The sequence below is a fragment of the Bacillus sp. 2205SS5-2 genome (assembly GCF_037024155.1).
Lineage (GTDB): Bacteria > Bacillota > Bacilli > Bacillales > Bacillaceae_K > Bacillus_CI.
This window is the reverse complement of sequence record NZ_JAYKTS010000008.1, coordinates 1-57,671: the sequence shown is the minus strand read 5'-3', so window position 1 is coordinate 57,671 and position 57,671 is coordinate 1. Positions and strand designations below refer to the sequence as shown.

29 protein-coding genes and 1 pseudogene are annotated in these 57,671 nt (G+C 37.0%); 23 read left to right on the top strand and 7 right to left on the bottom strand.

Annotation, left to right across the window (positions count from 1 at the left end):
* Positions 1 to 13: 13 nt before the first annotated feature.
* Entirely contained in the window at positions 14 to 8,602 is an 8,589-nt protein-coding gene (gene pulA / locus U8D43_RS07645; protein WP_335870594.1) for a type I pullulanase, read from the top strand.
* 686 nt (positions 8,603 to 9,288) lie between these two features.
* Here the strand turns inward: pulA and U8D43_RS07640 are convergent.
* A pseudogene (locus tag U8D43_RS07640) lies at positions 9,289 to 9,502 on the bottom strand (transposase); the annotation flags it as partial.
* A 667-nt stretch (positions 9,503 to 10,169) separates the two neighbouring features.
* On the opposite strand from U8D43_RS07640, the gene U8D43_RS20930 reads away from it, so the two are divergent.
* The 3 genes from U8D43_RS20930 (at position 10,170) to U8D43_RS07625 (ending at position 11,774) form a co-directional block, all read left to right on the top strand.
* Positions 10,170 to 10,355: a sigma factor-like helix-turn-helix DNA-binding protein gene (locus U8D43_RS20930; RefSeq protein ID WP_442893577.1), complete on the top strand. Its 186-nt coding sequence runs from the start codon at positions 10,170 to 10,172 to the stop codon at positions 10,353 to 10,355.
* On the top strand, positions 10,352 to 10,942 hold the full coding sequence (locus U8D43_RS07630) for a zf-HC2 domain-containing protein (protein ID WP_335870591.1): 591 nt from the start codon (positions 10,352 to 10,354) through the stop codon (positions 10,940 to 10,942). The genes U8D43_RS20930 and U8D43_RS07630 overlap by 4 nt, the downstream gene beginning before the upstream one ends.
* Positions 10,943 to 11,153: 211 nt before the next feature.
* Positions 11,154 to 11,774 carry a lysozyme inhibitor LprI family protein gene (locus tag U8D43_RS07625; protein ID WP_335870590.1) on the top strand — a complete coding sequence of 207 codons (621 nt, stop codon included), beginning with the start codon at positions 11,154 to 11,156 and terminating at the stop codon, positions 11,772 to 11,774.
* A 568-nt stretch (positions 11,775 to 12,342) separates the two neighbouring features.
* Here the strand turns inward: U8D43_RS07625 and U8D43_RS07620 are convergent.
* Positions 12,343 to 13,344, bottom strand: coding sequence for a C40 family peptidase (locus tag U8D43_RS07620; RefSeq protein WP_335870589.1), 1,002 nt, complete (start codon positions 13,342 to 13,344; stop codon positions 12,343 to 12,345).
* Positions 13,345 to 13,770: 426 nt separating this feature from the next.
* On the opposite strand from U8D43_RS07620, the gene U8D43_RS07615 reads away from it, so the two are divergent.
* Together U8D43_RS07615 and U8D43_RS07610 are read left to right on the top strand one after the other, a co-directional pair.
* A complete protein-coding gene (locus tag U8D43_RS07615) occupies positions 13,771 to 17,742 on the top strand; it encodes a cell wall-binding repeat-containing protein (protein WP_335870588.1) in 3,972 nt (1,323 codons plus the stop codon).
* 167 nt (positions 17,743 to 17,909) lie between these two features.
* Complete coding sequence (locus tag U8D43_RS07610; protein ID WP_335870587.1) at positions 17,910 to 20,369, top strand: cell wall-binding repeat-containing protein; 2,460 nt, start codon at positions 17,910 to 17,912, stop codon at positions 20,367 to 20,369.
* A 454-nt stretch (positions 20,370 to 20,823) separates the two neighbouring features.
* On the opposite strand, the gene U8D43_RS07605 is transcribed toward U8D43_RS07610, so the two are convergent.
* A complete protein-coding gene (locus tag U8D43_RS07605; protein ID WP_335870586.1) occupies positions 20,824 to 21,561 on the bottom strand; it encodes a PIG-L deacetylase family protein in 738 nt (245 codons plus the stop codon).
* A gap of 122 nt (positions 21,562 to 21,683) precedes the next feature.
* On the opposite strand from U8D43_RS07605, the gene U8D43_RS07600 reads away from it, so the two are divergent.
* Positions 21,684 to 22,814: an acyltransferase family protein gene (locus U8D43_RS07600; RefSeq protein WP_335870585.1), complete on the top strand. Its 1,131-nt coding sequence runs from the start codon at positions 21,684 to 21,686 to the stop codon at positions 22,812 to 22,814.
* Between the two features lie 347 nt (positions 22,815 to 23,161).
* Here U8D43_RS07600 and U8D43_RS07595 read toward each other — a convergent pair whose 3' ends face one another.
* Positions 23,162 to 23,728 (bottom strand): hypothetical protein, encoded by a 567-nt coding sequence (locus U8D43_RS07595; RefSeq protein ID WP_335870584.1) that lies wholly within the window; start codon positions 23,726 to 23,728, stop codon positions 23,162 to 23,164.
* A gap of 538 nt (positions 23,729 to 24,266) precedes the next feature.
* Here U8D43_RS07595 and U8D43_RS07590 point away from each other — a divergent pair.
* The 4 genes from U8D43_RS07590 (at position 24,267) to U8D43_RS07575 (ending at position 34,350) form a co-directional block, all read left to right on the top strand.
* Complete coding sequence (locus tag U8D43_RS07590; RefSeq protein ID WP_335870583.1) at positions 24,267 to 25,598, top strand: cell wall-binding repeat-containing protein; 1,332 nt, start codon at positions 24,267 to 24,269, stop codon at positions 25,596 to 25,598.
* Between the two features lie 347 nt (positions 25,599 to 25,945).
* Entirely contained in the window at positions 25,946 to 30,172 is a 4,227-nt protein-coding gene (locus tag U8D43_RS07585) for a cell wall-binding repeat-containing protein (protein ID WP_335870582.1), read from the top strand.
* A 314-nt stretch (positions 30,173 to 30,486) separates the two neighbouring features.
* A complete protein-coding gene (locus tag U8D43_RS07580; RefSeq protein ID WP_335870581.1) occupies positions 30,487 to 32,547 on the top strand; it encodes a S8 family serine peptidase in 2,061 nt (686 codons plus the stop codon).
* Between the two features lie 798 nt (positions 32,548 to 33,345).
* On the top strand, positions 33,346 to 34,350 hold the full coding sequence (locus U8D43_RS07575; protein WP_442893576.1) for an LCP family protein: 1,005 nt from the start codon (positions 33,346 to 33,348) through the stop codon (positions 34,348 to 34,350).
* Between the two features lie 220 nt (positions 34,351 to 34,570).
* On the opposite strand, the gene U8D43_RS07570 is transcribed toward U8D43_RS07575, so the two are convergent.
* Complete coding sequence (locus U8D43_RS07570; protein ID WP_335870579.1) at positions 34,571 to 36,004, bottom strand: oligosaccharide flippase family protein; 1,434 nt, start codon at positions 36,002 to 36,004, stop codon at positions 34,571 to 34,573.
* A gap of 353 nt (positions 36,005 to 36,357) precedes the next feature.
* Here U8D43_RS07570 and U8D43_RS07565 point away from each other — a divergent pair, with 353 nt between their 5' ends.
* The 8 genes from U8D43_RS07565 to U8D43_RS07530 all read left to right on the top strand — a co-directional run bounded on the left by U8D43_RS07565 (position 36,358) and on the right by U8D43_RS07530 (position 49,709).
* Positions 36,358 to 37,485: a glycosyltransferase gene (locus U8D43_RS07565; RefSeq protein WP_335870578.1), complete on the top strand. Its 1,128-nt coding sequence runs from the start codon at positions 36,358 to 36,360 to the stop codon at positions 37,483 to 37,485.
* Positions 37,466 to 38,875, top strand: coding sequence for an O-antigen ligase family protein (locus tag U8D43_RS07560; RefSeq protein ID WP_335870577.1), 1,410 nt, complete (start codon positions 37,466 to 37,468; stop codon positions 38,873 to 38,875). Before U8D43_RS07565 ends, U8D43_RS07560 begins: the two co-directional genes overlap by 20 nt.
* A 1,000-nt stretch (positions 38,876 to 39,875) precedes the next feature.
* On the top strand, positions 39,876 to 40,748 hold the full coding sequence (gene galU, locus U8D43_RS07555) for a UTP--glucose-1-phosphate uridylyltransferase GalU (RefSeq protein WP_335870576.1): 873 nt from the start codon (positions 39,876 to 39,878) through the stop codon (positions 40,746 to 40,748).
* A 394-nt stretch (positions 40,749 to 41,142) separates the two neighbouring features.
* The gene (locus U8D43_RS07550) at positions 41,143 to 42,279 is read left to right on the top strand and encodes a glycosyltransferase family 2 protein (protein WP_335870575.1); all 1,137 of its coding nucleotides are present in this window, start codon (positions 41,143 to 41,145) and stop codon (positions 42,277 to 42,279) included.
* A 126-nt stretch (positions 42,280 to 42,405) separates the two neighbouring features.
* Positions 42,406 to 44,208, top strand: coding sequence for an LTA synthase family protein (locus U8D43_RS07545; RefSeq protein ID WP_335870574.1), 1,803 nt, complete (start codon positions 42,406 to 42,408; stop codon positions 44,206 to 44,208).
* Positions 44,209 to 44,359: 151 nt separating this feature from the next.
* Complete coding sequence (locus tag U8D43_RS07540) at positions 44,360 to 46,432, top strand: N-acetylmuramoyl-L-alanine amidase (protein ID WP_335870573.1); 2,073 nt, start codon at positions 44,360 to 44,362, stop codon at positions 46,430 to 46,432.
* A 12-nt stretch (positions 46,433 to 46,444) separates the two neighbouring features.
* Positions 46,445 to 47,152, top strand: coding sequence for a hypothetical protein (locus U8D43_RS07535; protein ID WP_335870572.1), 708 nt, complete (start codon positions 46,445 to 46,447; stop codon positions 47,150 to 47,152).
* A gap of 250 nt (positions 47,153 to 47,402) precedes the next feature.
* Positions 47,403 to 49,709 (top strand): cell wall-binding repeat-containing protein, encoded by a 2,307-nt coding sequence (locus tag U8D43_RS07530; RefSeq protein ID WP_335870571.1) that lies wholly within the window; start codon positions 47,403 to 47,405, stop codon positions 49,707 to 49,709.
* Between the two features lie 569 nt (positions 49,710 to 50,278).
* Here U8D43_RS07530 and U8D43_RS07525 read toward each other — a convergent pair.
* Both U8D43_RS07525 and U8D43_RS07520 read right to left on the bottom strand, forming a co-directional pair.
* A complete protein-coding gene (locus U8D43_RS07525) occupies positions 50,279 to 51,340 on the bottom strand; it encodes a glycosyltransferase family 4 protein (protein ID WP_335870570.1) in 1,062 nt (353 codons plus the stop codon).
* Positions 51,341 to 52,092: 752 nt separating this feature from the next.
* Positions 52,093 to 52,728, bottom strand: coding sequence for a YigZ family protein (locus U8D43_RS07520; protein ID WP_335870569.1), 636 nt, complete (start codon positions 52,726 to 52,728; stop codon positions 52,093 to 52,095).
* 521 nt (positions 52,729 to 53,249) lie between these two features.
* Between U8D43_RS07520 and U8D43_RS07515 the strand changes: the two genes are divergently transcribed.
* The 4 genes from U8D43_RS07515 to U8D43_RS07500 all read left to right on the top strand — a co-directional run bounded on the left by U8D43_RS07515 (position 53,250) and on the right by U8D43_RS07500 (position 57,338).
* Positions 53,250 to 54,389 carry a sensor histidine kinase gene (locus U8D43_RS07515; RefSeq protein WP_335870568.1) on the top strand — a complete coding sequence of 380 codons (1,140 nt, stop codon included), beginning with the start codon at positions 53,250 to 53,252 and terminating at the stop codon, positions 54,387 to 54,389.
* Between the two features lie 22 nt (positions 54,390 to 54,411).
* Positions 54,412 to 55,092 carry a response regulator gene (locus U8D43_RS07510; RefSeq protein WP_335870567.1) on the top strand — a complete coding sequence of 227 codons (681 nt, stop codon included), beginning with the start codon at positions 54,412 to 54,414 and terminating at the stop codon, positions 55,090 to 55,092.
* A 537-nt stretch (positions 55,093 to 55,629) separates the two neighbouring features.
* Entirely contained in the window at positions 55,630 to 56,187 is a 558-nt protein-coding gene (locus U8D43_RS07505; RefSeq protein ID WP_335870566.1) for a hypothetical protein, read from the top strand.
* A gap of 299 nt (positions 56,188 to 56,486) precedes the next feature.
* Positions 56,487 to 57,338 carry a DegV family protein gene (locus U8D43_RS07500; protein WP_335870565.1) on the top strand — a complete coding sequence of 284 codons (852 nt, stop codon included), beginning with the start codon at positions 56,487 to 56,489 and terminating at the stop codon, positions 57,336 to 57,338.
* The last annotated feature ends 333 nt before the right edge of the window (positions 57,339 to 57,671 follow it).

The window sequence follows — 57,671 nt, the reverse complement described above, 5'->3', positions numbered from 1 at the left end:
GGAGGAAGAACGTGTGAAAAGGTCGTGGATACGAAAGCTTTCTGTTGTGTTAATCTTTACAATGATTTTGCAATTGTTCTATGGGATTGTTCCTTATGCAAACGTTAGCGCAGAAGAGTCTGTTTCGTTCATCGTCGATGGGAGTAAAACAGACTGGCAGGATGTTCAACCGGTTGCAACAACGAAAGGGTGGGAAGGTTTTGATATCGAGAATGTCTATTTCTCAAATGATGCAGAATTTCTCTACTATTGGGTAGATACTACGAATCTTCCTGATTGGGGAGACAATGGACAATTTATTAATATTGCTTTGAATGTGAATGATGAAGATTCAGATGTTTCTGGAAACCCTTGGGGTGCTCAATTTTCATTCAGTGGAACGGATAAGCAGCCTCAATTCCATATTGTAGCTCGTTTAAGTGGGACAAATGGGATTAACGGAGCCGCAGTATACAGTTCAGACAATTTTGAGGAACCTCTAGTCGCTACTTGGGAAGATAACAAAAAAGGAGCTGGATTTTCTTACGATACAACTACCGGGCTTGAGGGGAAAATTCCATTAAGTGAGTTAGGACTTGTAGAGGCAGATGAACTAAAGGCTTTAGTTGTTTTAAGTGGTAATAATCAGGACGAGCATGGAGTCTTTGATACGATCCCATCTACGCAGGAAAATGAAATCGCTTCCAGCTGGGATCAGAGTGGGGACAATCTTAATATACTTTCTACCTACACAAACACTTATACGATTTCTAAGGAAACGCCGGAAATTGTAGTAGATTCACAGAAAGAGGATTGGTCAACAATTGCGCCTTTGGCAACAGACGCTGGGTGGCAAGGGTTCGATATTGGAGAAGTATATTTCCAAAATGATGGACAAAACCTCTATTTTTGGGTGGATGGAAATTTTCCCGATTGGGGAGAAAACGGACAATTTCTTGATTTAGCTTTAAATATAAATGGAGAAGATTCAGGTGTTAGTGAAATCCCTTGGAAGTCACAATACAATTTTTCTTCAGCGAAAGAAAAACCTCAATATCATATCACAATGAGAATTAAAGATGATAATGAAATCGCAGGAGCTGCTGTTTACACATCGCAAGATTTCGCTACTCCGCTTGCTACAACTTGGGATGCCGAAAATGGGACTGAATTTGCCGTTGACCGTACTACAGGCTTTGAAGGGAAAATACCTACAAGTCTATTAGGGTTAGAAAATGGAGATTCAATTCGATCGATTGCGGTTCTTTCAGGTAATAATAAAGAAGAGCATGGTGCATTCGATGTAATGCCACGATCACAAGAAAATGTGGTGGCAAGCTCTTGGAATGAAAGTACGCTTCCAAATACACAAGGGATGTATTCGAATGAATACAAACTGCAAGGGTTAGTTAATTTGGAGCAGATGGAATTTACTGAGGCTTCACCAGTTGATGGAGCAACGAATGTCAAACCAACCTCTTCTATTCAATTTTCATTTTCAGAAGGAATTTCATTAGCGGATACACATGGAATTACTTTTCAAACAGAAGACTTGGATATCGACTTTACGACTGAAGCGGTTAATCAGAGTGTGAAAATTACACCAGACAAGCCGTTGGCACTTGATACAACGTATACAGTCACATTGCCGAAAGAGGTTGTAACTGGTACGACTACGTCTACTAAAAACGAAAAAGCTCAAACGATTACATTCACAACGGCTGCAGCTGCTAGCCCGGTCATAAATGAAGATAGTTCTGTGACTTTTAATTACATCGGTGATGGCAGTACTTCATCTGTAAAAGTCGCGGGAGAATTTACAAGCTGGGAAACCAATGCGTTAGAGCTGATAAAAGGCAAAGATAATATCTGGTCAACCACTAAAGCGGTCCCGTCAGGTGTTTATGCCTATAAATTAATTGTTGATGGGGCATGGATGCTTGATCCCCTTAATGAAGCTGTCTTAAAAGGAGGGTATGGGGAGGACAGCAAGCTCGTCGTACCAGGCTTGGGGCTCACACTTCCAGCAGAGGTTCAAGCTGGTGATCAACTTGATTTAAAAGCTAGCTTCTTAAATAACGAAGGAAAAACGGTAGAGGTTACTCCTACTTGGTCCCTTAAAGAAGAGGTACAAGGAATTTCAGTCGAGGGATCTTCCTTGAATATTGCAAATGACGTGGCTGCAGATGTCACATTTACAGTTATGGCAAAATATCAAGGCTATGAGGTAGAGAAAACGATAACCGTGCTTGAGAATTTAAACACGTTCACGATTAATTATTTCCGCTATGATGGTGAGCAAAACTATTGGGATATGTGGATGTGGGACGAAGGAACGGAAGGAGCGGCCTATCCATTTACGAGTACTACGGTGGATGGATTTGCTCAAGCAACCTATAAATTTAAAAACAAAAAAATTAATGTAATTACACGACCAGGAAGCTGGTCTGACCAAGAACCGACAAGAATGATTGAGATTTCTGAGGATGAAAATAACGTTGAAGCATGGGTGATTCAAGGGGTAGATGAAGTCTTTTATCGTAAAGAGGACGCGGATATATCCCAACGTATTCAATCAGCTATGATGGATAATGAAAATCAAATTGTCGCCATTACCACTCATCCAGTGGCAGATGAGGATCTAGCGACTTTCAAGCTTTACGATGTGACAGCAGATCAAGAAGTCGCCACAACGGCTACAAAGGTAACCGATAATAAACTAGTAATCACGCTTAAGGGGGAAGCTTCAGTTAATGTGCGTCATGAATATGAAGTAGGTGGAACGGGTTTTGCCGCAGCGGCCGTAACCATGCGCGAAATCTTAAATGCACCAAAACACTTCTATAACGGCGAAGATCTAGGGCTAACCTACTCTTCCCCAGCTAGCACATTTAAAGTATGGGCACCTACAGCTACTAAGGTTTCGCTTGCTCTCTATCCTAATCAGGGAATCTATAATGAAGCAGGTATTGTAACTGATCACTCGGGTGGAACGGAAGTGGCAATGACACGTAGTGACCAAGGTGTCTGGGCGCATACGGTCGATCAAAATCTCTCCGGTCAATTCTATCTATATAAAGTAGAATTTGCCGATGGGACAACGAATTATGCGGTAGATCCTTATGCTCAGGCAGTATCAGCAAATGGTCAACGAACAGCCATTATTAATCTAGAAAGTACCGATCCGAAAGCTTGGTCCGAAGAGAAACCGCCTCTGTTAAACCCAACAGATCATATTTTATATGAATTACATGTGCGTGACTTTTCGATGGATGATAATTCTGGAATGACTAATAAAGGAAAGTTCAAAGCGTTTACTGAAACGGGTACGACTACACCAGGAGGAGCCAAATCTGGTGTCGACCATCTCTCTGCTCTAGGTGTGACAACGGTTCATCTATTACCTTCTTATGATTTTAAGACCGTCGATGAATTGACGGTAGATGATCCGACGTCTAATAAACCGAAATTTAATTGGGGATATGACCCACAAAATTATAATGTACCAGAAGGATCTTATTCAACGGATCCGAATGATCCAGGGGTACGGATTACCGAATTCAAAGAAATGGTTCAAGCGCTACATGATCAAGGGATACGAGTTGTCATGGATGTTGTCTACAACCATACATTCGAAGTTCCGAACGGTCCGTTTAATAAAATCGTTCCAGGTTACTTTTACCGGACAACGGATACAGGCAATCTTGCGAATGGCTCAGGAGTTGGGAATGAAATTGCTTCTGAGCGGCCAATGGTACGAAAATATATTAAAGATTCAGTTCGATACTGGGCGGAAGAATATAATGTCGATGGATTCCGGTTTGACTTAATGGGCTTGATTGATGTGAACACGATGTCACAGCTAACAAAAGAGCTTCAAGAAGAAGTCGATTCTTCCATATTAATATATGGTGAACCATGGCAAGCGGGAGGATCGCCGTTAGCTGGAAATCTCCAAACATTAAAAGGTACGCAAAAGGATCAAGGATTTGCTGTCTTTAATGACAATTTCCGAGGAGCCATTAAAGGTGGAAGTGATGATGCTTCAAAAGGATTTGCCACTGGTCAACCAGGGACAGAAGCTAATGTTGTCACAGGTGTGAAAGGTGCAATCGATGACTTTACGAATGGTCCGACTGAAACCATCAACTATGTTACGGCCCACGATAATTTGAATTTATGGGACAAGATCATTAAAACGCAAGGATTAGAAGATGAAGAAGGCTTTCTTCAAATCTTAAACGGGGAGCTGCAAGGTGAAGATGCTATTGCCTACTCTTCTGTGAAACAAGCAGTGGAAGAGAAGACTAAGTCTCATCATGCGATCGACCCAAGCAATGTTCTCGCAAATGAAACCGTTCAGCGTTCACTTCTTGCTAATGGGATTGTACTTACTTCTCAAGGTATTCCGTTTATCCATGCGGGGGATGAATTACTACGAACGAAATTTGGCGATCACAACTCATACAAGAGTCCCGATAGTATAAATCAAATTCGATGGGAAGAAAAAGAAGCATTCAAACCTGTCTATGATTATTACGAAGGACTCATGAAGCTTCGTCAAAACCATCCAGCTTTTCGGATGACAACGAAAGAAGCAGTTGCCGCTAATTTAGCGGTGTTTAAGCAAGAAGGAAATGTAGTGGCCTTTAAGCTGAAGAATTATGCAAACTATGACAAATGGAAGAATATTGTCGTGATTTACAATGGAAATGATGCTTCGGTAGACATTCCTTTAAGTGGGGAATGGAATGTGGTAGTCGATCAAAAGCAAGCAGGAATAGATGTAATCCGAACTGTTAGCGACACTGTCACAGTCGCACCCCTTTCCATGATGGTGTTATATGATGAAGCGAATGACTATGATTCTGTTGTAACATCCATTGAAGTCAACCCACCAGAACTTGGCTTAGAGCCTGAAGGTGTGCGCACACTTAGTGTTGTTGTAAAAGACCAAAATGGACGTCCGATGATTGGTGAGGCCATTAATTGGAGTTCTTCAGATGAAAAAGTGGTTAAGGTTGTAGGTGGAAAAGTAACAGCAATTACTAGCGGAAATGCTATAATTACGGCAAAAATTGGTCAGGTAGAAGCAACAGTAAAGGTGACTGTAGGGAAACTGGTTCCTACTACAATTTCCTTAACAGGAGAAACAACGCTCTTTACTTCTCGAACAACTCAGCTAAGCGCTAGTGTAAAAGATCAATTTGCCCAAAGTATGCCAAATGCGGCCATTGAGTGGAGCTCGTCTAATCAAGATGTGGCCTCCGTTGATGAAAATGGAAAAGTGACTGGCAAAACACCTGGAACTGTGAAAATTACGGCAAAAGCAGGCGAAATAACCACATCGATTGAAATGAAAATAGAAAAATACGTCCAACGTTATGTTCAATTTACGTATGAGCGTGAAGATGGAGATTACACCGATTGGAATATATGGACTTGGCAAACAGGTGTGAAGGACGGCGAAGTTCTTTTTGATAATGTCACGGACAAGGGAGCAATCGCTACTTTTGAAGTAGGTCCTGAAACAACTAGCGTAGGCTTTGTTTTAAGAAAAGGACATGATTGGAGTACTGCAACGAAGGATCCGATTGGAACTGATCGTTATATTACCATTCAACCATCTGATAGCGTAACAAAAGTGGAAATCACCAGTGGAGAGGAAGAGTTCCATACGGTTCCAACTGTGAAGGGACCAATTTTAAAGGATGGTGACATTACCTTCTTCTATCGTGATCCAAAACTGTACGAAGAAAATAAGATGGAAACGATAGAAAAAGTTCAGTTACAGATTGATAGTGAAACCAATGAAATGGTTTATAACGAGGCAAATCAATACTTTGAATACACATTAAAGGATGTTGAGGAAGGAACCATCACCTATACTTTTGAAGTGACAGTTGACGGGGAAACAACAACTGTACCAGATCCTTATAATACGAAGGATGGCAAGTCAACAATTACTTATGATCGACCAGATATTACGCTAACACCGACTGTCAAGCCAAGTGCGATTTCATATAACGAAAATGCAGTGGTTACGGTTAAAGTGGATAAACCAAAAGATGTTAACATTCAAGAGATGTCTATCGATTTACGTGCGGTGGATGGTCCGGAGAAAGTGTATATAGATCCTTCTTTGAACAAACAAACAATATTTGTCCAAGATACAGTGGCAGCTGGAACAAAGAAACTACCAATTACGGCACTGGATGAGTTTGGTAACGAACATAAATCAGTAGTATCCGTTGAAGTTAAGGCTCGCCAATATGTGGGAGATGCTGATTTTGATTGGGACGAGGCACGAATTTATTTCATGCTGACTGATCGTTTTGAAAATGGCGATACCACGAATGATGATCCTAATGGAGAAAACTATGATACTACACACTCTGAAACCTATCATGGTGGTGATTTTCAAGGGGTGATTGACCGTCTCGATTATTTAGAAGAGCTCGGTGTGAATACTGTGTGGATTACTCCAGTCGTCGATAATATTGATTGGGACCTGCGCTGGAATAAACAAGGAAATCAATTTGGCTATCATGGTTATTGGGCAAAAGATTTTACGACACTTGATGAGCATTTGGGTGACCTAAATACGTTCAAAGAGTTAATTAATTCCGCCCATGACCGTGGGATCAAGATCATGGTAGATGTTGTGCTAAATCATGCTGGATATGGATTAAAGCAAGATGATCCTTCCAATGAATTAGCTATTCCGAATTATCCAAGTGATGAAAATCGTGCTCGTTTTATGGATATGTTCCGTAATGGTGGTACTGACGTTGTTCAAGGCGAGTTGGCAGGACTTCCCGATTTTAAAACAGAAGAGAAAGCGGTCCGTGATCAGCTTATTCAATGGCAAGTTGATTGGTTAGAGAAAGCGCGAACAGACCGCGGCGATACAATTGATTTCTTCCGAGTAGATACGGTGAAGCATGTAGAAAATACTACGTGGAAAGCACTCAAAAATGCTTTAACTGAACAAAAACCAGACTTTAAGATGATTGGTGAGCATTATGGTGCGAGTGTGAACCAAACAGGTGGTTATCTAGAAAGTGGTCAAATGGATTCACTATTAGACTTCGAATTCAAGTATAAAGCACAAGATTTTGTAAATGGAAACGTAGAGGCTGTAGAGGAGTACCTTGAATATCGTAATGGTCAAATGAACAATACGAAAATGCTCGGACAGTTCTTATCTAGTCACGATGAAGATGGTTTCTTATCCTCCAAGGTCGGAGGAAACGTTGGGAAGCTAAAAGTGGCAGCTGCTCTACAAATTACAGCGAAAGGGCAGCCGGTCATTTATTATGGTGAAGAGCTTGGTCAATCTGGCAACCATGCAGGCAATATGGATGCAGGTGAATTTAACGAGAACCGCGATGATATGCCATGGGAAAAGGTTGAGGGTAATGACTTGCTCGTCCATTACCAAAAATTATTGAATGCACGTAAACAATTATCATCGGTTCTATCAAAAGGAAACCGCACAGATGTTGCAGGAAATAATGAAACAGGTTATATGGTCTTCCAACGTGAACACCAAAAGGAATATGTTTATGTTGGACTTAATACGACCAATAAAAAACAAACCATCACGTTAAACCTTCCAAAAGAAATGGGAGATGAGGTAAAAGATTATTATAGCGGCAAAATGCATAAAGTTGTGGATGGAAAAGTAACTCTGACTTTTCCAAAACGTGATGAAGGTGGAACATTTATTATTGGAATGAAACCAAGAAATATAGTAGAAAGACTGGCTGGTACCGATCGTTATCAAACAGCGATTGAGGTTTCAAAACAAGGTTGGTCATCGGCTGAAACCATTGTCATTGCGAGAGGCGATGACTTCCCAGATGCACTAGCAGGTGCTCCTCTAGCGTATAAATATGACGCTCCTATTCTGTTAACGAATCAGAAGCGATTGAACGAAGATGTGCAAGCAGAGATAAAACGCCTCGGAGCAAAAAAAGTCATCATTCTTGGTGGAAAGTCGGCTGTATCTAAATTTGTAGAATATCAATTAAGAGGACTAGGGTTGAAAATCGACAGGATTTCTGGAAAAGATCGATTTGAAACAGCGGTTAATATAGCCGCTCGATTAGGCGGAGATCCGGAGAAAATCGTAGTGGCAAATGCGTACCACTTTGCCGATGCGCTATCTGTTGCATCCTATGCAGCGCAAAATGGCTATCCAATCGTTCTTTCCGCTAAAGACGTACTACCTGCTTCAACGGCAAAAGCGATAAGTCATAGTGAAGAGGTCATCGTTGTGGGTGGAAAAAATGCGATAAGTGAGCAGATTGTCAAGAGCTTTGATCAAGCGACACGTTATAGTGGAGCAGATCGCTATGAAACGTCGGCGGAAATTGCAAAGAACTTAACGCCGAAAACGGGTCATGCCATTATCGCTACAGGAGAAAATTTTGCTGATGCGCTTGCTGGGTCAGTACTTGCGGCCAAAGAAAAGGCAGAAATACTGCTTGTGAAAAAAGTGGAAGTGCCAAAAGTAATTAATGAGGCGATTGAGATGGATTCAGTTTCAAATTTCTACATTGTCGGTGGGGAAAATGCGGTTAGTGAAGCAGTATCTTCAGCGCTTTTGAAGGATTAATTTTGAAAGGTTGAGCAACTTTAGCCTTTTGAAGACTATGGTTAACGAAGTATAAAAAGATTCCTATCGAACAAATAAGAGAATGCTCTAAATCGGTAACGACTTCCGTTTCCTACCGAAAACAAAGAAAATGTATAGTAATTTGCTTATCAAATTGAAAGTTAATTTGATAGGCTTTTTTATTGAATGTTTATTTGTAGTGCGATTTGTCTATAATATTGCCTATATTATATATACTCACTCGTATACATTAACAAATTAGCCTACAATTTTCGGTGCAAATTATGTTCATAAATTACCGGTAAATAGTAGCTGTCGAAGTTGAAAATCAACCTAAATATCCAAACACAGAACTTGTGAACCTAAAGTTGTCCCTTCGGTCTAGGAAAATCCTTGAACACTATGGAGACTATACTGGGTTAATGGGAGCTCAAGTATTAGAAGAGTTATTTCCGCACTTGCTAGAGGATGAAGGGTGAATTAGTTATAGACAATGTATAAGATTAAATGTCTAGCGACTGCAACAGCCACAGTGTATACGAAAAGAGCCTTAAATAAGGCTCTTCGTCATTTATAGTGATTTTATAGAAAGAAATCAACTCTCTTTTTCTCGAAACCTAAAAACCGGACAAGGGAATGGGTTCAGTTGCGAGCGAAGTATGGCTCTGAGCTGTTACTCATTCTTTTTATTTGAGTGCGAAATCCAGTTTTCCAGCAAGTAGATAGATTATGGCGATCATATTCTTATCTGAACGATACCCACGTGCCTTTCTTTTAGCTGCCTGAAATAAACTATTCGTTCCTTCTAAAAGTCCATTATTTAGCTTGGACTTAAACAAATTGGAGGATGCCGTCATAATGGTTTTGAATCATTTTCGTCACCTCTACCATTGGTTCTAATACATCTAGATGTTGTTTTTCCTCGTTAAATACACAAGTTTCGATATACCACGGTTCTGTATTATGAAAGAGACTATTAATACCTTGGATTTCTACCCTCATTCCGAATCACCTATTAGTTCTACTATTTTAGTAACCAGTATGGACAGAGGCTAATCATTTTAAATAGCGAAGAAGCGTAAATAATTAAAGTGAAAAATGGGTTTTGTGTTAATATTAGGAAAGTGAATTATGAAAATATATACTTAAACTAACGAGCAGGAAAGTAAAAGTTCGTATTGATTGAGGGGATAGGGAAAAATCCTTTCCCTATTTATATTTTTCAAAAAAATGTAACGTTTTACTTTATAATTGGATGAGTTTAATCAGTTATACATTATATACGAAAAACAGATTTATAAATATTTGTTCTATTTATCTGGAGACCGGTTCATTGCTGAGGAATTGACATAAGAAACATTTTTGCAAGCCTTTGAGTCCATTCATCGTTAAAAAGACATAGTAAAATATCAACATGGCTCTTTCAAATTGCCAAATATACTTTTAACAGCTATGTGAAGAAAATAAAGAAAGTCGAAAAGGTTACGGATACATCAACATTTGAAGATGTATTTCCAAATCAGGAAACACCAGAGAGTATCTATGAAAAAAACAAGAATCGATTAATGTGTCAAATGCTATAAAGAAACTAAAAGGACCACATCAAGAAATCATTATCTTGCGTTTTTATAACGAATTGAGTTTTAAAGAAATTGGAGAAATATTTAATCAGTCTGATACATGGGCAAGGGTCAATTTTTATCGAGCTAAAAATAAACTGTCTTCAATTATTTATGGAGGTGAAGAAAATTGAGGGGGAATTGTAATATTATTAAGGATTTAATCCCAATGCATGTAGAAAACCTCGCAAGTGAAGATAGTAACCAATTGATTATGGAGCATCTTCATTCTTGTAAAGACTGTGCAAATTATCATAGAAGTGTTGAAAGGGATTTGCCTAATCATGATTTACATGATGTTGATTCAGAAAAAAGTGACCAAAAGCTGATGAAAGGTATTCAACGTAGAATACATAAAATGAGGTTTATTGCTGTATTAATTGGTATTCTTATTGGAATTTCTATTGCCTTGATGTTCTTTAATATTGCATTAGTATTAGTCGTTTTATGCATAGTTACGATGATTCACTTAATAAAAATAAGAGGAGATAAAGTGAATTTTGAAAACAGAGGGTTCACTATTATGATTTTTGTTTTGAGTTTTATTTCTTTAATTATTTCTTTAAAGCTATTTTGGAACATTGCGATATATGTTGATGATTTTGGTGCCTCCCCAACGACTGTATATGGTGGTGAACTTTGGATATATATGGCATGGTTGCGTTTACCGTTGCTTGCACTTATTACTTTTATCTCTGGAATTAGACTATTTAGTAAATAAAATAAAGGAATGCTGGACTCATCGCGGAAAAAGTGTGATGGTTTGCTCTGCAATCTCTTTTATAGACAAAACATCTTTCTTGGTCCTATTTTCTGTCTGTTTCACCACTTATATGCTTTTAAAGGAAGTCTTTCTATAAAACTCGATAAGGTATTTTCACTTGGAAGAATATTAAAATCTTGGTGTGATCTTCAATTGGGAGGGTTTAAAAATGAATAATAATAAAAAATTCTTAATGTTAATGTTTACAGTGGTGGTAGTTATATTAGCTGCTTGTGGAAAATCATCTGATGAGTCAAGTGCTAGGTTGGAAACCCATTCACAAAATAATAACTCAACTCAAAACACAAGTGACGATTCTTCTAATGAGGATTCAACAGAAAATACCTTAAATACTGACAATACTGATCCGGACACCATCAATAAAGAAAATACTGATACAAACGAAGAAGGATCGTCTACTAATAGTACTGAAGCGAGTCTGAAGAAAGAGTATATCGAAAAATTAAATGATACTAAAAAAGAAACGGAAGAATTAGAAGCAACAGACTCATCCACATACGCCTTAAAAAAAGTGGAAAACGATAGATGGGATATTTGGGATGAATTGTTGAATGAAATTTATGTAGTTTTAGAGGGGCGACTGCCGTCAGAGGAGATGGACCAATTAAGAGAAGAGCAACGGAATTGGCTAGAATACAGAGATGATAGTGCACTGGAAGCATCGCAAAAATATAAAGGCGGTACTCAGGAACACTTAGAATATGTAACTGTGCTAGCAAACCTTACAGAAAGAAGATGCCATGAGTTAGTTGCGGATTATATGAAGTGATTTTCAACAATAACGAGTATTTGGCTTTCCACTTGAGACCATTCACCCGACAACTAGATTCAAGTAGGCTTTTAAGATGCTTGTGAATTACTTTACTTAAACAAAACGGGTGCTTTAGTTGAAGAAGCGATTGAAAATAAACAAAAAAATGGTCTAGTTCATATAACTGGACCATTTTTATATACAAAAAGCACCGCATTTCACGGTGCAATTGTAAGCGCATTTTTTTTTGTGAATTCGAGTTTTACGATAGTTAACTGAACCCGTTACTAAATCGGAGTATCCTCTTTCTTTTTGGTTCTTTTCGAAAGGCTCATTTCGTATACCTTGTTGCTCTTGTCACAAAGAAAAAAAAGGCAGTAGGTTTTTTTCGATTGCTTTCTTCCTTTTTATCTAGAAATGAAGACTTTTTCATTAGGAAAAGAGCACGAAGTCATACAAGTCAAGGGATTCCTTCTTATTCGAAAAGCCACAATCTTTGTGAAAACAGCCTTTCAGAAAGAACGATATGAACTACTGACACCTGATCTATCTGATTGGTGACAGAAGAATTTTTCCGGAAAATTCCTTAATAAAAACGCTTGAAGCTCGCAAATTTTGATTTCCAATAGGAGTTACTTAAGCTAGTAATCTCTACTCCATTATTGCCAGAGTGAATAAATGAATTTTCGCCGATATAGATTCCTACATGTGAAATTCCTGCTTTGTATGTATTTTCGAAGAAAACGAGGTCGCCTGGAACAGGGTCATTTATATAATAAGAACGATTGTAATGAGTTTGAGAACTCCCTCTCGTAACAGAATGTCCTGTTTCCTTAAATACATAGTAGATAAAGCCGCTACAATCAAAACCAGCAGGTGTCGATCCACCCCAAACGTATGGTGTATTCATGAAGGATTTCGCAAAGGAAATAAGATCGTTTGTTGGAGCCGGAGTGGCAGGAGCTTTTTGTTCGCTGCTACCTGAAGTAGATCCAGATACCTTCAATACTTGTCCACTGATAATAAAATGCGAACTTAGATCGTTCCAGGTCATTAGTTGGTTAACAGTTGTGCCAAATTGCTTGGCAATGGCAGAAAGTGTGTCTCCTCTTTGAATAGTATATTGATGAACATTTGTAGGAGTGGCGACTGTTTCTTTTTGGATAGCGGGAGCATTATTTGTAGTCGTTTTTGAAATGACTAAAATTTGTCCAGGGTAGATTAAGTGGTCCTTAATACCGTTTCGTTCCATGAGGGTTGCAAGAGAGATCTGATGCTGTTTTGCTATTGCGCTCAGTGTATCTCCAGATTTAACAGTATATGTATCCGTTGTTATCGATTTTGGCTTAGGCGAAGACTTTGGCTGTGTTTTACTAGCACCATCGACTTCCAATAGTTGCTTCGGATAGATCAGATGATTAGTTAGAGAATTCCATGATTGTAAATTAGAGACGCTTGTTTGATGCTTGTTAGCGATTGACCACAGTGAGTCACCTTTTTGCACCTCGTAGCTCTTTGCTGAAGCCTCATTTGCCATAAAGCTAAACATTGTCGCTGTTGCTAATACAGATAATGCTGTTTTTTTCATGAACCTAACTCCCTTTTCACCAGTTTATAGATTAGTATTGTCCAATTAGTATTCTATCAATGTTTGAGATAGCTAAACATTAAATACTAGTTACAGAATTGCGTCAAAACATGTCAAAATGACTACAAAAAACACATTAATACCATTATTATAAGGCATTTAAACTATATTTGTAGAAATGTTTGGTTATTTTTCAAAAAAATAAAAAAAGTAATAAATAAATGTTATAAGTTTCTAGTTAAATGAGTGAAAATGGGTTATTTGTAATGTAAATCCATATTTATGAATAATTTTCGACATTTTTTGAAAGCGGATACAAAATATTTATGGAAATCACTCTAAATTTACACTTTTATAAAATAAATGATGTATACTATCAGTTGTTGGTGAATTCACCACTAATATAAACCTATAAGGAGGAATATTATGATAATAGGAACTAAGATTCGACAAAAATTAAGCGTTTTCATTGTGTTTACGATGATTTTGAGTTTTTTTGCTACACCTGTATCGCAGCAGGTTTCAGCTGCAGACGATACGTTCGAGGATTTAATTATCTCTGAATATATTGAGGGAGGTAGTTTCAATAAAGCGATCGAGCTTTATAACGGAACGGGTAATTCTATCGACCTAGCAGACTACTCATTAGAGTTATATAGTGGTGGTGAGTCAAAGGATAAGGTTTTAACTTTATCCGGAACACTGGCTGATGGAGAGGTTTATGTAATAACTCATCCAGACGCAAATCAAGAGATTAAAAATCAATCAGATCTTGAAGATAATTATGTCATTAATTTTAACGGAGATGACCCTCTGGCACTTGAAAAAAATGGAGTAGTTATTGACTCTATTGGACAAACAGGGATTGTGAATGTATTTGCAAAGGATGTAACCTTAGTTCGAAAGGATTCTGTTAAGACAGGTGATGCCGATGCAACAGATGCTTTTGATTCATCCGTTGAATGGGATCATTTTCCTAAAGACACCACTAGCGAATTAGGCTCACATCTAGCAGGTGGAACAACACCGGATCCAGATCCGGAGCCAGTAGAACTTTCCACAATTGCTGATGCTCGTAAAGAAGTGGAAGGAACAACTGTTAAAGTAACAGGTATTGCGACGGCTTCCTTCTCAAATTCAGCAACAAATCTTTTCATTCAAGATGATACTGCAGGTATCATCATTCGTGGAGATATTAGTGCTCAACCAGGTGATGAAGTAGTAGCGGAAGGGAAGTTAAATAGCTACCACGGTATGCAACAAATTGAAGTAACGTCATCAAATTTTGAAATTACAACAGTAAACAAAGGAATTCCTGCTCCAAAGACCCTAATGTCAACGGATCTTACTGCAGACAATGGTGAAACTCATGAAGGAATGTTCGCAGAATTTTCTGATGTGAAAATTGATTCTGTTGACAGCAAAGGAAATTTCACTGCAACTGATAGTTCAGGTACATTTATTGTTAAACCGACAGACTCAGCGTTACTAACTGTTGGTGAAACATACGAAATCCTACGTGGTGTCATTGATTATAACTTTGATGAGTATAAGCTTGTACCACGAAATGGTTCTGATATTATTCAATCGACCTTTTCTGTAACAGCTAACCCTAGTTCTGGAACGGTTGAAGAGGGAACAAAAGTAACACTGCAAACGGAAACAGAAGGTGGAACGATCTATTATACAATGGATGGAAATGATCCAACTTCGGCAAGTACCACATATACAGGCCCCGTTGAAATTACAACGGATGTAACCATTAAGGCTATTGTTGTAAAAGACGGCCAAACGAGTGAAGTAGCTACATTTACCTACACCGTGATTGAATCGGCTGAAGGAGTAAGTATTCATGATATTCAAGGTGCGGGACATACCTCTCCATATGAAGGAATGATGGTTACAAAGGTTGAGGGTGTTGTAACGGCCAAAGTAGGCTCTAATGGTTTTTATATGCAAGAAGTAACACCAGATGAAGATATGGCAACATCTGAAGCAATCTATGTGTATAAGAAAAACAGTTCAGACATTAAAGCAGGCGACAAAGTGGAAGTAAGTGGAGAAGTAAAAGAGTGGAAGGAAGGCGGTTACGATGACGCTAAAGATCTATTAACCACTCAAATTACTGCTTCTGCAATTAATGTACTTTCTTCTAATAATGAAATACCAGCAGCAATCGTCATTGGAGTAGATCGTACTCCTCCTTCAGAAATTATTGAAGATGATAATATGACATCATTTGACCCTGAGACAGATGGATTAGATTTCTATGAAAGTCTTGAAGGAATGTACATTGAAATTCCAGATGCCATGATTACAGGACCAAATAAGTATGATGAAGTACCTGTAGTGGTAAATGTAAGTGATGATCAACTGAACTCAAGAGCAGGCGGAATCATGATTTCACCTGAAGATTACAACCCAGAACGTATGTTGATTGATGTAGACGGTATGAAAGTAAACGTCAAAACAGGTGATATGTTCGACGGTTCTATTTTTGGAAATGTTAGCTATGATTATAGTAACTTTAAAATTCGTCCTACCGGAGACTTCCCTTCTGTCATTGATGGGGGAACGGTACGAGAAGTGACACCTATTGATGGAAAAATAGGAGATTTAACAATCGCTTCTTATAATATTGAGAACTTCCATGCTGGAACTGAGACTGAAAAAGTTGAGAAAATTGCAAAATCGATTGTTACTAATCTTAAAACTCCAGATATTATCGGACTAGTAGAGGTTCAAGATAATAATGGACCAACCGATGATGGGACAACAGATGCCAGTGAATCATATCAGACAATCATTAAAGGCATTGAAGAAGCTGGTGGACCAACGTATAAGTTTACAGATATCGCACCAGTCAACAAAACCGACGGTGGACAGCCTGGTGGGAATATCCGTGTTGGGTTTATCTACAATCCAGATCGAGTAACTTTAGTCGATAAACAAGCAGGAGATGCGGTAACAGCTGTAGATGTGACAAAAGATGGGTTAACTCATAATCCAGGACGTATTGACCCAACAAATGAAGCATTTGCTAGCTCGCGTAAATCACTAGCTGCTGAATTCATGTTCAACGATGAAAGAGTCATTGTTGTAGCGAATCACTTCAATTCCAAGCGCGGAGATGGTGCTATGTTTGGAGCAGATCATCCTGTCGTATTAGGTAGTGAAGAACAACGTGAAAAACAAGCAACGGTGATCAATGAATTTGTAACCGATGTAGTCACAACGGTTGAAGATGCCAATGTAGTTGTATTAGGGGATTTAAATGACTTTGAATTCGCCGCACCTGTCAACACACTTGAAGGTGATGTTTTAACGAATATGATGGAAATGCTTCCTAATGAAGAGCGTTACACTTATATCTATCAAGGAAACTCTCAAGTACTTGATCACATTCTTGTGACAAATAATTTAGCAGATCGAACGATGATAGATTCTGTTAATATTAACGCGGATTTCAGTGAAGAAGATGGTCGAGCAAGCGATCATGATCCAGTTCTTGCTAAGCTTCAATTTAGCAAAGATGTGAATCGTATTTCCGGTGCTGATCGCTATCAAACGGCAATTGAAGTTTCGCAAGCAGGATGGGAAACATCTGATGTCGTCGTGATTGCAAGAGGAGATATGTTCCCAGACGCACTAGCAGGGGCACCACTTGCGTATAAATATGATGCACCTATCCTACTAACACAGCAAGATCATTTAAATAACGAAGTGAAAGCGGAGATTAAACGCTTGGGCGCAAATAAAGTAATTATTCTTGGTGGAAAGTCCGCTATTTCAAATTACGTTGAGTATCAATTAAAGAGTCTTGATGTGAAGGTGGATCGCATTTCAGGAAGCGATCGCTTTGAAACGGCAGCGAATATCGCAGCTAAATTAGGTGGTAATCCTGAAAAAGCAATCCTTGCGAATGCCTATCAATTTGCAGATGCTCTATCTGTAGCGTCTTATGCTGCTCAAAATGGATACCCAATTGTATTATCTGCTCAAGATGAACTTACGAATGCTTCATCTAAAGCGCTGAAAAACATTGACGAAATGATTGTTGTTGGTGGGAAGAATGCAATTAGTGAAAAAGTGTTCAATAGCTTTGATAAAGCCACTCGCTACAGTGGGAAGGATCGTTATGAAACCTCTGCTGAAATTGCTAAGTTTCTAACTCCACAAACTAGAACAGCTGTAATCGCAACAGGTGATGATTTTGCCGATGCACTTGCAGGTTCTGTATTAGCCGCAAATTCAGGAGCGGAAATTCTATTAGTGAAAAAAGAAGAAGTCCCTGAGTCAATTTTAGAAGCGATTGAAATGAATGAGATTTTGAATTTCCGCGTTATTGGCGGTAAAAACGCAATTAGTGAAGATGTACTTAACCAACTCTTGAAGTAAGAAAACATAGAAGGGTGAAAGCACTTTCACCTTTCTATGTAAAAAGCACTAATAATTATTTGTTTTTTGGTAAATTTCTCACAATTATCTATGAATCTACTATATAATTGATATTGAGTGACTCATTACGACAAATTACTACATGTGAAAAGGAAGGGATCAACCAAATGGAAATGAAAAAACCACTTTTTGGAGTTCTAACAACAGCAGCACTAGCAGCTAGTATTTTCGCCGTATCCCCAGCAACACAAGCTGATGCAGCACCTGGAAATTTTGATTTAACTATTATGCATACAAATGACGCTCACGGGCATTTAGATAATGTTGCACGAAGAATTACAGCCATTAAGGATGTTCGTGAGAATCGTGAAAATTCTATTTTACTAGATGCAGGTGATGTCTTCTCAGGCACACTTTACTACAATAAATATAAAGGCTTGGCTAGTGTTCAGTTTATGAATATGGTTGGCTATGATGCGATGGTACCAGGTAATCATGAATTTGATGATGGTCCAAGTGTATTCGCTGATTTTATTAAGAAGACGGAATTCCCAATTATTAGCTCTAACATTGATTACAGTGCCAATACAGATTTAAACCCTCTATTCCAAGACAGCGTTGGTAAACCTGGTGAAGACGGGATGATTTATCCTGCAACAATAATGGATGTAGATGGAGAAAAAGTAGGACTTTTCGGTTTGACAACAGAAGAAACAGTCTTTCTTTCAAGCCCAGGAGATACGATTAAGTTTGAAGACTACTTGAAAAAAGCGGAAGAAACGGTCAAAATGCTTGAAGCAGAAGGAGTTAATAAAATCATAGCTCTTACACATTTAGGGTATAACTATGATGTTACCCTTGGTGAATCTGTGGATGGAATTGACGTTATTGTCGGTGGTCACAGTCATACAAAGCTTGATGATCCATATGTTATCAATGAGGATGCTGAACCAACTATTGTCGTACAAGCCGAAGAATATAGTAAAATTCTTGGTGATCTTCAAGTATCATTTGATACCAATGGCGTCTTGACTTCATGGGATGAAAATTTAATTGATATTAATGAAAAAGATGAGAATGAAAATTATGTGATTGATGCTGACCCTGAAGCTCAAACACTATTAGATGAATTAGCAAAGCCGCTAGAAGAAATGAAAACAACTCTAGTAGGACATTCTGAAGTAGCTTTAGACGGAGAGCGTGGAAGTGTTCGTACAAGTGAAACAAATCTTGGAAACATGATTGCAGACTCTATGCTGGAAAAGGCGAGCAAAAATGGCAACGCAACATTAACGATTCAAAACGGTGGCGGAATTCGTGCCTCGATTGATCAAGGGGATATTACACTAGGTGAAGTGTTAACGACAATGCCGTTTGGAAACACTTTAGTTACCCTTGATTTAACTGGTGCAGAGGTTGTTGAAGCATTGGAGCATGGTGTAAGTGATGTGGAAAATGGAGCCGGTCGTTTCCCTCATGTAGCGGGAATGAAATTCTCCTATGATGCAAGTCTTGAAATTGGAAGTAGAGTTTTAAGTGTACAAGTCATGACTGAAAATGGGTATGAAGACATTGATGTAGATAAAACGTATACGGTCGCAACAAATAACTACATCGCTGGCGGCGGAGATGGCTACGAAGTATTTGGAAAAGCAAAAGAAGCTGGAAAGATGGAAGAATTATTCTTTGTTGATTACCAAGTATTCTTAGAGTATCTTGAAACGCATAAAACAGTCGATCCTAAAGTAGAAGCACGTGTTACGAGCATGAATCGTATTATGGGAGAAACACGCTATGAAACTGCGATTGAAATCTCAAAAGCTGGTTGGACTGAAGCAAGCACGGTTGTAATTGCTCGTGGAGATTCCTTCCCAGATGCACTTGCTGGTGCGCCACTTGCTTACCAATATGATGCACCAATTCTATTAACTGAAAATGGTACATTAAGTAAAGCGGTTAAAGAAGAGATTAAACGTCTAGGTGCAGATAATGTCATCATTCTTGGTGGGACATCTGCGGTTAGTAATTATGTGAAATATCAGCTAGAAGGAATGGATCTTGATGTTGAGCGTATTGGTGGAGACGATCGTTGGGAAACTGCTGCAAACATCGCGGCACGCCTTGGCGGATCACCAGAACAAGCTGTTGTTGTAAACGGTCAAAACTTCCCAGACGCTTTAGCTGTCGCTTCATATGCAGCTCGTCAAGGATTCCCAATCTTATTAACAGATGCAAATATGCTTCCATCTGCAACTAAAAATGCTCTAAAGGGTATTGATAAAACCATTGTTGCTGGTGGGAAAGCAGCAGTGAATAAAGATGTATTCAACATGCTTCCAACGGCAACACGTTATGCAGGAGAAAACCGTTATGGCACTGCGGCAATGATTGCCAAAGACTTAATGCCTTCTCATAATGTGTATGTAGCGACAGGAACAAACTTTGCTGACGCTCTTGCAGGAGCTGTGTTAGCAGCGAAGGACAATGCTTCAATGATGTTGGTGAAGCCAGATATGCTACCAACTGAAATTGAGGATGTACTAGAAATGAATAGTGCTAATCAAATTCAAGTGCTAGGTGGAGAAGGTGCGGTAAGCGAAGACGTATTCAATCGCTTAGCAAAATAATATCTCACTTCTCCTAAAAAAGCTGACAAGTTTTACTTGTCAGCTTTTTGTTCAGTTTAAAAGTTCTTTTCTAAAGGATCTATTCGAATACATTGTAACTATTTTATCTAATTTTAGATGGAATCCTCGATTTTGCTGTTGTTTTCAATCAAGAAGTGACGAAATGATGTCTCGAAACAAAGCGATATCATCGTTTATATACTGTACGAAAAACAAAAGACTTTGCGAAAATAGCCTTATCTCACTTTCCTCATGTCTTAAATAAATTGCTAGATAGGATAGACAAATTAGATGATAATTTCTCAAGTGAAACGAAAAGTTAGGCTTTAGTATTAGTATATGCGAATGCTTAATGATCTCATAGGAGTATTGAAGCGTTTTTGCCCGTTCTTAATTCAATATTTACGAATGATTATTAATAGTTAAAAGTCGTGTATCTATATTTCCATACCTACTATTGATGCCATCGACTTTCTTGAAGCTTTTTCGCCGTTTGGAAATAGGACTGTACAGAGGTGTAACCAATAGCGTAAAATCCATTTTTGGGATCCCAAATATTATAGGAATTTAAACCATTAAAATAAGCATCTTTATAGTTTGACGGAGTATAGTAGGTTCCTTTATATTTCATCTTGTTAAATTCTTGAATAGGAAGATAAAAACGGACAGAGTTGACTTCTCCACTTTCCTGAACCGATTTTAAGGCCAAGCCAGCATTCGCGTGATCAGAATGAGGGTCAAGATATGAGAGGGTATGGTGACTAGCGCTTGGATAAAGCACACTCATTTCCTGAATGATCTTGATAACTTCTTCTTTAGTAATTTGACCATCAGGCAAATCATAAGTATAGGTGTTCTCAAGTTGAATCCCTAATTCATCGACAGAATTCTTGAATTCTTTTACGCGAGCATTCCCAAACTCTTGACGTGTAATAGGATTTTTAGCAGTCGAAACTAATTTTTCATTAATAGAAGTAAAGGAAGAACTAGCTTCCCCTTTTGATAGCAAAACAACCACAACCTCATTTCCTTGGTTTATTTGATGAAGAATGGCGCTTCCTAAACTCAGAACTTCATCATCCGCGTGTGGAGAATAAAATATTGACGTTTTGGGGTTTTGAATTTCTGAGGAGGTACATGCCAGTAAACTAGAAAACAAAAGGAATGATAATGCTGCAAATAGTCTTCTCATCTTAAGCCTCCGATTATTAAGGGTATGAAATGATATTCTAATTGATTCTACCAAAGAATTAGGACCTAGTGTATACTTTCCTAGTAGGGAAATTTCACACTTTTTTCAGAAAGGAACATCTTATGGAAAGTACTCATAAACCATTACATAAAAAAAGAAGAGTCTATTCCCTCGATATGTTAAGAGGGATTATCGTCATCCTATCCGTGTTCTTAAGTAATATTCCTAATGGTATCTATAATTTCACTTATTTTCGCCATGCAGAATGGTATGGAGTCACGCTGATTGATCTTATCCTGCCAATCTTTATAACCATTTTTGGAACGAGTATGGCAATTGCTTATCAGAAGGGTGTCAAATGGTCTAAAATACTAAAAAGAACGGTTCGCCTGATTATATACGGCCTCCTATTCACGATCATTGTGTCATGGAGCGTTGATATTTCGACATTACGCTTTACAGGTGTTCTCCAAATGTTTGCCTTTTTAGGGATAGCTACAGTATTGATAACGAAAATCGTTCAATCCCCTGTAAAGCTGATCCTTATTGCAGTGACACTCACATCTGTTTATGGATTGGGTTTGTTGACCCTAAGTGCTGACTGTAGTGATGACCTACCACAACCGAGCTGTAATGCTCCATATAGTATTGATGAAAATATTTTTGGGAAAGCACATCTATATCATCAGGGAGAAAGAGGCTTTGACCCTGAGGGTTTAGTCACCAGTTTTTCAGCACTTGCAAACGTACTAATTGGGTATGCGATTGGAAAGCTTATCTTGACGAGGAAAGAGACAGGTGCTTGGAAAGAACTAATCAGTTTAGGTGTCATTTTATTGCTTATATCTTTTCTATGGGATCAATTCCTTCCTTTTAATAAACGGATATGGACACCAGCCTTTGGATTACTAGCAGCAAGCTGCACATCTATTATGTTATCCATTTTGTATTTGTTGTTCGATAAGAGAAAGGTGGATGCCAAAGAAACATTCTTGAAACCAGTTGTTTGGTTCCTGGAGGCTTTTGGTCGAAATAGTTTTCTAATCTATTTTGGTAAATTTATTATCGCCTCAGTGTTATTGCATATTACCATTACGGTAGGGCAAGAAGAAAAAGCTCTTTCAAAAATACTATTTCATTCAATTGACTCAGCCGTCCCTTATGCTCAACTAGTTTATGCCATCATTATGCTACTATTTTGGACAGTTATTGCCCTAATAGCTCATAAGAAAAAATGGTATTTCAAGGTGTAATCGAATTGAATGATTCCAAAGAAAAGAAGGTTGATCTGAGAATATGATCAACCTTCTTTTTTGATTAGCGTGGAAGGACAATAATAAATGTTTACTTAATTAGCTCACATTAAGATTCCTCACATCATTGCTCTTTTAGGAAAAATAGACTTTTTAGTAGATATTTAGAAAACGGACCACAATAATAAAATTAAATAATCTATAAAACGTACGTTCTTATTCTTAGGTTAAACGATTTTGTCGTTCGTGATTCAGAATTTGAAAATGAAAATTGAATAGGTTCACGTGCGGAATGTGAGCTCAATGGTGCTTAAGCTTTATTTTATCCTGACCATATTTAATCTAAATTATGGTTTAATTAATTGCTTTATTGAGGAGTCATACAGAACACTTACATATGTCCTTACATATTTTAATAGACAGAAACCGACTTCTTCAGGTGTGAAAGTGAATAATACTTTGAATAACTCTTGGTTGCTAATAGTACCAAATGCATCAATAAAGGAATAGGTCAAATCAAGCTCTAGCTGGCTAGTTATGAAATTAAGTTCAAGTTGAGATGTTTTATCTATAGTAGTTTCATCTACTATTACGCTTTCCTTATATTGAGGAACGAGTTTCTTCACGTCACTACGAATCGTTTGATTAGCTTGTTCCATCACCTTTGTCACACCTTTTAAATGAGGATACTTTGAAGTTGTGAGTAGTTGATGGATAATGCCATGTAATGCTTTAGTAGACTCTACGTGAACCACGATGCTTTCAATTAGATTTTGTTTATATTCTTCTTCAGTAGGAGAACCCTTTAATAATGTGAGCAAATTCTGATTGGCAGTAGTTAAAAGTTGATTGGTATCTAACTTTACAATTAATTTCCTGAATATTTCTGCTATTTCATTTGTTAACGGTGCCATTTCTCTTCCTTCTTCCATAAGTGTATTTTTCTGAATGTTACTATAATTCTACCATTTATTCTTGGTGGTTAGAATATGAATTTAATATTTGTATATTGATATCATGATTGTTTTAAAAAAGCATCCAGATTATTTGTAACAAATAGTATAAAAAATGAGTGAAAAGTAGTAGATTGAAAAATATGACTGAATTTGTTACATAACTGTAAAAATATTACGAAATATAAAGTGATAGAATAGATTTTGTAGAATTATCTCCTAAATAAGTAAATAAGAGCTGTTTTGGCAAGGGTCCTCCTTATTTTTAGAATTACAAAAAAGATAAGGGAAGCTGTAGGGAATAGCGACAGAAGGTAGGTTTTTCTTTTATTATATGTTTCTATCCTTGTAACTTATAGGAAGAAAGACCTCTTAGAAATAGAATAGATAAAAGTTCTAGAAATGAATAATGAAGATTTATTTTTGATTTCAATGCAACTTAGTAGTCAATTGTCTATATTGAATGGTCATTTTAGCCAACAAAAAAGGTGGAGTATGAATGAAAAGTATTAATACCAAATATCGGAAGTCTCTATTTATTGCATATGTCGCGGTAGTTTGTTCAGTCCTATTTATGTTTGGCCCGTCATCTACATCTGCGGAAGAAACACAATTAAAAAGAATCAGTGGAAGTGACAGATATGAAACTTCTGTTGAAATATCCAAACGAGGTTGGTCTAGTGCAGAGACGGTCATTATTGCGGTTGGGAATAATTTTCCTGATGCATTAGCGGGTGCTCCTCTAGCTGAAAAGAATGATGCACCGATTTTATTAATTTCGAAAGACAGAATTCCAGCAAGTGTCAAGGTAGAGATTAAGAGATTAAAGGCGAAGAAAGCGTACATACTCGGTGGGAATGCAGTTATTTCTCCAAATGTAGAAAATCAATTACAAGAATTAGATGTTGATGCGACTAGGGTTGCAGGAGAAAATAGATATGAAACGGCTGCGAAGATCGCTGATTTAGTAGGTGGTACAAAAGCAGTAGTTGCATACGGTAGAGACTTTCCTGATAGTCTGGCAGTTGCTCCTGTTGCTGCTAAACAATCCATGCCAATCTTATTAGTAGAAAAAAACAATGTGCCTGAAGAGACCAAAAAAGCGTTAGCCAATTATGATTCTTCCATTCTAGTAGGTGGTAAGGCTGTTGTGAGTGATAGTGTACTGAACCAATTACCTAGTGCAATTCGTGTTTCGGGTCAAGACCGGTATGAAACAGCTACCAAAATCGTAGAGATGTTTTATTCAGGCACATCTGTAGACAGTACGATTATTGCTACAGGAGAAAGTTTTGCTGATGCGCTAACTGGGTCGGCATTAGCTGCACGTGAAGATTTACCTGTTATGCTTATGCAATCAAATAATGTACCAGCAACAGTGAAGCAAACTGTAGATAAATTAAACATCAAGCATTTTACCGTTATTGGAGGCACGTCTGTTATATCCGAAAGTGCGAATAGCTTGGTAGGATTTGATCGAATTGCTCTTGTTCAATCAGCCAAACAGTTTTTAGGAACTCCCTATAAATGGGGAGGGACGACACCAAGTGGTTTTGATTGTAGTGGGTATTTAAATTATGTTTATGATCTACATGATATTGATTTACCTAGAACAACAAGCGGCATTTGGGATTTTGGAAGTAAAGTAAGCTCTCCATCAATAGGTGATATTGTGATGTTTGAAACGTATAAACCAGGTCCTTCACATGCAGGAATCTATATTGGTGAAAATCAATTTATACACTCTGGCAATAGTGGAGTAGAGATTACTAGTTTAAACAATAGTTATTTTAAACCACGCTATCTTGGCGCGGTGAAAGTAATAGATTGATTTTTTTCTAAAGTTCCTCGGAGAATCACTGATTCTCCGAGGAACTTTTTTATTTTGACATAAGTGTGAATTCTATAAATTGTGGAAGATCGCTTGTGAACGGCGAGGTCTGAATTTCTGCCTTTCTTCGAGAGTTTTCCTCACTTTAAATGTCACTCTACCCCACTATCAGACAATATAAACGAAAAATATTGTTTTTTCTGAAAAAAACACCTCCTTTTGTTGACTAAAGAAGTAACTACTATTAGAATACTAAGTAGAGTTCGAATTTTCCAATTATTAAATTTTGTTGGAAAATAGAGAGTAATTCGAACTAATTCTATTAAACTAAAAAGGGGGAAACAGTATTGACGTTTAAGAAAAAAGTGCTATCGGTCATGGCAAGTGCTACATTAGTAGCTTCTTCATTTGCCGGAGTAGCTACTTACAATCCAGAAAAAGCTGAAGCGGCATTACAAGAAACAAAAAAGTTTAAGGTATCAAATTTCTCAGAAGTAATCGCTTTATCCTTAAGTGAACAAGCTGTTCAAGAGCTTGTAATTGTTGGGGATGGGAAAGTTGATGCGACAAATCAATTAGAAAAATTAGGTGTAGAGGTAAAATCGAACTACAAAAATTATGTGTACCTAGCAGATGTTCCAACTCGCAAGGTTATGGAAGTCCTAAATGTTAAAGGTATTCGGACAGTAGGGTCAAACGCCGAAGTACAGTTAGGAACTGTTAATGAAGAGGAATTACAGGTTGAGGGACAAAATACTGTGAACGAAGATGCTGTTGTTACTCCAGATCAAATTGAAACACATGATTCAACTGGCGTAACGGATTTCCACAATAAGTTTGATGGAAGTGGCACACGTATCGCTGTTATTGATTCTGGTCCAGATCCGGGTCATGAGTCCTTTACAGAAGCACTAGATGAAGCGACTCGTAAATATGGAGATTCTAAGATTGTCGGAGTAAGAGATTATACTATTTCAAGTCGTTTTGCTAATTTTCCGATTGAAGATCGCTATAAAGAGTATTTAAGTGATGGAGCTAATTATCTTTCTGAGGGAGATGTTCTCTTCGATGCAGGTCATAGTGAAGGAGATACTGTAACTGTTGGTGAAACTACATATAACACAACAGGTCTAGATGCTTCAGATGATAAGTTTTATTTTGGTGAAACCTATTTTGAAACAAACCCTTATCCAGAGGGTCACTCTCGATGGACAAATCAAGATTTAAATGCAGATGGAGTAAATGGTAACTCGGACAACTTTGCTGTATTACTTGTAGACGACAAGGTTTACATTGATACAGATATGGACAAAGATTTTACTGATGAAACTGCTTATGCTAATAATGAAGCAGGTTCTTTTGATATTGACGTAACAGATGACGTCCTTGGAGCAAACTTCCGTGTTAATGATATGGAATTAGACTGGTTTGGTGCTGGACTGAAAAAAGTTAATCTATTTACTGATTTTAATGGTCATGGTTCCCATGTTTCTGGAATCGCGGCTGCTAATGGTCCACTTGTTGCCAATGAATACGGCGCAGTAGCTGGAGAAGGTGTGGCTCCTGGAGCAGAACTAGTCGGGATGCGTGTATTCCAAGCTTCTGGTGGAGCTTATACATTTAGTATCCAAAAAGCGATGGTCGATGCTGCTTTACCTGAATCTAAAGGTGGATTTGGCGCTGATGTAGCCAACTTAAGTTTAGGCTCATCTCCAGACTTGAATGATGGATTAGGTTCCTATGGAGAATTAATGAGTGTCTTAAGTGAAGATACTGATATTGTCTTCGTTACATCTGCAGGTAATGCTGGACCAGGTGCTGATACAGTTGGATCTCCTGGTGACGTTGGTCCAATCATTTCAGTAGGTGCACACATCACTTCTGACATGTGGGCAAAGGAATATGGTAATTATCCATATGGAAAAAATGATGATGGAACGGCAAAAGAAGGTGAAGGTTTATGGTACTTCTCGTCTGTAGGACCTAATGAAGCGGGTAATCAAAAACCAGATATCGTAGGACCGGGATCTGCATATGCTGCACATCCAATGCAAAACGGACCTTACGTGGTAATGCAAGGAACAAGCATGTCATCACCTTATGTCGCTGGAGCAGTAGCATTACTCAAATCAGCAGCGATAAAAGATCGTATACCATTTAACTATGAAATTGCACGCGAAGCACTGATTCAAACAGCTAATCACTTAGATGGATATAATCGTGCGCAAGAAGGTGGCGGATTAATTGATGTCCCAGCAGCTTACGAGTATCTTCGTGATAACTTCATTGATGAAGTCAAAGAAGTAGACGTAACTGTGTATCATGGTGAGAAAGTTTCAGGAGGACCAGGACTATATGTTCGAAATAAAGATATCCCTGAAACAGTTGAAGTATTAGTTGAAAATAATACAGATGAAGCTAAGAGTCTTGATGTTTCAGCAACAGGAGACTGGATTAACCCTTCAGTTTCGAAAATTGACCTCGCTGCTGGAAGTAGTAAGACAATCACTGTTGATTATGATTCAGCTTTACTAGAGACGGGTGTAAATGCTGAAACATTAGTATTTGATGATGCATCAACGCCTTATGTCGAAGCTAGGTCAGCTCAAACTATTATAACAGGTCATGAATTTAACAAAGAGAATAATTTCCGATTCCGTGAAAACGGGGAAGTTCAAGCTTCAAAAACAAAAGGCTATACATTTGAGGTAACTCCAGGCGTAAGTGAGCTACGCTTCTCCTTAAATGCACTAAGTAAAAACGATGAATATCAAGGTCGAGTACGTATGATCGTCTTTGATCCAGATGGTGTTGAGGTAAGTGAATTCCAAGGCTACGCAGGTTATAGTGGTCTAGATGTAGAAGATAATGTATTTACATCACCTAAGCCAGGTGTTTGGGAAGTTCATGTCTACGCATCAACTGCACCAATGGAAGGAAAAGAATTGAACAAATTCCAGCTTGAAGCAGTTGTTCAAGACGTTGTTGCTGAGCCGGGTATGATAGACCTTGGTTTAGTAGCACCAAGCAGCGAGAAAATGGAATCTGTGACTTTCACAAGCTATCTATCTTCTGCAAGAGATGTCAAGGTCGTTGGAGCTCCATTCAGCACACCTAAAACATCTACTGATAGAGTAGAAGTTCCTGGATCTAATCAGTTCTATTTCCAAGAAATTGAAATAAAAAACAATGTTTCATTAGAGATTCAAACATCAAATCCTAAACATGCTGGTGACGATGTAGATTTATTTTTGAAAGATTCAGATGGGAATGATGTTGCATCCTCTGCTGGAGCTACATCTGATGAAATGATTTCCCTAACAGGTCTTGCTGATGGTACGTACACAATTGCAATCGAAGGATTTGCTACTACTGATCCAACAACTATGCTAGACCTTACAATTAGCGAATTTGGAGTACCATCTCCAGGTGAAGCTGGCGAAGGTATGGTTGAGGTTGATAAGGATGATGCAGGTACTCACAAGCTTAGTGTTGGAAAATCCGTAACTGCAGATGTCAAAATTACTACTCCATCTGAAAGCATGAGTTCTATTGCCGCCGTTTACTTAGTCGATGCTAATACAGATGAAGTTTTATCTCTATTACCTGTAAAAGTTACTGGTGATATGGTTTCAGAAATCGCTGGTGCAGATCGTGTTGGTACAGCAATTGGAGTTTCAACGGACTTGCATCCAGACGGGTTTGCAGAAGATCATGAATATAAGACAGTAATCCTGTCTACGGGATATAACTTCCCAGATTCATTATCAGCTGGACCTTTAGCAGCTGCGATCGATGCCCCAATTTTACCTGTTGGTAATGATGGAATGCTATCAAAAGAAGTGCTTGCTGAAATCGAGCGATTAGGTGCTGAGAATGTCTACATTTTAGGTGGAAAAGGTGTCGTTTCTCCAGATGTAGTGAAGCAATTAAAAGAAATTGACATCGCAGATTCTGATGTCAAACGTTTAGAAACAGAAGGAATGGGCGATCGTTATGGAACCAACTTAGCGGTTGTTGCAGAACTTCAAGATCTAGGATTCAAAGGAAATGGTGTATTCGTAGCAACTGGTAAGAACTTTGCAGATGCTCTAAGTGCTGCTGCTATTGCTGGAGCGAACGAAATGCCAATCGTCCTAACTAATGGTGAGTTATCAGATGAAGCGAAAGCTATCCTTGAAAATGAAAAAGTATATGTTCTTGGTGGTAAAAACGCTGTGGCAGAAAGTGTTGTACAATCTGCGAAAGAAGTAGCAGTTAATGTGAAACGTCTGTCAGGTGTGAATCGCTATGGCACATTAACCGCAATCCTAGGTGAATTTGCCTCTGGAACAGACTCGTTATATGTAGCGAGTGGTTCAAACTTCCCGGATGCTCTATCAGCTGCTCCACTAGTTACGGCAAATGATGGACTATTATTACTAGTAGATCCGAATGGATTACCAAAAGAAGTCGAAGCATTCTTGACGAAATTTGTTTACACAAATCAAATTTCTTCCATTACTGTCCTTGGTGGTAAAGGTGCAGTAGGTCAAGCTGCTAGAGATGCTCTGCAAGCAAAAGTATCAAAATAAATTGTAGAATGTAAGATTAATAAACCTATCTGCTATTTCATTAGCGGATAGGTTTATTGTTTTCCTAGGTCTTTTTGAAATACTAATTCTTTTCCATTTGGTGAAAGAACGTCATGATGTCAATGGGAAAATGAAAAAGATAGGAAAATGGACTGATATCTCGTTTAATTGTGGTGTATCGGCAGAGGAAAGAGCGTAGCTCCTGTAAAAGCTGTTATTTATTTTTTGTTGGTAATATTATATTTTGCGTAGACACGCCCTTATAGAATTGATTATACTTTAAAAAGAATAGAATATTTGATAGAGGTGAGATTTTGAGAGTCTATAGATTAATAGCCTCTTTGGTTATTCTTATTGGGCTACAAATTAGTTCAATAGAAACGGTCCAAGCGGATCAAAATGATGTTCGTATTGTCGTCAAATATAAAAAAAATGAGAAAAATAGCACTAATCAATTATCCAATCAGGAAGCTTCAAACTTAACAATTGTTTCTGTCCCTGAAAGTAGGGTAGATAGTACGCTAAAGCAATTAAATTATTCAACTAGAGTGGATTTTGCAGAAATAGATCAACTTGTCTATACACAAAATAATTATCCGAATGACTCATTATATTTTCAACAGAAGAAAGACTACCATATTATGAATGTTTTAGAAGCATGGGAGAACTATGAATTAAAAAAGGAAGTAATTGTTGCAGTTGTTGATTCTGGTGTAGATCTTACTCATCCCGACTTGCAGGGCAGATTAATTGATGGGAAAAACTTCATAGATGAATCAGAGGAACCAATGGATTACTATGGTCATGGTACTCATGTGACAGGTCTAGTTGGGGCGATAACTAATAATGAAGAAGGGATTGCTTCAATAGCGAAAAATGTAAAAATAATGCCAATCAAAGTCTTCGATGGTAAGACTACCTATATGTCAACCGTTATTGAAGGAATACGTTATTCGGCGGATAATGGAGCAGACATAATTAATTTAAGCTTAGGTAGTTATAGCAATATGCGTTCATTACAGGAAGCGATCGATTATGCTGTAAACAAAGGATCTTTAGTGGTGGGAGCAGTGGGGAATGACAGTGAACAAGGTGTCCTATATCCTGCAAATTATGCGAATGTACTTGGAGTAGGGAGTATTGATTCGACTACTGTACAAAAATCAACTTTTTCTAATTTTGGTCTAGGTGTAGATGTGTCAGCACCGGGAACCGATATTTATAGTACTTGGATAAATGGTTATCAATCTCTGGGCGGAACAAGTATGTCGACTGCAATTGTGAGCTCTATGGCTGCAATGTTAAAGCAAAATTCCCCGTTTCTTACAGGACTACAACTGAAAGAAATTATTGAAAACTCAACAAAACCGTTACCAGCTGTGAAATTATTAGGCGAAGGCTTGGTTAACGCCGAGTCAGCACTACAATATATTGAAGAAAAAAACCGTTTGTTCGGCGCAACATCTATTGAAACAGCAGCTCAGATAGCTCGAAATGGTTGGTCAGAGCTTAAGAACAAAGAAATCGTAGTCAACGGTGAAAACAAAAATGGGACTTTTTTGATACTGGCTAGTGGCGACGTCTTTGCTGATAGCTTAGCAGTTTCCCCGTTAGCTTCGTTTCTAGATAGCCCCATTTTATTAGTAAAAAACGGGAAGCTAGCTCCGTCAGTCATTTCTGAGGTGGAAAGACTAAACCCAACATATGTACTGGTAGTTGGAGGAGAAAGTGCGATACCTCAAATAGTGGAAAGTGAAATAAATGGTTTAGGAGTAGAAACGAGTAGAATATCGGGAAAGGATCGATATGAAACAGCTGTAGCAATCAATCGAGTGATACCCTACTCAACAAATAAAGCTTTTATTGTTTCAGGTGAAAATTATCCAGATGCCCTTTCTGTAGCAAGCTATAGTGGAAGTAAACAATATCCGATTTTGTTTGTTAAAAAAGGAGAAATTCCTGATATTGTTGAAGCGTATATTAAGGACAACAATATCACGAAAACATATGTGATTGGTGGTAATAATGTAATCTCTGCCTCATTGACTAAAAATCTCCCAGCAGCTTTTCGCATTTTTGGAATGGATCGTTATGAAACAAATTATCAAGTTCATCAAACCTTTTCAAATAATGATAGGCAAACATTGTATTTTGCAACAGGAAGAAATTTTCCAGATGCCTTAACAATAAGTTCGGTAGCTTCTAGGTCGAATAGTCCAGTGATTTTAGTTGATCCGTATAGCGGTAAGACGACGTCCGATAGTGTCCGTTTATTCAATCCTACAGAGAGCTATAGAATATTAGGTGGGCCAGGGGCAATTTCTATTGAAAAAGCCTGGGAAATTGATGAGTTCATGAGATTAGTAGGACAATAGAAGGCAGTTTGTATTGCTATCTGAATATGATTTAGGGTATACCCTAGATAAGATTGAACTAAAAAATTTACTTAAAGACAACTGACTCCATACCTTGTCCAAGTTCATCATTTTGTTTCCTGTCAGATAGACTCTAGAAACTTAGAAAAACATGGAATTATCTAGCTGTGCATTGATTGAAAGTGGTCGCCATTTGGTTGAGTGTATTTCCCAACAGATACAAAAGAATGGTCTGATTTCGTTTATACATTCAATGCAAGATAAATGGAAATCTTTCTAAATCAACAGCTTGTTTAATAAAGCTAAATCAATAAAAAGTATGTTCAAACTATATTTCAAAAAACTCTATCATCCAGTGATAGAGTTTTTTTGAAATAAGTAAGTTGAAATATTGGTGCGAAGAAAGGTGTTTTTAGGCCTAATAGATTAATCAAATTGTTCTATTTTGCACATAATTTTACTGAATTACGTTTTGAATAGAAGGGGAATTTTCAAATGAGGGCGAATTTTTATAGGTTATTTTCATTCACAAGTTGGAGGTACCTAAAGCAGAACATTATTGAAAGTTATCTTAGGACGGAGAAAAGATATTTATTGTTGCTAATTTTAAAAAAAGAATACCAATGAACTATTTTTTTTAGTCGTATCTGACACTAAACTCTTCCAAAGGGTGGATTTTTAACAACCTTTCAAGTGCTAACAGAAGTTGTATATGAATTAGTTTCTATTTTTTTTTAGACATTCATGATAAAATTATATATTGTATCGATCTTCCATCTGAAAGGTGAAAATTAAATTATGAATACTCGTAATGATCATAAACAGAATCGAAAATACAGGAAAAGAAGACTCTTGGTTCGGAGGCTACTTGTGTTATTCTTGCTGGTAATAGTGGCTGTTCCATCTTATATATTTTTTCAGTACCAAAAGGGATTAAAACAAGCAGGGCTATCAGAGGTTTTTTCTGAAGATATTGAAGAGTTTAATGGTCAAAAGGATGATCAAGGTAGAATTAATGTGTTATTGCTAGGAATAGATGCTAGAGGTGAAGAACAAGCAAGAACAGATACTATAATGATTGCTCAATATGATCCAGAAAAGGAAACAGCAAGGACGGTCTCATTAATGAGGGATATTTACGTGGACATTCCAGGGAATGGGAGTTGGAAATTAAATACCGCTTATTTCCTAGGGGGAGCAGAACTATTAAGACAAACGATTAAAGAAAATTTTGATATTGAAGTTCAGTATTATGCACTAATTGACTTTAAAGGGTTCCAAGAAGTGGTTGACGTCTTAGCTCCAGAAGGAATTGAAATGAACGTTGAAAAGAGAATGTCAGAAAAAATTGAAGTCGTTTTGGAACCAGGTACTCAGAAATTAAACGGTGAAGAATTATTGGGATATGCTCGCTTTAGGCAGGACGCAGAGGGAGATTTCGGCAGAGTAAGACGACAACAAGAAGTGATTAATGCATTAAAAGAAGAGTTGATATCAATTAAAGGAGTAGCAAAACTGCCACAATTAGTCGGGAGTATTACACCTTTTATTGAGACAAATATCAGTAGCATGGAAAGAGTAAGCTTAGCGAAAGATTTTATATTAAACCCTGTGGATGAAATTGAATCAATAACGATTCCTATTGAGGGATCGTATTCAAATGAACGGTACGAAGATGCAGGGTTAGTGTTAGATATTGAGTATGAAGAAAACATTGCTGCAATAAAAGCATTTTTAAATGGCGAAGACCCTAACAAAATAGTTGCTGATACCGAAAAAGATGATGAATCGATGAATCAATAGCATAGTGTTCGATTTTAAAAATAAATATATGTTTTAACTAGGCTGTTTTCGCAAAGATTGTGGCTTTTAGCAGGAGTCCTTATTTCGTGATGAAGAATGAGTTTGAGCATCTTTTCGCCTTATTTTTTACTCGGAATGAGGAAAGGCTAGAGTGTTTCTATCCATTTTAATATGCTAGAGCAACAAAGTATGCGAAAACAGCCTAACTAAAAAATCTCCTTTATTCAGGAGATTTTTTTAGTTTTTTGCCTAGTAGGGTACGTATATTTAAAATGTTTAATATCAGAACAAAGCTAGAGTAGCTAATCAATCCAATGGTGGTTTGAAACACGAAAGCAATAGTGCCTTCAAATTTTAACGTAGACCAAATAATCAATCCCATCCCTACTGTGGCAATCAGAATCTTTCCAACTTCACGGAAAGGGAACGAAAGAGGGAAGATCTTTTTCCCTATAAAGGCACTTAGGAATAAAGAGGACATATAGGCTAAAATTGTTGCATACGCAGAACCGACGATCCCGTACTTCGGAATGAAGATAAGATTTAATAAAATATTTAATAATGCAGCAGCTATCACTGGATAAATTTGTAGCTTAGTGTTTTTCCCTAGTTGAAATGCAAGGTCAAAATAAAACATCTTTATTCCTTGTAGTAATATAGCAAATGAGATTAAAGAAAATATGGTTGCTGATTTTCCTAGAAACTCTTTCCCTAATATAATCTGAGTAAAGGGTTCACTCAGTAGAATCATGCCGATAGTTGCTGGAAGAGCAACGAGTAAGAGCATGGCCGTATTTTGATTTAATTGTTTTTGACAGGCTTTTATTCCATCAGTTTCAAGCGCTTTAATGACAAGCGGGTAAGCGGCAAGGTTAATAATCATCATTAATAAAAATAGAATTTGCTTAGCAAGATCGTAAGAAACAGCATAAATTCCAACAGCCCCTTTCGATAAAAACCAACCAATTAAATAGCGATCCGTATTTAAAATAATGGCTTCCATTGAAAGAGCGGCGATAAAGGGAATGGAATAAATGACCACTTCTTTTATCATATTTTTATTGATAATCTTAAAATTGAATAAATGTAGATGTTTAGGGAGAAAGAAGACTACAGATAAAAAATTCCCGAAAAATAGACCTAATATTATTCCTTCTCCACCCAAATTAAACACTTGAATGAATAGTAATGCTAGCCCTAAAGATAAAGTTACTTTTAGGGAAGTCACTAAACCAAAAAGAGTGGAAAGTAATTCAGAGCGCAAATACTCTGTGAATAAGTCAAAAGTACTTTGCATTACCAATAATCCAATACCAAGAAACCACAATAGCGCTAGAGAATGTAATGGCGTATAAACAATAAAAATTCCAGAACCTAGAATAATTGTTAATAGGCCAATCGAAATGAAGGTGGCGGTCATTGAACTGATAAACATCGACTTTTTATTGTCTTCATATTTGGGGTTATAACGGAGAAGTCCTAACCTTAACCAATGGAATAAAGCTGAATTGACAATGGTAACAGCGGCTATTACGAGTGCGTATTCACCGTATTCTTCTGTCGAAAGTAAGCGCGTATATAGGGCGATTCCAATAAAATTAATTATTCCAGGAACGCCCTTTGATAAAAAGTAAATAAAAGTATGCTTAAACATAGTAGATCCTTTCTAAAAGTTGTCTAAATTGGTATGTGTATTTTTTTCATAATAAAAATATTATGTAGGTCGACATTTTCATGTGAATTGAACCTATTAGACGGGGCAGAATTAAACGAAAAAAATTCAACATAAGTGAACAATAATCTTTCTACATAAATAAATGTTCAAAAAAAAAGAGTAACTAATCACTTATTTATTTGATAAAATCTTTCTGTTTGATTCATATTTATATTATGATTAGTATTGTCTAGTTTATTTGTATAGTATATCATAACTCGATATAGTTTTATTAGGTATGGAAGAATATTCGATGGGTTAAGACAAGAAAAAGAAAGGTTGATATATAAGCTATGAAAATACTGTTTTTGGCACCTGCTAACAATGTTCATACAAAAAAGTGGCTTGATTATTATGATTCCATTGGAATTGAAGTTGTCAATATTAGTCTTGCAAACCATAAGGATTCACAAGAAAATTCTTGGACACATATAAAGAGGGTTTACTTAGATTTAGTAGTTCCTCATAAAATAGCCTACTTCTTTACTGTTGGGAAGTTAAACAAGATCATCAAAGACGAAAAACCCGACTTGCTACATTCACACTATGCATCAAGCTATGGTCTTATCGGAGCACTCGCAAACTTTCATCCATACATTTTGTCTGTCTGGGGATCAGATATCTATGATTTTCCTAAGAAAAACTTTATTTCAAAAGGGATACTTGAGTTTGCTCTAAAAAAATCTGACGTGATATGTTCAACGAGCCCTGCTTTAGAAAGAGAGACAAAAAAATATTTAAAAAACTCAAAACCGATGGTCATTACTCCATTCGGTGTCGATATTATGAACTTTAAGCCAAAGGAAAAAAGCCATGAAGTAGTGAATCCTAAATTTAAAATTGGGATTGCAAAAGGTATGGAGCCCAAATATGGAGTGGAATACTTGATAAATGGATTTAAGCTGTTCTTAGACGGTTTGGGGTTGGAAGAAAAAGAAGTTGAATTAGAGATAGCTGGAGATGGACCTTATTTAGAAGAGTATAAACAGCTAACAAATAAATTAGGAATTACTGATAAAGTGAATTTTTTAGGGAGAGTTGATCATGCACAGATCCCTAAATTTATTTCGTCTCTCGATGTGTTTGTTATTCCATCTTTAATTGAGAGTTTTGGAGTAGCGGCTGTTGAAGCCCAGGCGTGTGGGGTTCCTGTGATTGCATCAAATGTAGGAGGGTTACCTGAAGTGGTCAAAGACGGTGTAACAGGCTTCTTAGTACCACCTGAAGATGCACAAAAAATAGCTGAAAAACTTGAATTATTGTATACAAATGAATCCAAAAGAACAGAATTTGGGATAAGTGGAAGAGAACATGTTATCTTAAATTATGACTGGAATGAAAATACAAAACTAATGTCTGATTTATATAAAGAAATCGTGATAGAAAGCGGAGGAGCCCAACATGAAGATACAATTAAGTAATAGAACCCAACTCATACTATTTCTCTTTGTGGTGGGGTTAATGGTATTTAAGCCTTCACCAGGAATGTTACTTGGTGGAGGAGTTGTAAGTTTAATAATAATCTTAGTTGAATTAATTGCAGGATTGGTATTGGTATTATATTTATTCAATCAGAATCAATATCCCAATACACTTGGAGATATAATCAAAGATAATAAAAGAGACTATGTTACAATATTCATTCTTTTTACAATGATGTCTTTGGTCGTTTCAAACACATGGGGAATATTAAAATCACCACAATCCTCATCATTTGTGGATTATTTTGAAATGTATCGTTTTCTGATGTATTTGGTGTTTTATTATGTAGCAAAATATGTAACTATCTCAGGGTTAAAGAAGTTATTAAAACCAACTTTTATTATGATTATTATTGTTGAGTTAATTGCTGTTCTACAACTGTTTAATATCTTTAATTTTAATAATCATATCGGTTTATTATTTATTTTAAATGAGAGACATTATGATATGATATTAAAAATTCACCGAGTCCCAAGTACTTTCTTTAATCCCAATTTATATGGTACTTTTTTAGTCCTTAGTGCAGCACTAGTTCTGGGGTATATATCCTTTAAAGGGAAATTTTCTTGGAAGTCGATTTTTCTATTACTAACGATTTTTATAAGCGTGTACTTGACCACCTCCAGAACTGCAGTATTAACTATTACTGGAATAACAGGGTATTGGATAATTATTAACTCGTTTTTCATTATGAAGTTTTCCATAAAACGTTTCATAAGTAGCCTACTCGTTTTAGTCGTGTTTTTATTAGTCGGCTCCCTATTGATCCCTCAAATACCTTATTTAGATTATGCCTCGAAGCAGATAGCGATGGATCATGAGGTTGTGGACGTTCCGAGAGATTCTACAACTGGAGAGTTAGAAGAAGACGAAAATAATAATGAAAATGAAAATGAAAGTGGCTTAGCAATAAGAAAATTATTTAAGAAACTTGAATCTGTAAGTAGCTTTCAAAAAAGGTTTGAATTCTGGGAAATGAATTTAGAGAAGTTTCTCGAATCGCCAATTGTAGGTAATGGACTTATGGAGAATAACTTTATCACATTTGCTGATAATCAGTATTTATATATACTGGCTCGATACGGTTTGTTAGGTTTTCTAATTTACGGTATTTTCTATATAGGTTCATTCTTCAAAACACTATTTATGCTGAAAAAGGATCTTTCCAAAGACAAAAAATCTATCGCCTTAGCTATAAACCTATCGATTGCAGGGTTTGCCTTTGCGGGTTTAACGTCAGAAGCATTGTTTAATTTACAAACCATCACAATTCTATTTGTCCTATTTGGATTACTTAATAACAAAACGTTAAAAGGCGATATTGAATAACGAAAAAGCTCAGCACACCAGCTGAGCTTTTTTCTTATACTTTTAAAAAGGCTGTTTTCGCGAAAATTGTGGCTTTTCGAATAGGAATATATCCCCTGATTTGTATGACTTCGTGCTCTTTTCCTATTGAAAAATTCTCCATTTCTAAATAAAAAGTAAGAAATCAGTCGAAAAAACCTTACTGCCTGTTTTTTCTTTGTGCAAATAGCAACAGTATACGAAATGAGCCTTAAAAAAGATTATTGTATCCTGCCCAAACTATTCATAATAATGCATTTTATGGGAGAAGTTAGATCGCGTTTCATACAGATTTTGACAGTAGATTTTCAAATTTTCATTCTGTCTATTAAATAATTCTGATTTAGGGCTGTGATGGCTCTTGAGAAATGAATTTCCAATTTAGTGAATCAGGTAATTGAAAACTAACTTCATCAGTATATGTATTTTTTTGTAAATAAATCATAACATGCATAAAATAATAGTGAATATACCTTCAATCATCATCTGAAACGGTTTATGGTTCTTGATAAGGAAAATTATTTTATCCCTCAATAGATGATTTTATGAAAAATGAGATAGGTTAATTAAACCAAAATAATTTCATTATCATCTTGTGTTACACTGAGTATCTCACGATTCCGATAAGATTGATTCTCCAAGTTGTGAAATAATAGTTTTTTATCTGTTTGTGTTATCGATTTGGGAATATAATTTCATGGGATAGCATTTCATATCTACCTAGACAGATTTAAGAAAGAGCAAAATATGATATAATACAAGTGGATTTTTGTAAGTAAAATGATGATGAATCCTCGTGAAGAAGTTTGTTTTCTGTAGGAATAGAATTGTGGGTAGACAGCTTGATGTACACAATTTTCTGTCCATCAAACATATGTGGTCAACTAGATGAGATAGGTTAATTTGAGTCAAGTCCCTATTCGCTATATAATAGAGTTTCAATGTGAAATAAAAGCCATTTTAAAACTAAGAGGTGAATTCATTGAAAGTAAAAAAGGCGATAATCCCTGCAGCGGGCTTGGGAACGAGATTTTTACCAGCAACGAAGGCCCAACCAAAAGAAATGCTACCAATTGTTGATAAACCTACTATTCAATATATTATTGAAGAAGCTGTTTCATCTGGAATTGAAGATATTTTGATTGTTACTGGTCGTGGGAAAAGAGCAATTGAAGATCATTTTGATAAATCGCTTGAACTTGAAGAACTGCTCACAATGAAAGAGAAATATGAGGAATTGGAGCAAATTAAGCAAATAACGAATTTAGCCGATATTCATTATATTCGTCAAAAGGAACCAAGAGGATTAGGACATGCGATATGGTGCGCCCGGAAATTTATTGGTAATGATCCATTCGCCGTCTTACTTGGAGATGATATTGTTGTTTCTGAAAAGCCATGCTTAAAACAGCTAATCGATGAGTTTGAAGACAAACAAGCAAGTATTATCGGTGTACAGGAAGTATTGGGTAAGGAGATCTCCAAGTATGGGGTTATCGACGTCGAAGGCTCCGAATCTAAAGGACCGCTTTATAAAATAAAGGGCCTAGTTGAAAAGCCAAGGTATGAAGATGCTCCTTCCAATATGGCGATTATGGGCAGGTATGTCCTTACTCCAGAAGTTTTGGGAATATTGGAGGATATTGAGCCTGGACAAGGGAATGAAATCCAACTGACAGATGCGCTACAAGAATTGAACCGAATTCAAGAGGTTTATGGTTATTCATTTGAGGGGAAGAGATACGATATCGGCAATAAATATGGCTTTGTACAAGCTACTGTGGAGTTTGCTTTAATGAGGAATGACCTTAATGGCCCATTGAAAAGTTGGCTGAAAGATATTATTTCTGAGTGAGTATTATTAACGTAGAGATTTCGATTGCTATGTAAGTCTTAATTTTCAGCAATTTTGATACATGAGAATTCTTGGTATATTTGATTGAATAAGAATAATATCGAGAAAGAGTCGTTTTAATGTGAGACTTTTTTAAGGCTCTTTTCGTATACACTGTGGCTATTTCATAGATGATAAGCTGATTCGAAAAGCCAAAAACTTTGCGAAAACAGCCTTTTTTAAAGAATTTATTTGGAAAAAGAGAACAGTCGTTAGAAGTTTACAACTCTTGAAATTACGAAATAGTAGGATAAGTGACAATGTTTGGCGAGAAGGCCTTGCTTGAAGTATTAACGTATAAGAATAGCGATAGTCATAGGGGAGTTTGGATTGTGACATGGAAGGAAGTTATGGAATGGTAATAGAAATATTTTTTTGGCTGTTGATTACTCTTTCAGTGTATATCTATATTGGATATCCGATTTTGCTGAAAGTAATCTCACTTTTTATTAAAAAATCTGTGGTGGATAAGTCAGATTTCCAACCAAAAGTAACGCTGTTTATTGCAGCCTACAATGAAGAGAAGGTAATTGCAGGAAAGGTTCAAAATAGTATCGATTTAGATTATCCAAAAGATAAGCTAGAAATAATAGTAGTATCTGATGATTCTTCAGATCAGACAAATGATATTGTGAATTCGTTTGTTGAGAAATATCCAAATGTTAAATTAAACGTTGTGAAAGGGAGACAGGGAAAAACGGCTGCCTTAAACAAATCAGTTCCACTAGCTAGTGGAGATGTATTAGTTTTTTCTGATGCCAACTCTCTATATAATGAAGACGCACTTCATCATCTCGTTAAACACTTCAAGAATGATGAAGTGGGAGGGGTTTGTGGTGAATTAAGACTAATTAATCCAACTAACTCATCTATTGGTGAATCAGAAGGCGCTTACTGGAAGTATGAAAAACTATTAAAAACACTTGAAACTTCTACTGGAACTACAATTGTAGCGAATGGATCTATTTATGCCTTACGAAAAGATTTATTTAAAGAAATGAATCCTAACGTAGGTGATGATATGCAAAACCCGTTAATTATTATTCATCAGAAAAAGCGTTTTGTTTATGAACCAAATGCGATAACTGTTGAAGAAACCTCTCCAAAATCTTCTGAAGAATTTGGTCGCAAAATAAGAATCGTCACACGTAGTTTCACAGGAATTTTGAGCTATAAAAAGATGTTAAATCCCTTTGGGAATTTCGAATTCTTCTATAAATATATGTCTCATAAGCTGCTAAGATGGTTAGTACCATATTATATGATTGCCATTTTTGTTCTGAATTTATTTCTATTAGATCAGCCATTGTATCAAGTGCTGTTTGGTTTGCAAATACTATTTTATTTTCTAGCGCTAGTAGGAAGGGTGTCTAGTAATAAAATCACATACATCCCTTATTACTTCTGTTTAGTTAATTATGCAGCATTGCGAGGAACATTAAGGGCTATCTCAGGGAAGAGACAAGCTACCTGGACGCCGACTAGTAGATAAATCAAAAAGATCTGAATTTGAGCATCTTCAAATTCAGGTCTTTTTGTTTGAATTTTCCTTTACCTTTATGGATTGTAAAAAGTGTGTTAGCATTCTATTACAATCACGTAAATGAGGTATGAGAAAATGGGAAATGTTAAAAAGATTTTTTATTCTATTACACAAGATAAAATGATGGTGCTATCAGCTGTTGGACTTACATTAAAAATCTTTATGTTTTATTTGTTTCTTGGGAAAAATATTCTTGAAGTCAAAAGCTTATTTGTTTCTGTACCAGGTAGCATTTTCGTTTTATTTTCCTTTGCTTTTCTTTTAAAAACTTGGTCTAGAAAAATTTTTGTTATCTCAATAAATATTTTAATGACCTTTTTGATATTGGCCCAGCTATGGTATATTCGTTATTTTGGTACACCGCTTTCTTTTTTTGCACTACTCCAAACTTCGAATCTATCCGGTTTAGGTCCAAGTATTTTCGAACTCATTAAGGTGAGGGATTTTATTTTTATTGTGGATATAATCGTGTTATTGCTAGTGGCAAAGAAGAAGGAGTTTTCGATCAAGAAAAATCATATAGCCTATTTTATCATTTTCTTTCTTGTCGGGATGTCGTTGTTGACGTTTAAACCACTAAAAAATCATTATGTCGATGGTGTTCCATATGCTCAAATATTTAAGATATATGATCGTTATGATTATTTATTAGCATTTAATCCAATTCAATATAGTGCGCTAGATCTGTATATAACTTATAAGAATAATCGATATATTGAGTTAAGTGTCGAAGAAGAGAATGAAATTCTAGAGTGGTTTGCTAATAAAGAAAAATATCGTGAAGATAGACTGTATCTCAATAATAAATATGAAGGTATAGGGAAAGGAAAGAATTTGTTATTTGTCCAAGTAGAATCTTTAGAGAATTGGGTAATAAATAAGGAAATAAAGAATGTACCAATAACACCCAATCTAAATTCTATATTAGAACATAGTGTGTATGCATCGAATTTCTATCCTCAAACAAAAGGTGGAAGAAGCTCTGATGCCGAATTTATTTTAAACACATCTCTTCTACCTGTGAATGAAGGGAGTACTTTTTTCCGCTATCCAAGGAATGAATATACAACTCTTCCAGATCTATTAAAGGAAGAGGGCTACTCTACGTTTGCTTTTCATGGGGATGAGGGAACGTATTGGAATAGACTGGAATCGTATCCATATTTAGGTATTGATGAATATCATTCAATCAAAGATTATTCCGATGGAGAAGAGATTGGGATGGGGCTAAGCGATATAGAGTTCTTCAATCAAACCGTTGATTTTCTTGAAGATGAAGAAGATCCCTATTATGGGTTATTAATTACTTTAACAAGTCATACACCTTTCGAAATGCCATCAGAGCATAAGAGTCTTGAGTTTGATTCTCAATATGAAAAAACTTCTCTTTCAAACTACTTACAGTCGATTAGCTATGCTGATAAAGCGATCGGTAGCTTGTTAGATACTCTTGAAAAGAAAGAGATGCTCGATGATACGTTGATTGTAATTTACGGGGATCACGCTGCTTTTGAAAATAATTACAAACAACAAATCATGAAGGAAAATCCTACGATTGAAGGGGTCGATCAATCAGGTCGAGTTCCATTCATGATATACAATCCGAGCTTAGAACCATTGGAGCTGACCCAAACTACTGGACAGCTGGACATCTATCCCACACTTGCTTATGTCATGGGAATTGAGGAAGAAAAATATGAAAATGTTGTATTAGGACGAAATATGTTAACTACAGCAGATAGTTTTTCAGTTCTTCCTTTGGAAAATAAAATTATATCTGATAGAAAAATGAATCAAGAAAAAATAGATTTTGAAAAAAACGCTCTTCAAATTTCTGATCTTATAATAAGAAGTAATTACTTTAAGAGGGGAAATTAATTAGCGAAACAGCCGATTTTCCATAAGAGGAAATTGGCTGTTTTTTTACATTTTAGTAGAAATTTACGAAAAGATGTCAAAAGAAGCACATATTATGTCGATATACATGATAAAATCAATATGATAAAAAATTTTGGAGGAGAATTGTTATATGAATAAATTTAAGCACCTACTAACGGCCATTGTCTCTGTTGCACTGTTTCTCATCGTCCCTAGTATTATTTCTGCAGAAAAGAACGTTGTAATCGATCCTGGACATGGTGGTTGGGATAGCGGCACAAGTGGATACTCTGGAAAAACTTCTGGGTTCTATGAAAAGCATGCCAACCTAGCAATCTCCTTAAAATTAAAAGAAAAGCTAGAATCAGAAGGATTCAATGTGTTTATGACGAGAACGAACAATGACACATATTTAAGCCTCGAAGACAGAGTGGAGTTAGCAAATAACTTTATTAAAGGAAAAAATGATCAGTCTGTTTTTGTGTCTGTTCACCACAATTCTGTCCCAACAAATATTTATGTAAATGGATTTGAGAGCTATTATTACGATAAATCCGCCGCTTGGGACGCTCAATGGCCACCTGATCCAATTCAAGTTGGTTATGTGAATGAGAGTAAGCGATTAGCTAATTCAGTGCATCCTAGTGTTATCAATCTATTAAAGCTAAATGATAAAGGTGTCCGTAATTATGAGCCTTTTTATGTGATAAGAAACACCCAAATGCCATCAGTATTAGTAGAAATGGGATTTATGTCCAATCCTACTGAAGAAGCACTTATTAAGACTAACTCATTTCAGACTAATGCAGCAGAAGCTTTGAAAAGAGGAGTCGTGGATTATTTCAAGGTATTTGAAGTTTATTCTACTTCAAATGAACACTTAAAAACCTTCAGTACTGAAGAAGAAGCTGTCAAATATTCAAAAACAAAGAATAACACGTATGTATTTGATAAATTTCAACAGAAAAAAGTATTTTTCAATACAAAAGAATATAGTGTTTTTCAAAAATCTAATGATGAAGTAAAAACATTCTTCGATAAGGAAGAAGCAATCACCTATGCTGAAAGCGTTGAAGATTCACGGGTTGTAGACCTTGAACTTGATAGTATTCTATGGTCGAATTATCTCCCCAAAAAATATAGTGTTCAAAGAGAAACAGGAACAACATTAAACTCATTTTATGACCTTAATACGGCTATTCTCTATGCACAAGAAAAAGAGTATCCTACAAAAATAATGGATATTGATCTTGTTGATGTACTTTGGACGAATATTTCCGGACTCAAAGTAACTAGAGAAATCAAGGAAACGGCTTTAGTTGGAGACGACCGCATTCAAACAGCAATAAAAGTCTCTCAAAAGTTATATCCAGAAGGTTTTAAAAGTGATAAAAAGAAGAAAATAGTTGTACTCACGACTGCTTACCAATTTGCAGACGCTTTGTCTGTTGGTCCATTAGCTGCACAGCTAGACAATGCCCCGATATTGTTAACAAATGAATCTTATTTAAATTCAGAAGTGGAACAAGAAATTAAGAGACTTGACGCGGATTCAATCACTATCATTGGTGGTAATAAGGCCATCTCGCAAGATACAGAGAAAAAATTAGAGAATATGGGATTAGATGTCACGAGGTTAGGAGCAAAAGACCGTTATCAAACCAATATTCTGATCAATGAACAATTAGAAGAAGTAGAGGGTGTTTTTATCGCTTCTGGAACGAATTTCGCAGATGCTCTTGGAGTTGCTCCGATTGCAGCTGCTAATAACTGGGCGATTCTATTGACTGATAAAAATCACATGAACGAGGACGCTTTGAAATTTATTTCGGGGAAACAAGTTAAAGTACTTGGTGGGGAGAGTGCTATCTCAGCCTCTGTTGAAAAAGCTATCAAGCAACAAATTGGATCAACGAAAGTAGAACGATTAGCTGGGAAAGACCGTTATCAAACGCTGGCTACTATTTTAAGAGAGTTTAGTAGTGTGCTGGATTCTAGTCAGCTGGCTGTTTCTACAGGAACGAATTTCCCAGATGCCTTAACTGCTTCAGCGTTATCAGTAAAATCGGGTTCTCTTCTAATTCTTGTTGGGAATGAAATAAATCCGCATATCTATGATTTTATTTTAGACTACCGACCAACGAATAATGTTAGTGAAGTAATTAAAGTTGGTGGAATTGTCGACCAACATATTATAGAAAAAATGAAAAATGTGTTGTATTAAGGAGGAACATTTGTGAGAATTCAAAACAAAATGAGATTATCGTTCATCCTTAGTTTCAGTTTTATCTTGTTGGTTGCTTGTAATTCAGATGATTCGGCGAAGGATTCTCTTGAAAAAGAAGGCGAGACGACACAAGTAGAAGATAATGAAGTTAATAAGGAACCAGAAAATAAACCAGTTGAATTAGATGATGAAGGGAATCAAAACGCGTTAGCAACTTTAAAGCCCACAGAAAATATAATAAAAACCTTTAATCAAAATGATGAGTATACATTGACAGAAAGCATTGTGGATATGAATGATACCTACATTCAGAGAGTCTTTGAAATTGGCGATATGGTCACATTACAAGTTCTTAAATGGAATGAGGATATCATTCAAGTAGTGTATGAAGAAAGTGATCCTGAGTCTCCAAGAGAAAGTATCTTACATGACTTTACCTCTAATAAAGAGATGCATCCAATAGTAGATATCACTCATAAAGGAACCGGGGACTCTCCTATATGGGAAATTGTAAGTGAAGATGAAACAATTGAAGTACCCTACCAAAAATTCCAAGGGGTGTATAAAGTGAAAAGTACCGTTAGTGCTGGCAGTGGACAGGCGGTCAACACAATCTATTTTGCTCCTGGAATTGGGATGATTAAGGAAGTATTTGAAGAGACGGGTGAGGATGGCTATATTATCGAATCCGTATTAGAAGAAGTAGAGTCGCTGTAGTAGCTATGAATCATTTTATCAAGACATGTAGTAGATAAAGAAAAATATCACCGAATTTATTAAAAGGCTGTTTTCTCATAATTTGTGGTTTAAGGTTTCAGTTGATCATCTATGAAATAGCCTATTAAAAGATAAGAAAAAGTGAAATCTTTAAGGGGATTGAATAGCTCAAGGCGCCACCGGCTAGTGGTCATGACTATGGGTTTATGGGGCGCCTGTGCACTATTCTTGTAAATATTGAGGAGGAATTATGTTGAAAAAAGCTCTCTCGTTAGTCATTTGTTCTATGGTCATCCTTTTGATGCTTTCTCCAAATAACGCTCTTGCGGAAGGTCAGCCAATATCTGTTAAGCTTCATAATTACGTTGGAAACGTATCCAATATTTCTTTCAACATTACCGGGAGTTATCAAGTGGCGGATACCGATGTTTTTATTGAACCTACCGATAATTATTCTGTAAAAGTTGAATCTGGAAAACTGACACTCTATAAAGGTAGCAAAGTTGTGAAAAAGTTTGACCAAAGTCTATCATTGGTTCCGTCGGTTACGAACTCAAGGGATAGCTATGTTACGCTACTAGATAAATACCATACATCCTATTTAGGTGAAGTAGAATTTACAGTAGAATATAAGCAATATGTCAGACCGATTAATCATATTAACCTTGAAGACTACTTAAAAGGGGTTGTACCAGCTGAAATGTATGCTTCATGGGGAAGCAATGGAGGCATGGAGGCGTTAAAGGCACAATCTGTTGCCGCAAGAACCTATGTATTGAGAAAAGGTGCTTGGACGATAGATGATACTCAGTCTAATCAGGTGTATAAAGGATTAAAACAAGGTGCAAATACCTCTGTAGAAATGTATAAGCCCTATACAAACCTTTCAGTGAACGAAACGCAAGGAGAAGTATTAAAGAGTGGTTCAAGTTATGTTAATGCCCTATATTCTTCATCTAATGGAGGGAAAATCCTTTCTAACAAGAATACTTGGGGAACGGATTTAGTCTCCTACTTTCAAACTAAAACAGATCCATATGATCATAAAATATCTCCATTTCTTGACTGGAGCTATACCATTCACAAGCAACAACTAAATCTGGAAGATCTAGATTTAAATAAACCAGAAACTTGGTGGGATCAACAGAAGGAAAAAGATGCTACTATCATTTCAAATATTAAATCTAGATTGAAAAGCAAAAACTATATCAGTGATACGAGCGAAATAAAGATTGTTGATATTACAGAAATTTCTTTTGATAAGCAATCGACAAATTTCTCCTCAAATGATGTATTATCAGGAAAAATCAGTTTTACTTATTTAGAGAAAAATAAGGATGCATATAGTAAAGATGAAGATGGCAAGATTGAACTGAAACAAAAAACAATCAACGATACAGCCTATAATCTTCGCTTTATGATTGGTACATCCATTATGAAAAGTCCATATATTAAGAGCGTTGACAACAAAGATGCTAGCAACGCATTTACAATAAAAGGAGCAGGATTCGGTCATGGGGTTGGTATGAGCCAATATGGGGCTTATCAAATGTCAAAAGAAGGCCATGACTTTGAAAAGATTTTGAATTTTTACTACCCCAAGACAACAGTTACAAGAGAGTTAGATATAAATAATTACTCTCACAGCTTACAAGGTAAAGATCGTTATGAGACGAGTACAAGTGTTTCTAGCTATGGTTGGGAAAATAGATCAAAGGCAGTCATTATTGGAAGAGGAGATTTATCCATCGATGCATTAACGGGTAGCGTCTTGGCAAAAAAATATAACTCTCCTTTATTGTTAACGTCATCTAGTAATCTACCATCAAGCGTTCTGGAAGAATTAAAACGTCTTCAACCAGAGAATGTGTATATTTTAGGTGGTGTATCAGCTGTTAGCTCGAAAGCTGAGAATCAAATAAAAGAGCTCTCCTTTCTTAATGACCAGAACATTGTCCGCGTAAGTGGAGCGGATAGGTACGAAACAGCCGTTAAGGTTGCAAATGAAATTAATAACACTCAGGAAGTATTTGTTGTAACAAAAGATGAAAAATCACCAGATGCTTTATCAATTGCTTCTTATGCAAGTATGATGCAAATTCCTATTCTTTATACGACAAAGGAATCCCTACATGAAAGTGTTTCTTCATATATTCAAAAGCATGATATTAATAAAGTGAACATCATTGGCGGCACATCGGCTGTTTCTGCCAATGTTGAGAATCAATTGAAAAAATTGTCTACAGTAGTAACAAGAGTGTCTGGAAAAGACCGCTATGAGACAAGCATGGAGATTGCTGATCAATATAGTCAAATTTTTGAAGGGAATACGCTGTTCTTTGCCCGGGGAGAAGTCTTCATTGATGCCTTACCAGCGTCTTCTCTAGCTGCAACGATGAAGTCTCCACTAATTTTAACCCAAAAGGATCAGTTACCAAGTAGTGTAGAGTCCTGGTTAAATAAAAGATCGACTCTTCCTGATGTATATTTCTTGGGTGGATCTGGAGCCATTTCAAACGAAGTACGTGAAAATGTAATGAGTGTCTTAACAAAGTAAGCAAAAAGCAGTTAGTCCTTTGGACTAACTGCTTTTTTTCAATAGGCTGTTTTCGCAAAGATAGTGGCTTTTCGAATTAGCCCCCAATTTGTGATGAAGATTGACTTCGGGCATCTTCTCGCATCATTTTTAACCCGAAATGAGGAAAAAAAGAGTGTTTCCCTCCTTTTTTGCATGCTACAGCAACAAAGTATGCGAAAACAGCTTTTCGTAAAGTTTGTTGCTTATTTTAGGAGTATATAAACCGTTTAAAATAAAAGTTTGGAATCGGCTTGTCGTATTTACTTGAACGAATTGGCTGAAAAATGGATAATTCCATTCAATCATGAATTGAACAGCAACAATTCATACTAGAAACCACTAGGCGCAACCACCGCCGCCGTCTACGATAAAAAAGCAATTGATAGTCTAGGTAGTCGATTAAGCCTGTTTTATTTGAGCCAAACTAACTAATTTAGCGTTGCCTAAAATAGTTCTATTTCGTACAAAAAACCAATATAAAAGAGAAAAAGCCTTGGATAATCAAGGCTTTTCTACTAATCTATTATTGTATTTAGACAGACGACTGGTTATCTTTCACGAATTTTCTTCATTGTGTTGATTAACGGTTTATGCTTCCCAATAAGTCCTACTATTTCGGCTGTTAATTGAATTATAACAACTAACACACCGATAAAGAGAACTGCGCCCCATAAGGTAGATCGGGAGAAAAGAATCGCACATAATCCGAAAAATGCACCAATTGCGTAAATAATTAATACCGTTTCTTTATGAGAAAATCCTAGTTCTAATAAGCGATGATGCAGATGCGATTTATCAGGTGCAGAAATTTTTTGTTTATTTAGTATGCGTCTAATGATCGCAAAGAAAGTATCAAAAATAGGTATTGCCAAAATAATGATTGGTACAATTAAACTGAAAATCGTCACACTTTTATACAAGCCTAAAAGCGAGATAATCGAGATACAGTAACCTAAAAATAAGGCGCCAGTGTCCCCCATGAATATTTTTGCAGGGTGAAAATTAAAGAATAGAAATCCAATCGTACTACCGATTAGTATAATAGTTAGCGCTACAACGATATACTGACCACTCAAAGCAGCAAGCGTCATAATGGACGTCATGGCTATAACGGAAACACCACCAGCTAGTCCATCTAATCCATCAATGAGGTTTATCGCATTTGTAATTCCTACAATCCAGAAAATCCCGAATAGATAACTGAAATTTCCTAAGTAAATTCGCTCAGAAACAAAGGGCAATGTAATGAAGTCGATTTTAAAATCAGCAAAAACGACAATACAAGCAGCAAGAATTTGCCCGATAAGTTTTGCTTTTGGAGATAAAGTATACTTATCATCAAGGATACCAACAACTAATATGATTCCCCCGCCAAGTATAACTGGCCACAATAAGGGGATTAGTTTATTCAAATAAATTAAACCGGCTGTCGCCCCAATAACAATCGAGAGACCGCCTATTCGTGGCATAAGACTTTTATGAACTTTACGATAATCAGGCTTATCAACAAATCCATATTTAATAGCGAATTTAATTACTAATGGAGTCACTACCAGGGAAACAACCAAGGAAATGGCAAAAGCAAAAATAAAATCACTTAGAGAGTACATTAATTCACCTCTTTTTTCAAATGTTTCTCCACAAGTAAGAATACCAGATATTCTTTGTTTTGCAACTTTTTTTTATGGCAGGGTAGAATGTTTTGAATAAACTAAATATTTACGAATGGGTAGTGCATCTTTAATACTAGACGAACTTCCCTCTGAAAAAGTTACATTCAAATCCAAAATAAGTGGTTTATTTTGATATACCCGTTTCCGGTTAATTGTTAACACGCTATTTATTGTTAAGGCTGTTTTCGCAAAGTTTGCTGCTCCTCGAACCAATCAATAAACGGTGATATCACTTTGTTTTGATGGGAATCAACAGCAAAACGGAGGATAGCATTTGAAATTAGCATAAATAACAACAAGGTACACGAAAAGAGCCAGTGTAAATGAACTACTTTAATAAAGTTCATTGCTGTTCGGTAAGAAATTTTTTCGAAAATGGTTGTTTTTTGTAGCAGTCTTGTATTACAAACAGATGAGTTTCCAGCATCTTTTCGTATGAATTCAGAAGTTCCCCCATTAAAAGGGCTTGATTTTATCTAGATCTAGTTTCTACTGTATTTGTGTAAGTCTTTTGTTTCAATAGGGGTGTTTGTTTAATATCGCCTTCTTCAAAAAAGCACTGTTGGTATTTCCTAGTTGTTAAAAGCAACAATTGGCACATGAAGATTGTTGCTTATTCTTAGTATGGTGAAAAAAATAAATTCTAAAAATTAATTTTTCTCAATGAAGATGTTTTTTCCAATAAACACCTAAATGATGGTGGTTTCATGATAGAGTAATTCACCTGTTTTTAGAAATGCTTGACCATTTGTAATCTCCGTAATCCAATCAATAAAATCCTCTTTAGCCGCTTCTTCGACAAATACCTCTACCTCGACAAGTTCGAAATAATGTATTTCTTTCAATTGATAGCTAGATGTCCTAACTTCATTCTCTACCTTGCCAAGCCAGGAGTAATCTATCTTTACTTTCATAATTTGCGTTAGGCGCCTTTCCACAATCCCAGTCGCATTTAATCCCTCGGTTGTCGCACGTCCATATGCGCGGATCAGGCCACCACCCCCAAGCTTAATTCCCCCAAAGTAACGGGTTACGACAACAACCGTATCTTTGAGATCTCGCTTTTTTAATACTTCAAGCATAGGAACACCCGCTGTGCCACTTGGTTCGCCGTCGTCATTGGCTTTTTGAATCTGATTGCGGTCGCCGATCATATAGGCTGAGCAATTATGACTCGCATTCCAATGTTTTTTCTTAATGCTTTCAATAAATTCTTGGGCAGCATCTTCGGTTTCTGCTCGATCCACATAGGTGATAAATCTAGACTTTTGAATCGTGATTTCATGTTCTCCGTACCCGGCAACTGATAAATAGCTCGCAAGCATTATTTTAACCTCCTGACCTAAGCAAATTTCGTTTAATTTCCTTTCCCTAAATCTTCACAATAAATGAATTATAAGGGAATGTTTGTAATGAATTTTTAATATCCGACAAATTCCGACATGGTATAATAGGTTCAATGCGCTCGTTCCTGTTTTCTACTAGGCTAATCTTGTTTACATAGTTGCTATTTGGTTTTCTATTCGAGTCCATCTTCCTTTTCGGTCATTCCCTTCGATAAATAGGGGAGGAAGCACCGATTTCCTTTCCTATGCCGTTGGAATATCAATACGTAAAACAACAATTTTTGCGGAATTCGTCTCTCTTAAAAGTAAATTTAGGTTCTATTATAGCAAAGAATCTCCCTTCAAAAGAAAAAATAGGATGATTGGCACATATGGATATGGGCAATCTATGTCATATTACCGATTTTTTAGAAAAATCAATTGTTTTTCATTGTCGAACATAGATGAAGAAAGTTTTTCCATGTACAATATGGATAGCACTGTGTAAAGAGGGGAAGCTCATGTCTTTAAAGAAGGTTAATAAAATAGTACTTGATCAAATACTAGAAAAAATGGTCGACACAGTTGGTCAAAGTAAAAATGAAATCTTTCATATAGGTGAGCAATGCCGTCAGGATTACGATTCGTTATCCAATGAACTAAAATATATTCGCGAAATGGTCCATAAAGTCATCGACGAAGGTGACGATTTAGATCAAAAGACTAAACTGGCTCGTAATCGTTTGTCAGAGGTCAGTCGGAATTTCAAGAAATTTTCTGAAAAAGAAGTTCGTGCAGCTTATGAACAGGCACATGATTATCAGATGAAACTAAGCATGAACCGCCACCAAGAGAAAGAGCTTCGTAAGAGACGAGATGAACTTGAACGGCGGTTACAGTCATTAGAAGAAACCATCAACCGAGCGGAGCATCTTGTTTCGCAAATATCAGTAGTGATGAATTACTTGAGCAGTGACCTTAAAGTGATGGGACAGGCGCTTGAGGATGCCAAAATAAAACAAGAATTTGGCTTGAAGATTATTGAAGCACAAGAGGATGAACGGAAGCGTCTTTCTAGGGAAATTCACGATGGTCCAGCACAGATGATGGCGAATGTTCTTATGCGAACGGATCTCGTTGAACGAATATACAGCGAAGAGGGAGCAGATTCCGCTTTACAAGAAATTCGTAATATGAAGCAAATGGTCCGTTCTGCTCTATATGAAGTTCGGCGCATTATTTATGATCTTCGCCCGATGGCGCTGGATGATTTGGGATTGATTCCGACCCTCAAAAAATACCTCTCCACAATCGAAGAGTATCATAAAGAAACGAGTATTCGGTTTCAGAATATGGGCAAAGAGTTACGTCTCGATCAAAAATACGAAGTAGCGTTATTTCGCTTAATCCAAGAATCGGTCCAAAACGCATTAAAACACGCAGAAGCTAGAGAGATAAAAGTAAAAATAGAGATACGACCAGATAAGGTACTCGCTATTATCAAGGATGATGGCAAGGGATTTGATGTGAACCGCAAGAAGGCAAATTCGTTTGGTTTAATGGGAATGAATGAACGAGTAGAACTACTAGAAGGATCATTAACCATTCAATCGATCATTGGTCAGGGCACATCTGTCACCATTACAGTACCTTTGAGTTAAGGTCGCAGGGAGGAAATTAGGTATGGCAATTAATATTGTGATTATTGATGATCATCAGTTATTTCGTGAAGGAGTCAAGCGCATCCTTCAATTTGAACCTTCCTTTAACGTAGTGGCGGAAGGTAGCGATGGTGTTGACGCAGTTCCATTAGTGGAAGAACATCATCCCGATGTCGTATTAATGGATATTAATATGCCAAAGTTAAACGGCGTTGAGGCGACGGCCCAACTATTAACAAACTACCCTGAAGCGAAAATTATTATCCTTTCAATTCATGATGATGAAATGTATGTTTCACATGCGTTGAAAACGGGTGCACTTGGTTATATGTTAAAAGAGATGGATGCTGACACTTTGATTCAAGCTGTCAAGGTTGTGGCTGAAGGTGGCTCTTACATCCATCCAAAGGTGACACATAATCTGATAAATGAATTCCGTCGCTTAGCAAATGAAGAACACACATCGAACACGTATCAACAAATGGAAGTTCGTCGTCCTCTTCATTTACTAACAAAGCGTGAATGTGAAGTGTTACAGCTTTTAGCTGATGGGTGTTCGAACCGGACAATTGGAGAAGAATTGTTTATTTCGGAAAAAACGGTTAAGAACCATGTAAGCAATATTCTTCAAAAAATGAGTGTGAATGATCGTACTCAGGCTGTTGTGACAGCGATTAAAAAAGGCTGGGTTGAAATTCGATAAATAAGCTATAGCGATTCAAAAGACGGAAAGGAAAAAGTCTTTTGAGTCGTTTTTTTGTGCTGAGGCTGTTTTTTTGGATAGAATATTGTTGATCGTGGGCGGCGCCACCGGCTCGAGGTCATAAGCCAATCCGTCCAAAAGGTCAAAGAGCAACCTTTCAGCCGGCTTGTCTTATGCTGGTCGCCGGTTTCGGGCGCCTTGCGCTTTTCTGTGTGTCTAGCTCCAGGCGCCACCGGCTCGAGGTCATAAGCCAATCCGTCCAAAAGGTCAAAGAGCAACCTTTTAGCCGGCTTGTCTTATGCTGGTCGCCGGTTTCGGGCGCCTTGCGCATTTCTGTGTGTCTAGCTCCAGGCGCCACCGGCTCGAGGTCATAAGCCAATCCGTCCAAAAGGTCAAAGAGCAACCTTTCAGCCGGCTCGTCTTATGCTGGTCGCCGGTTTCGGGCGCCTTGCGCTTTTCTTTTTTAAAAGAAGTGTTGAGAGTTGGCTGATTTTTCTCTAAAATGAATAACAGTAGACAAAAGAGAAGGGTGACACTATGAAAAAACAACAATGGAAGACTGTGATGGTAGGGATAAGTATGAGCGCTCTGTTATTGGTAGGCTGCGCAGAAGATGAAAAAGAAAATGTAACGGAACAAGAACAGCAACCAGTTGAAGAAGCAGCACCAAGTACTGGCGGGTTAGGAACGATGCTAGAGGATATTCCTGATTTGACAGAGGCAGAAGTGCCAGCTGAAGAGAAGGAAGAGCTACTAACTGACTTTCAACAGTATATCGACACCTTCAACAACGAAGATGTTGAAGGGTATATGAATACACTATCGAACGAACCGTTAAACTTTAATTATGAAGAACAGAGAACAGTGGTCACGCAAATTTTTGACAGTGTCGATAGTGAAAGAGTGGCTGAAAACGTTAAGATTATTAATTTCCAAGGGGAAAAAGCGGATATCTACGCTGAGCTATCAGCTAAAACCGTTGTTCCTGATACAGAAGAATCAGCAGAACGTTCAGGAAAACAGCTAACGATTATGCATAAAACTGATGATGGTTGGAAGGTAAGCGCGATCTTCTTCCAACCAGATGAAGAGTAGATTTTGAACTGAAAGGTATATCGTTATAGATTAATGAGCGGATGCTTGTCAATGTGATTTGACGCGAACTCCGCTCATTTTTTGATTTAATAATATGCGTGGATATATTTCCAAGGTTTTTTTGTCTAGTTCATTCTACTTGTGCTTCCTCAATTGAGAGAAATTGGTTGGTGTTGATAGTTTTTTCACTTGAAAAGAGTGCAAACGGCAGAGATATGCTATAAAATATAAGCTAGACACAGCGTAGCAATCTCTATCAGATGTAGCTGATAAATTTAAAATATAAGGACGGTTATACTATGAAAACGGCAATTGTTACGGATAGCACGGCGTATATCCCGCAAGAATTGCGCGAACAACTCAACATACATATGATCCCGTTAAGTGTAGTGATTAATGGGGAAACGTATCAAGAAGAGGTCGATCTTTCTGTAAGTGCTTTTTATGAAGAAGTTCGGCAATCGGAAAAGCTTCCGACGACTTCGCAGCCTTCAATTGGTCAATTCGTTGAGCTTTTTGAGCGATTATCAAAGGATTACGATGCTGTTATTTCCATTCACCTATCGAGCGGAATTAGCGGAACGTACCAAGGAGCCGTTGCGGCAGGCAAGATGATCGATGATGTTGACGTTTTCGCTTACGATTCTGAGGTTAGTTGTATGGTTCAAGGCTTCTATGGTCTAGAAGCGGCAACAATGGCAGCAGCAGGGGCAGACCCGGAATCCATCTTAGCCCGATTAGATGAATTGAAATCAACAAGCCGCGCATATTTTATGGTGGATGATTTAACTCATTTGCAACGTGGCGGCCGTTTATCCAGTGCCCAAGCAATCATTGGGAGTCTGTTGCAAGTGAAGCCACTCCTTCATTTTGAAAATAAAGTCATTGTTCCTTTTGAAAAAATTCGCACTCGTAAAAAAGCGATGAAGCGAATTGTAGAATTACTTGAAAAAGATGCGCTTAAAGGGATTCCACTACAAGCGAGCATTATCCATGCCAATCGGTTAGAGGAAGCAGAAATTTGGCAAGCTGAATTAGAAGCTCAGCTCCCGTCCGTAGCCTTTTCGATTAGTCCCTTCGGACCGGTCATCGGCACTCATTTGGGCGAAGGTTCAATGGGACTCGGTTGGATGAAGAGATACGATCGTTAAAAAACTCAACAAGCATTGCTTGTTGAGTTTTTTTGTTGCTAATTTAAAGTGGGTGATATAGATATATCTCACATTTCGAAGGTCAGATCTAGACTTAGCCTATTTTTTTAGATTAAGTTTTTAAAAACGTTTAATTCTTCTATTCAGCCGACAAATTTTCCTTTTTTTCTTCAATTGTCGGCTGTATTTGACATGTCCAGAACGGTCTGGCTGAATTTCACGTTAGTTCTTTACTGATTCTTCCTGTTTCGACACGTATATCGAGGGGTCATACCCGGCTAAACACACAATTCGCTTGGTTTGTTCTTGGATGTTGTCTGGCAGGTACCTCAT

Coding starts and splice junctions, on each gene's coding strand:
- U8D43_RS07600 (WP_335870585.1), top strand. CDS start 21,684: ATGGAAAGTACTCATAAACCATTACATAAAAAAAGAAGAGTCTATTCC.
- U8D43_RS07570 (WP_335870579.1), bottom strand. CDS start 36,004: ATGTTTAAGCATACTTTTATTTACTTTTTATCAAAGGGCGTTCCTGGA.
- U8D43_RS07590 (WP_335870583.1), top strand. CDS start 24,267: ATGAAAAGTATTAATACCAAATATCGGAAGTCTCTATTTATTGCATAT.
- U8D43_RS07540 (WP_335870573.1), top strand. CDS start 44,360: ATGAATAAATTTAAGCACCTACTAACGGCCATTGTCTCTGTTGCACTG.
- U8D43_RS07625 (WP_335870590.1), top strand. CDS start 11,154: ATGAATAATAATAAAAAATTCTTAATGTTAATGTTTACAGTGGTGGTA.
- U8D43_RS07515 (WP_335870568.1), top strand. CDS start 53,250: ATGTCTTTAAAGAAGGTTAATAAAATAGTACTTGATCAAATACTAGAA.
- U8D43_RS07530 (WP_335870571.1), top strand. CDS start 47,403: ATGTTGAAAAAAGCTCTCTCGTTAGTCATTTGTTCTATGGTCATCCTT.
- U8D43_RS07545 (WP_335870574.1), top strand. CDS start 42,406: ATGGGAAATGTTAAAAAGATTTTTTATTCTATTACACAAGATAAAATG.
- U8D43_RS07575 (WP_442893576.1), top strand. CDS start 33,346: ATGAATACTCGTAATGATCATAAACAGAATCGAAAATACAGGAAAAGA.
- U8D43_RS07615 (WP_335870588.1), top strand. CDS start 13,771: ATGATAATAGGAACTAAGATTCGACAAAAATTAAGCGTTTTCATTGTG.
- U8D43_RS07525 (WP_335870570.1), bottom strand. CDS start 51,340: ATGTACTCTCTAAGTGATTTTATTTTTGCTTTTGCCATTTCCTTGGTT.
- U8D43_RS07500 (WP_335870565.1), top strand. CDS start 56,487: ATGAAAACGGCAATTGTTACGGATAGCACGGCGTATATCCCGCAAGAA.
- U8D43_RS07610 (WP_335870587.1), top strand. CDS start 17,910: ATGGAAATGAAAAAACCACTTTTTGGAGTTCTAACAACAGCAGCACTA.
- U8D43_RS07560 (WP_335870577.1), top strand. CDS start 37,466: ATGAAGATACAATTAAGTAATAGAACCCAACTCATACTATTTCTCTTT.
- U8D43_RS07520 (WP_335870569.1), bottom strand. CDS start 52,728: ATGCTTGCGAGCTATTTATCAGTTGCCGGGTACGGAGAACATGAAATC.
- U8D43_RS07505 (WP_335870566.1), top strand. CDS start 55,630: ATGAAAAAACAACAATGGAAGACTGTGATGGTAGGGATAAGTATGAGC.
- U8D43_RS07605 (WP_335870586.1), bottom strand. CDS start 21,561: ATGAGAAGACTATTTGCAGCATTATCATTCCTTTTGTTTTCTAGTTTA.
- U8D43_RS07620 (WP_335870589.1), bottom strand. CDS start 13,344: ATGAAAAAAACAGCATTATCTGTATTAGCAACAGCGACAATGTTTAGC.
- U8D43_RS07550 (WP_335870575.1), top strand. CDS start 41,143: ATGGTAATAGAAATATTTTTTTGGCTGTTGATTACTCTTTCAGTGTAT.
- U8D43_RS07510 (WP_335870567.1), top strand. CDS start 54,412: ATGGCAATTAATATTGTGATTATTGATGATCATCAGTTATTTCGTGAA.
- U8D43_RS07595 (WP_335870584.1), bottom strand. CDS start 23,728: ATGGCACCGTTAACAAATGAAATAGCAGAAATATTCAGGAAATTAATT.
- U8D43_RS07565 (WP_335870578.1), top strand. CDS start 36,358: ATGAAAATACTGTTTTTGGCACCTGCTAACAATGTTCATACAAAAAAG.